Source organism: Flavitalea flava (assembly GCF_054461575.1).
The window spans coordinates 57,672-114,110 of the sequence record NZ_JBTLQH010000024.1 but is presented as its reverse complement, the minus strand read 5'-3'; the positions used below and the strand labels follow the sequence as shown (position 1 = coordinate 114,110).

The following is a 56,439-nucleotide window of genomic DNA, read 5'->3' as shown; positions in this document are numbered from 1 at the left end:
TAGCCATAGCAGCTTCCCTGACATTCGGATCTACCCCGTTAATACCGGTATAGGTATTGCGGATAATCGGAAGCAGGGCATATAAAAATAGGGCGGCAATAGCGGGTATCGGCCCGATCCCCAAAAGGGGGATCATAAATCCCAGGAGAGCTATGCTGGGAATGGTTTGCAGAATGCCTGCCACTCCAAGGACAAATCCCGCGGCTTTTTTTCGCCGGGTAATATAGATACCAAGCGGCAGGCCGATAAGCACGGCAATTATTAATGAAATAAATGTCAATCCCAGGTGTTCAAGCGTTTGCTGCAGCAATTTACCGGACTGCTGTTGTATGAATGACCAAAGGCCTTGTGATTGCTCCATCAGTACGTTCCTTTCTTGACATGAAAAAATGCATCCAGCAGGGACTTTTGATCCGTTTGTTTGAACTGGCCTGTTCTTCGGTCCCCGATACGGATGCAATTATCGTTACTTCCATTGCTCCCTTGATTTTTTCGTTGATGATTGTCTTTCGATACGGACAAAAATTCCAGAACCTTCCAAAGGTTATCTTCTGTTGAAAATAACATGGGCTGGCCGGTGCTAATCTTTTCCTCACTTGTGTCCAAACCCGGATCGCTGCCGTCCAAACCCGGATCGCTGCCGTCCCAACCCGGATCCCTTCCGTCCGAACCCGGAATATCTGAAATATCGACCAGGTAAGGCCAGAGCAGTTCCAGCGAAACGACTTTCATTTCCAGGAGTAAACGCTGATCATCAAAAAATTCCTTTACATAGTTAGTTGCCGGCTCAAATAATAACTGATGCGGTTTGCCATCCTGTACTATTTTCCCTTTATCCAGCAGACAAATCCGGTCGCCTAATTCAAAGGCCTCCTGTACGTCATGGGTAACGAGAATGATGGTCTTATTCTTCAATTCATCCAGTTCCCTGAAATCCTTTTTTACGCTGGTTCGGGTAATAGGATCGAGTGCCCCAAAAGGTTCGTCCATCAGCAGGATAGGAGGATTGGCAGCCAACGCCCTGGCCAGGCCCACTCTTTGCTGCTGACCGCCGCTTAATTCATGCGGGTAACTGGACAAATATTGGGCTGGGGGAAGGTGAAGTTTTTCCATCAGGTCGATGGTGCGTGCATGGATTTTCTTTTTATCCCAGTTCAACAATCCGGGAACCATTCCGATATTTTCCGATACCGTATAATGAGGAAACAAACCGGTGTTTTGCAAGACATAACCAATGCCCTTCCGTAGGGTGGCGGGAGTCTGTTCATCGATCCTTTTTCCTGCTATCCGGATCTCGCCCTGCGTAGGTTCAATAAGCCGGTTGATCATTTTGAGCAGGGTTGTTTTACCGCAACCACTTTTTCCCAGAAATACCGTATTCTCCCCTTCTTTAACAGAAAAGGAAACATCATCCACAGCCTTAAATCCGATAAATGTTTTGGTTATATTTTTTACTTCGATCATCTTTTCGATCATCTGTTTTACTTCATTCCCCTAATTTTACTTCTCTTTATCCATAGCCAGGAACAGGTTATTCAGCGACTCTGCAAAGGTAGGATGTGCAAAGACAGCATCCCTGATCCTATCGTAGGTAATATCACCCATGATCGCCATTTGCAATACGCTCATTAATTCCCCTCCTTCCGGAGCCAGAATAGAGGCGCCCAGTATTTTTTTGGTATCGGCATCCACAATCGCTTTTAACAATCCGCGCGTCTCATTTGTTTCGATTCCCCTGGCTACATGACTGACAGGCAATCTGGCCACCTTTATTCGTAAACCTTTTTCCAGGGCCTCCTTCTCCGACAATCCGATTCTTCCCAATTCCGGATCGGTGAACATACAATAAACCGATATCCTGTTTGTTATACTTTCCTCCCCCTTTTCAAGGAGATTCCTGGCTACGATCAGGTGGTCATTATAGGAAACATGTGTAAATGCCGGTCCCCCTTTTACATCACCGAGGGCATAAATCCCCGCTACATTGGTTTCCAGTTTATCATTGACCTTTATAAAACCATGGGAGTCCAGCTCAATACCAGCTGCACCCGGATTCAGGGCTGCCGTATCGGGTATTCTTCCCGTTGCTACCAGGACATGGGATCCGCTAATAAATCCGTTTTCATGACCTACCGGTCCTGTCGTAATATCCAGGACAATATTGTCGGAATTATCATTTTCAACGTTACCATTATCGCGATTATTGGAAATTCCGGCAACCCTGGTATTCACCAAAATAGTAACCCCTTCTTCTTCGAGTATTTTTTTTATTTCACCGGCAATATCATCATCTTCTTTTGCCAGAAATTTTTCTCCTCTCTCAATGATCGTTACTTCACTTCCCAGTCTTCTGAATAACTGGCCAAATTCCAGGGCAATGTAACTACCGCCCATAATAATGAGATGGGCAGGTATTATTGAAAGGTCCATGATGGACGAGGAAGTAAGATAATTGATTTTACTGAGACCTGGAACAGGGGGCAGGAAAGGTTTTAACCCGGTATTGATGAATATCTTATCTGCCTTCAATGTATCCCGGGACCCATCCTCCCTGGTAAGGGTGACTTCCTTTGGCCCTGAAAAAACGGCATTTCCAAACAACAGTTCAAGATTGGGGGTCTGTAACAATCCCCTGGTACCGCTTTCCCGAAAAGATACAACGACCTCTTCCTTTCTTCGCCGGATCTCCTCCATGTTAATGGAATATCCATTCGTATGAATGCCGAAGTCTTTACTTCTTTTTAAAAGGTGGGCAATACGGCCGGAAGTGATCATCGTCTTGGAAGGAGTGCAGCCTACATTTATACAGGTTCCGCCCACCCATTTTTTTTCGATAAGGGCGCATTTCCAGCCTGCTGCGGCCAGTTTTTTAGCGAGCGGATTCCCTGCCTGACCGGAACCGATAATGATCGCATCGTATTTTATCATAGGAAGCGTATTTTTAGTGAGATGAACCTGGAATATTGCAATTCCTGTACCACTGCCCTATAAAAATACGGATATGTAATGGGCTTATCTAACTGCTGCGAGGAGCGCCGCAGATTTCGGTTTTGGGATATGCTTTTTCTTTCTTTTCCCCCACCAGACCAAAAAGCCGGTTAGCGGCAGGCTGGCACAGATCAGGCTAATGATAAAAGCCAGTATTTTTCCGGTCAGGCCGCCGATGGCGCCCACATGAATATCATAATTCATTTCAATCAGGCGTTCGCCCCGGTTCTTTTCGGAATTATTTCTCCGGTGCAATAGCTTGCCTGAATATTGATCGAATTGAAGCAGATCTGAACCATAATAGACTTGTTTCCCTTTGTAACCAAAAGCATAGATCGTTCCTTCTTTTCCGGAAGCAGGGGATAAACCGATCCGTTCCGAACCGGGTAGTTGGACAAAAGCTTCTTTAAATGCGATATCGAATGGATTGAAACCTATCGTCTTTACAGAATCTGCTGCCGGCGGTACAGATTTTACAACGATCTGCACAGGAGGAGAGGTCGTTCCGGATGCTGCAGCATATACCAGGGATTGGAACCATCCAAAGGCAAAGACCATTCCTGTCAGGGAAATTATTAAGGCTGGCAGCAGACTGTAAAACCCCGGTACATTATGCATATCATAATTTACCCGTTTGAAACTGGCCTTCCAATTAATCTTAAAACTTCTGTCTTTAAAGGCTTTTGTCCATTTTTTTGGCCACCATAATACCAGCCCGGTGATCAGGAGCAGGACAAAGGTCAGCGTACTCCAACCAACGATGGGCTGGCCATACGGGGTGTTCAGCAAAAGGCTCCAGTGAATATATTTTACGATCGAAAAAAAATCATATTTATAATCCCGTATCCCTGTCACCTCACCCGTATAGGGATTAACAAGTACAGACCGGAAATACTCCATGGCACCAAAATAGGTAAGGGCCGTATCATTGTTTTTATAGGCCATAAATTCCCAGGCCCGGTCAGGCTGCCGGTAGGCCGTGATCCCTTCGATGGGTTGAGCAGCTCCCAGGGCTTCCTGAGCAGTCTTTTGAAGTCGACTTAGCGGAAGTGTTGCAGTCAGCACAGGTTTTACGAAATAGATATCCTTATAAACAAATTCCGTTATATCCTTTTGAAATACAAAAAGGCATCCGGTAATGCTCACGATCAGCACGACCAGCCCGGAAGCGAGTCCAAGCCAGAGATGGATCTGACCGATCCAGTATTTAAGCGTTTTTCTTTTCGTCTTCATGCTAAGGGCTGCAAATTTGGCCGAATTTCCCCGGAACATGTGTAGAAATCGGGAAAATCTGTTTACGAAAACAGGAAAGAAGACCGAAAAAGACATTTCTATTTTCTTATTCATGCCCCAAGCAGGTTGATACATTACAATTCCTATTTTATTCTAATAAGTTTTCTACCCAAAAAATTGAGACACCAGGTAGTTAAATTTTGAAAATGTTGTCTAAATAGGTAACTTTGTATGGAGAATATTATAAGGCAGATTATCGCGTATAAAAGGTACTTTCTTCAGTTTTATGAAGATCAACCTCTTACTGTACAGGAAAAAATAGAATGGGTTTTGAATTTGATCCGCGTAATGCAACAAGTTCCTGAAAAGTATTTTAAAATACAATTTATGAGCAAAAGTAAATCAGTAGAAGTAAACAAAAACATTACCACATTCGACCAAATATTGGATAAAAAATATGGAAAACCTGGAGGAAGGAAAAGGGAAATCTGGGAGCAAAACTTCGAAACATTCCGGCTTGGCGTGATGTTGGAAGAAGCCAGGAAAAAGCTCAATATGACACAGGAAGAGTTAGCAGAAAAATGCGGTACAAATAAGGCCTATATTTCAAGGATTGAGAACAATGCTTCGGATATACGCCTATCGACCCTAATGAAAATAATTCAACAAGGCTTAGGCGGACATCTGAAATTAACCTTGGAATTTTAACTGCATAGCAATGACCTTCGAACAATTCAAATCAACCTTAACATCCAATACACCTCCACCCGGCATTACCGGTTGCCTGGCAGCATTATGGTATGATGGAAAAAATGATTGGGAACAGGCGCACAACATTGCACAGGATATCGGAACCAGGGATGGTTCATGGATCCATGCCTATCTGCATCGTAAGGAAGGTGATAATGGAAATGCCAGGTATTGGTATTCCCGCGCTGGTCGTATCATGCCGGCCCATTCCCTGGAAAATGAATGGGAAGGGATCGTTACCGAATTGCTGCAACAAGGCACTGATCCGAATAGAAACCAATAGAAGGCTCTGTTTGTCAATTTTCTAAAAACCAAAACCTACCTGCAATCCCCCCGTCCGGTGAAACACGCTGGTCTTGAATTCCGCAGTGCTGCTCGTTTGAAAATATTCGAGATATAGTCTTTTAAACACCAAAACAAGCCCGAACTTATGCTGGATGACCAACCGGTTGATATCACCGGATGCAACGGTGTAAGGGCTTGAACGATTGAACCAACCGCCTTGCAGCGTAGCATCATAACCAACCAGGTTTACCAGCGGCTGATCATAAACAAACCATTGCCATTTACCAGTCAGCCTTCCTGAATTTCTGAACGGAGAATTATAATTGCCTGCCATTAAGGTAACCCCTGTGGTAAGTTTGGAACTAAGCGTCCCAAGCCTGATACTGCCATACGTCGCAAGGGAAATATGATCCGGACAGGATAAAATTTCCTTTTCATAATTCAACTGGTAATTTAAAACCAGGTCATTGCGGATCTGGTTGTGCCAGCCCAATGGTAGCGTATAATTGATCCAGTGATGAATACCTTTTTGCATGCCTTCCCCACCGGCTGCCGGTCCGATCAGGCCGGTACTGAGCAATACACTTATTCTTTCATGACGGAAGGTATTCGTAGCCGTTAAAAAGGTTTTCAGGAATAACAAACCCGCATAGGGTCGATCACCGTATTGGATTTCAGGTCTGTCAATATAGTTCGGAGTGTATCCGTCGTCTTCCAAAGCCAATCCATACTTAATAGCACTGTTCCGGGGATGCCATAATAATTTTGATAAAAAGAAGTTTTTCAAAGCCGGGTTGACAGATTCGATATAAATTCCTTGCGTATAATCCCGATCCGTGCCTGAAAAAAAATCATTCTCGTAAAATATCCTGAAATAATGGTCGCTGTTGATATTGCGGAAAGAAACCGTATTATCGATGGCTTGTGTCGATACAAGGATGGGAATAAGAAATAAAAAGAGGACAATATAAAACCGGAAAAAGGATACCATGCTGCATCATATACGATCGGCTGATCGTAATAGATTCAAATGCCTATTTACTGATGCCTATTTACTGATAAACCTGTTCAACTGAAGAACCTGATCCGGATCAGGGCAATTTTCCAACCATTGCCGGCTTTCGGAGAAACGGCAAACGCCGGGATAATCTCCCTTCCATCCCTGCATATCGATAATCAATTGAAAATGAAGATGGGGGGGCCAGTTGCCGTTCTCGAAACGCATGCCAAACTCTCCGATTACTTCGCCATTTTGTATTCGTTTGCCTTCCTGTAAATTTTTCAAGGAATTCAGGCTCAGGTGTCCGTAGAGGGAATGGAAAGTAATGCCCTCTAAATTATGCGTCAATATCAGTGTAGCACCATAATCGCTGTCCTTATTGTTAAAAGCAAAACTATGCACGATCCCGGTCAGCGGTGCCATTACCTTCGTTCCGGCCGTTCCCCAGATGTCGATTCCCAGATGCAGACGGCGGGGTTCTGCCGGTGTGCTATCAAAATGTTTGCTGCGGGCATAAAGGGTACGGTGTTCATTATAACCACCAATCCCATACCGGCAATGTTTTTCCCGGAGCATAGTATTAATATAGCTCGCAAAACTTTCTGTATCGGCAATCTGTTCCTGGCTCAGCTCCTTATTTTGGTCCGTAAAATCAAAGGGATATAATTTATCTTCCGATGGATCAAATGGAACCACGGGATGAATATCGTCCCGATGCTGCTTCAGCAATGTTGTTAAAGATGAATTATCCATAAACACTTGTTTTACTTCAAAATCTCTTCTATGGCCCTGTCCAGTTGAGGATCTCTTCCGTTGATCTTATCTTCAAAGGTATTGATCACTTTAATATCCGGTGTTACCCCATTGATTTCCAGGTCCTTTCCATCCAGTGTATAACATCCCCAGGAAGGGATACGCACAAAAGAACCGTCTACCAAAGGCTGTCCACTGGTAAAGATGATCCAGTGATACGTTTCGTTGCCGACGATCTTGCCCAGTTTCAGTGCCTTAAATCCTGCAGCGGTCATTTCGGCATCGCTTAACGATTGTTCATTGGTCAGCAAAACGATCGGTTTGTCCGCCGGAGCAAAATTACTTTGCGTTGTCAATTGCCCTCCCCTGTATTTCCACTGCAGGTAAGAACGCTGAGCAAGGAAACGTAACACTTCATCATGTACATTTCCGCCTGTATTATACCGGAGATCAAGGATCAGGCCATCTTTCCCGTTTAATTCCCGGGTCATATCGATTTTGAACTTTTCCAACTCCTCGGTCCCCATATTTCTCATACAGGAATAGGCGATCCGGCCTTTCCCTTTTTCCGTTACCCTCCGGCGGTTGTTGTCGATCCATTCCTCGTACAGATTCCCAGTCAGGCTTGCCTGAGGGTGAATTTTTACTTCGAACGATTTTCCATTCCTGGAAAAGCTTAGTTTCAATTCTTTGGCAAGAGAAGGTTTTGTAAAGTAGACATTCCGGTCCGTAGCGGCATCGACCCTTACCCCATCTATACTTACCAGTTCATCGCCAGGCAATATGTCGATCTCTTTTTTATCAGCGGACGAACGGTTGATCACCCGTTTCACGATATAGGGGTCCTGGTTCCCGAAAAGAATACCTGTTTCCATAGTATGGGCCGAATAAGGCACATTCTCATCGTCACCCGATGTATAAAAACCCTGATGGGAAGAATTCAGTTCTCCCAGCATATCGTTCAACAACACCCGCAGATCGGAGCGGTTATTCAGATAAGGTAAAAAACTACTGTAATGGTCCCTGGTGGTTTTCCAATTCACTCCGTGGAATTTTTCATCATAATAGTTTTCTTCCAGCCGGGCCCAAGCCTCAAAAAACAGCTGACTGAACTCTTCGGACAAATTCCTCCGGAAAGTATAACTAAGGGCAATGGGTTCCAGTTTACCCGGTTCCAGGGTTAACTTAAAGATGTTCCCATTGAGGAGAACAAAATTTTTGTCTCCGTTCCCCGCCATGTTAAGGTTATTCGTTCCATCCCCACCGATGATCTTTTCCGTTTTGTTTGGCTCAAAGGGTTCGATCACCGTCTTCCATAATGCGACCTTTCCCTGCTCGTGGTCGCTGGTATACAGAACGGTTGTTTTGTTATCTTTTTGCAGCACCTCCTGCAGGAATTGAGATCCGAAGGAAGGGCTGATCTGTTCGATCCGTTCCATGATCCCTTCAGCATTGATCGTAATAGGGGTATTTTTGATCACGGCAGTCTTGGAAGCAGAATCCTTTTTTATAAGCCGGGAGTCTTTTTTGCCGGTATCTGCCTCTTTTTTCTCCGTTTGGAATAAGGCTGCAAATTTGTCCATCCGAAATGGTTCATCGAATTTTTCCAGGGGAATGCGATAGACCCTGGCATCCTGCAAACCAAACGGATAACCAGGCTTGAGACGGGACGAAGTAAAATAGATATACTTTCCGTCACCGCTCCAGATTGGATTGGTTTCAGTTACGGCCGTATTGGTCAGATTGATCGTTTTACCCGTGCGCAGTTCATGTACAAAAATATCCTGCTCGAAATTGCGGAATGCGGTAAAACAAATGTATTCCTCATTGGGGGAAAAACCGGGATTGGAATCCGCGAAAGCCCATATCTCATCTTTCACCAGGGTTTTACTATCAAAGGATTTCAGATCCATTAGCCGCACCTCGTCCCGGCCACTCAGGTATACAGCCTTTGTTTTTGATTTATTAAATGCTATAGCCCGGTTGCTGCGCTGATCATGGGTCCGTTCCTTTAACGGTGAGCTGCCGTCCGCCGCAATCGTATACCAGTTGAGATAGCCTCCGGAGGTCTGGTTAAAAAGAAGAGTTTTATTATCGGCCATCCATTTCACTTCCGACACCCGTTCTGCCGAGCCTTTTTCGATCTGCTGTATGAATTTCCCTTCCGGATCGCTGACAAACAATTCGCCCCTGGAAACAAAAGCCAGTTTTTTCCCATCCGGTGAAATATCCAGGTTGGTGATCGTTCCCTTGACATCAAAATCCTTTTCTTTCGGTAAGGTGTAATTCCGGGTGATGGTTATATCGAGTTTGTCCGTTTTTCCGGACTGAACATCGTAGAGGTACAATTGATATTCCTTTTCGAAGATGACCTTGTCGCCCTTTGCATCCACAACAGCATTTTTGATAGAGGAGGGGAATGTGGTAAGCGCCGTCTTTTTGCCGTTTTTAAAGGTATACAGATTATACTCTCCATTTCCTTCATCGGAAATAAAATAGATATTCCCATTCCGGTCCAGGGTAGCGCCAAAATCTTTGCCTATATAATCCGTGTAACGTTTGTACTGTTTGGATTTTGGATTGTAAGATTGAATATCCGGATTAAACGGCCCTTTATAATGTTTGCGCTGGACCTGGTTGCTGCTCTCCCAGGTATCATTAAAGAATATCTCTCCCGTACTTGGATGTTCGAACAGATTGTGATCGTATTGAAAAAAATAATCGCCGAATACCCTTTCCGGAGTTCCACCGGCCAGGGGAACCTTGAATCCGGATTGCTGGCCCATCCGGCCTGACGAAAAATAAATAGTTTTGGAATCCCAGCTCCAGGAACTTACTTCATCGCCGGCGCTGTGAAAGGTGAGTTGCCGGATCTCTCCTCCCTCTACCGGCATTACATAAACATCCGCATTACCGGATTGCCTTCCCGTGAAAGCGATCCATTTTCCATCGGGAGAAAAACGGGCATTGTTCTCGTAGCCCGGCATGGCTGTGAGACGAACCGCCTGCCCTCCTTTGGTATCCGTTTTCCAAAGATCCCCTTCAAAACTAAATACGACGATTTGCCCGTCCGGGCTCAGACAGGGATTGGATAAAAAATAGGCGCCCTGATTCTGGGCATTCAGCAAAAAAGGAAAGGATACCATTATCAGGGCGACAAAGACGCATTTCATGCATGGATGGTTTAAATAACTATGTTAATCATTTTGTTCTTTACATAGATCACTTTCTTTGGCTGTTTTCCATCCAGCCATTTTTTTACTCCTTCATCGCCAAGGACCATTTCTTCCACCTGTTGCTGCGTGGCATCGAGTGCTATATTCATTTCAGCCCTGGTCTTTCCATTGATCGCGATGGGATAATTTTTGGAAGATTCGATCAGGTATTTTTGTTCCACTTTTGGATAGACAGCATCGAGAATGGTTCCTCCATTTCCAAGAAGTTGCCATAATTCTTCGGCAATATGCGGGCCGTAGGGAGTCAGAATAATCAATAATTTCTCCAGCACTTCCTTTTTATGGCATTTGGCATCATGGAGATCGTTGACCCCGATCATCAGTGCGCTGACTGCCGTATTGAAGGAAAAACGTTCGGTATCCTCCTCTACCTTTTTTATGGTTTTGTAGATGATCTTTAATTCTGCGTCGGTAGCCTTTTCCGTATTCCAGATCTTGCCTTTCATCTCGTCATAAAATAGACGCCAAAGCTTGCGCAGGAAACGGTGAACACCCTCGATACCTTTGGTGTCCCAGGGTTTGCTTTGTTCCACAGGACCGAGGAACATTTCATACATGCGGAAAGTATCGGCTCCGTATTTATTCACCAGGACATCTGGATTGACGGTGTTGTAAAGCCTTTTACTCATTTTCTCCACTTCAACTCCGCAGAAATATTTACCCTCTTCCAGGATAAATTCGGCGTTGGCATATTCCGACCGCCATTTTTTAAAGGCTTCGGTATCCAGTTCCACTCCATCGACGATATTGACATCGACATGGATGGTGGAGACAGTGATCGTATTTATTTCGATATCGTTATTACCATGAATATTCCTAACGGCCAGGCTAACCAACTCATGAAACTCAGGAGTGCCTTCCAGTGCACGGATTCCCAGGGAAATAAAGACAGGTGTCTGTTTGGATAACTGTTCTATATTATGGCTGCCCTTCAATTCAAGCCGGTATACAAACCTGCTGCTGCCCTGGATCATACCCTGGTTGACCAATTTCTTATACGGTTCGTCATAACCGATATGTCCCAGGTCATAAAGTGCCTTGGTCCACATGCGGCTATACAACAAGTGACCGACGGCATGTTCGGTGCCACCGATATAGAGGTCTACCTGACCCCAATAATCCGAAGCCTGACGACTGCAAAATTCCTGTTCATTGTGTGGATCCATATAACGCAGGAAATACCAGCTGCTACCAGCGTAACCCGGCATGGTATTGGTCTCGAAATGCTGGCCTACCCAATCGGCTAGGTTGGCCAGGGGTCCTTCCCCGTCCGGTCCGGGACCATACGAATCGACTTTTGGCAATTCCAGCGGCAATTCATTTTCCGGTAAGGGATAGGCAATTCCAGGACTTCGTCGTAGCTGCGCTCCTCCTCGTTCGTAGACTTCGCCGGGCTCGTCTATCCATTTGATCGGAAAGGGTTCCCCCCAGTAACGCTGTCGGCTGAAGGCCGCATCCCGCATCCGGTAATTGACCTTGCGGGTACCGATGCCTTTTTCTTCCAGCTTATTGATCACGATTACGATGGCGTCTTTCATGACAATGCCATCCAGGAAATCACTGTTAACCAATTTTGCCTCTTTGGTAGAATTGGCTTCCAATCCGTTAAAGTAGTCGCCGATGATATTGGTGATGGGTATGCCGAAATACTGTGCGAATTTAAAATCCCGGTCATCACCACAGGGAACGGCCATAATGGCTCCGGTTCCGTAGCCTGCCAGGACATATTCTGAAGTCCAGATGGGAATATGCAGCCCGTTAAAAGGATTGATGGCATAGGCTCCCGTAAAACAGCCGGTGATCTTTTTTTCGGCCATACGTTCCCTTTCGCTGCGGCTTTTTACATAAGCGATATATTCTTCGATGGCCGGACGCTGCTCCGGCGAAACGATCTTTTCGATCAATTCATGTTCAGGAGAAACCACCATGAAATCGACCCCAAAGATGGTGTCCGGGCGGGTGGTATAGACACGAAGGGTTTTTCCCCCTGTTGCCTTATCCGAACCGCCGACCTGTCCGGATCCGGTCTTGTCTCCGTCAAATATGGCAAAATCGACTTCCGCGCCAAAACTCTTGCCGATCCAGTTGGATTGCATTTCTTTCATAGCATCGCTGAAATCGACCCTCTCCAGGCCTTCCAGCAAACGATCTGCGTAATCGGTGATCCGGAGATACCATTGCCGCAACTTTTTCTTCACGACAGGATACCCGCCTCTTTCGCTCACCCCGTTCACTACTTCATCATTGGCCAGAACGGTACCAAGGGCTTCACACCAGTTCACTTCTCCATTACCGCAATAGGCCAGACGGTAATTCATCAATATGTCTTCCCGGCGGCGTTCGTCAGCATTTTTCCACTCTTCAGCCGAAAAACGGATAGACGAATCACCCGGGCAAGGATGACCGCTATTTCCCCCGGCCTCAAAGAGGCTAACTAAATCTGCCAGGGGCACTGCTTTATTTTGTTTCCGGTCGTACCAACTGTTGAATAATTGCAGAAAGATCCATTGGGTCCATTTATAGTATCCTGGTTCACTGGTCTTCACCTGGCGGTCCCAGTCGAAACAAAACCCGATATTATCCAGTTGTTTGCGGAAATTGTCGATATTCGATTCCGTCGAGACTGCCGGATGAATACCGTGATCGATGGCATATTGCTCCGCCGGAAGACCAAATGCGTCATATCCCATGGGATGCAGGACATTAAACCCTTTTATCCTTTTATAACGGGCAAAGATATCGCTGGCGATATAACCCAGGGGATGCCCTACGTGAAGCCCCGCCCCGCTGGGATAAGGGAACATGTCCAATACATAACATTTAGGCCGGGTATTATCATTACTTACGGCATAACGTTTATCTTTTCTCCATTGTTCCTGCCATTTTTGCTCAATATTGCTGAAATTGTATTCCATGGTGTTGTATGCCGTTATTATGCCCGGTTTCCAGTTCGAACTGGTGTGAAAAGTTTAAAAAAAGTTAAAAGGTATCCCCCCTTCGAAATAATGCAGCCATTGGTTCGTTTAAGGGATGACAAAAGTAAGAAAAAGGGATGGTAACCAGGCCTCAAAAAGAGGCCGAAGATGCCTGTAAACCCTTATTTTTGTTGTTTACAAAAAAATTATTATATAATGGCGCAATTTGGAAAAGGATATGCCAAACGCTCGACTCCCTCCTATTTTATGGCCATCGTTGGGGTATCGGTAGTGTTATTTCTCCTGGGTCTGTTGGGCTGGATCGTAATCAATGCCAATAAACTGGGCCAGAGCTTTAAGGAGAATATCGAGGTTCAGGTCTATGTCCGGGAAAATGTTTCCGCCAAGGATAGCGCCCTGTTGGTAGAATATATTGCCGCGCAGCCCTATACCCGTTCCTATCGTTACCTGACCAAGGAACTGGCCAGACAGCGCTTTAATTCCGATGGGAATAAGGACTGGGGATCGGTCCTGGATAAGAATCCTCTGCCCGCGAGTGTTGATTTTAACATAAAAAGCGAATATGCCAATACGGACTCCCTTGCCAGGATAAAGGCAGACCTGGTTCAGAATATTGCCGTCAGCGAAGTGCAGTATAACCAGGCGCTGGTATCCAATCTGAGCAATATTATCCGGAAAATCAGCCTGATCCTGCTGGGAGTGGCCATTGTCATATCGATCCTGGTCATCATCCTGATCGATAATACCATAAGGCTGGCCATGTTCAGCAACCGTTTCCTGATCAAGACGATGCAAATGGTAGGCGCCACCCGTTGGTTTATTGCCAAACCCATGGATGTCCGGGCCCTGGTCAATGGCGCCGTTAGCGGCATAATAGCCGTTGGGGGCATTATTACCGTCATTTTCGTAAGCGAAAGATGGCTCCCTGAGATAAAGGCCCTGAGGGATTATACCCTCCTTTCCTCCATGTTTATCGTCATTGTGTTGCTTGGGATCGGGATCTCCTTTATCAGCACTCACCGGAGTGTGATCAAATACCTGAAAATGAAGCTGGATGACTTGTACTAATGCTTTCGCGCCTCTAATTTGTCTAATTCCCTGATTGGCGTATATTGCAGACCCAATAATTAATCTTTTCATGGCAACGACTAAAAAAGTTATCCCTGCTACGGCCCGGCAAAATGCACCTTTATTTGGCAAGGAGAACTACCGCTGGATGCTGATCGGCATAATCGTCATGGCATTAGGCCTGTTCTTAATGGCCGGTGGCAAAAGTAAGGATCCCAATGTTTTCGATCCCAAGGAGGTTTATAGCTTTACCCGGGTGACCATTGCCCCTATTTTGATCCTGGCGGGTTTGGCCCTGGAGATCTTTGCTATCTTCCGCAAGGATAAGAGTCTCGAGGCAGGTAAAAAAGTGGATTAGGGGAGGTTTAGTATTCCGGATCTCCTGAACTGGAGCGTGGTCTCCGTTGAGCATGTCATCATTCTTAACCCCATATTTTACATGACTACTATCCAGGCTATCATCCTCGCCATCGTGGAAGGATTAACCGAGTTCCTGCCTATTTCTTCCACCGCTCACATGAAATTCACGAACCCGATCATTGGAGTGGCATCCACCCCATTTTCAGATATGTTCGAGATCGTTATTCAACTGGCAGCCATTTTAGCCGTAGTAGTCGTTTACTACAAAAAATTCTTCGATTTTTCCCGGATCAATTTTTATATCAAGCTGGTGATTGCCGTTATCCCGGCCATTGTCTTCGGGTTCCTGTTGAAAAAACATATCGATAATGCCCTTAGCAATTTATATTTCATCGCCTTTGTGATGATCGGGGGCGGTATTCTCTTTCTGTTCGTGGACCGTTTCTTCAAATATCCGAATATCGACGATGAGCGGCTGGTAACCAACAAGATTGCCTTCCGCATCGGTTGTTTCCAGGTCTTATCCATCCTTTTACCCGGTCTGAGCCGCAGTGCCGCCACCATTATCGGGGGGATGTCCCAGTCCTTGAGCCGCAAGGCCGCAGCCGAATTTTCTTTTTTTCTGGCGGTCCCTACCATGTTCGCCGCTTCGGTAAAAAGTTTCTGGGATGTTCATAAGACTCACCCTGAAGCGCTTTCCGGGAGTAATTATTCCTTATTGGCCATCAGCAGTATTATCGCCTTTTTAGTGGCCATTCTCGCTATCCGCAGCTTTATCGGCTTCCTTAAAAAATACGGTTTCAAAGTCTGGGGTTATTACAGGATCGTAATAGGCGTGGTCATGCTCGTCTTATTATGGAGGGGTATCGTATAATGATGGCGGCCGCAAAAACGGTTACAGCCCCTAAAAGGGTGATCAACGGCTGGGCCATGTACGATTGGGCGAATTCCGTTTATAACCTCGTTATAACTACCACTTTTTTTCCCATTTATTTTACCGCCGTCACCAAACGGCATTTTGGAAGTGAGAACATCCCTTTCCTCGGTCGAACCTTTGTAAACTCTTCTTTATATAGTTATGCATTGGCCGCCGCCTTTTTGGTGATCGCCATATTATATCCCGTTCTCGCCTCTATTGCCGATACCAGGGGCAATAAGAAGAACTTCATGCGCTTCTTTTGTTATATGGGTGCGGGAGGATGCAGTCTGTTATTCTTTTTCGATGGATCCAATTTGTTGCTGGGCATTCTATGTTTTATGCTGGCCTCGATGGGTTATGTGGGAAGCCTTGTTTTCTATAATGCCTATCTGCCAGAGATAGCCGCACCGGAAGACCAGGACCGTGTCAGCGCCAAGGGTTTTGCTTATGGATATGTCGGCAGTGTTTTATTGCAGATCATCGGCTTTGTATTGGTGTTGACTATGACCAATGATCCTAACCTGCTTGCTCCGCGCCTCACTTTCTTACTGACAGGGCTCTGGTGGATCGGTTTTGCCCAGATCAGCTTTCATGTATTGCCGAAAGTGAACCGGAACAATCTGAAAAAAGTAAATGTATTCAAGGATGGATTTGCCGAAATAAAAAAAGTGTATGGCCAGGTCAAAAGGATGGCTGTCTTAAAACGTTTCCTACGGGGTTTCTTTTTTTACAGTATGGGTGTGCAGACCGTCATGATGGTCGCCACCTTATTCGGGAGTAAATTACTGGGCCTCGATGATACCAAACTGATCGTAACCGTAGTCATCATTCAACTGGTCGCTATTGCCGGAGCCATGATCATGAGTAAACTATCCGCCCGTTATGGCAACATCCGCGTACTGATGGGTGTCGTTGTTTTCTGGATCTTTATCTGTGTGGCTGCTTATATGACCGCCGGGTTGGCTGCGCCGCTGAAGTCCTTTCATGAAAAGATCGAGGCATTGAAACATGATAAGGCGGTATTGATGGAGAAGAAGACTAGAGTTCATGCGGAAACAAACTGGGAAGCGGAAGAAGGAAAGATCGATGCAGAACTTTCCCGCTGGACGATGGAGCTTGGCCCGCATCAACAACCTATCGAATATTCGTTTTATGGATTGGCCATAGCAGTAGGGCTAGTCATGGGCGGAATTCAGTCCCTGAGCCGTTCAACTTATTCCAAGTTAATGCCGGAAACAAAGGATACGACTTCTTTTTTCAGTTATTATGATCTGACCGAAAAGATCGCCATTGTGATCGGCATGTTTAGCTTTGGTTTTATCGAGGAACTTACAGGAAGTATGAAGAATTCCGTGCTCTTTCTGATCCTGTTCTTTGCGCTGGGGCTGGTCTGGCTTTATTCTGCATTGGCAAAACAAAAACAGTTGGGGACTGTTTAGGAATTAGGTCATTCCGATCTTTCGTTATCCTCAAACCAATACAACTAATAATCCATGCAGTTATATTCGATCAATACCGGAAATTTCAAGTTGGATGGAGGCGCCATGTTTGGAGTCGTGCCCAAATCGATCTGGAATAAGTTGCAGCCAGCTGATTCGAATAATTTATGTTCCTGGGCTATGCGATGTCTGTTGATCGAAGATGGCGGACGTCTGATACTGATAGACAATGGGATCGGAGACAAACAGGATGCGAAATTCTTCAGCCACTATTACCTTCATGGTGATGATTCCCTGGACAAGTCCCTTGCCTTGAATGGTTTTCACCGGGATGACATAACGGATGTATTCCTCACTCATCTGCATTTCGATCATTGTGGAGGCAGCATCCGTCGGGAAGGAGATAAGTTAGTTCCCGCTTTTAAGAATGCAATTTATTGGAGTAATGAACGGCATTGGAAATGGGCGACCGAACCTAATGAGCGGGAAAAGGCTTCATTTTTGAAGGATAACATTTTGCCGATACAAGCCAGCGGGCAATTGCGGTTTATCGATACAGGTGATGGGCAACCCGGTCTTCCAGATTCCTCTGCCTTAATCCCTTCGGGCATAATTCCCCAGTTTTCCATTCGTCTGGCTAATGGCCATACCGATGCCATGATGCTTCCCCAGATCGAATTTAAAGGCAAGACCATTGTTTTCATGGCTGATCTTTTGCCTTCCCTTGCGCATATTCCCTTGCCTTATGTGATGGCTTATGATATGTTTCCGCTAACGACTTTGCAGGAGAAGAAGGCTTTTCTGTCGGAGGCTGCTGTGCGTGATTATGTTCTGTTCTTTGAGCATGACCCCGTGAATGAATGTTGCATGGTGCAGATGACGGAGAAGGGGGTGAAGAGCGGGGAGGTATTTAGGCTGGAGGAGGTGTGATAACGTCCAACTCTACCAGGTTTTGGAGGTTAGACTATCTATTTCATCAAAATGTTTACCCCTTGTTATAAGGGTAAGATTATGTTGAATGGCAACTGCCGCTATCCATACGTCATTAGTTGGAATAGGCTTCCCCTTTTTGTACAATAGTGTTTATCGTTTCACAGGTTTCTTCAATTGCAGCTCTCATTTCCTTAGCTTCCTTTTTAGATAAGATTCCCACAAAATCGTAAATACTTGGCCGCTTTTCTTCAGCCACTCCTTTTTTCTTAGATTTTTTTAACACCGTTTCTAACTCAACTAGAGTGGCTTCATTTGTTACTTTCAGCATTTCTTCTATGAGATGTATTCTCCTCGATTCAGTATACATATTCCTCTTTTTTTATACTTGTCAAGTATACTTCTAAAAATATCCACATCCAAATGGATCGCATTTTTGCTACTAGGGGCCAAATTTTCAGTGCTTTAATTTTATTAAAATTTATTGCTTTTATTGGTGCGTGATATTTTCAATTAAGCAGCAGTCAACACTTTATGCCATTTACTGGTTTGCTGAATAAAGCTGTAACCATTCGAAAGTACGCTTTCATATTTCTATATAAACAGCAAGCTATAACTCTGCGGGAAGGTATCTCACAACTAGGCAAAAAGATCGGACCTATCGTAGAAACGCCGTTGACAAGAGTGCAATATTCTCATTTAGAGCAAATATCCTCAACACCTTTGCCAACAGGACGCCTCCAACAAGGCTATTTTTCATCACTATAATTCCTTAAGTTAGATTATTTAGCTCAAATAATGGATCTCATCCAAGATTTAGCGCACTAGAAGAATTATCATTAAGCACATTACTCTTTCTAATTATTAATACTTTTCAAGGAGCTGAATAAGAGGGAAATATTTCACCTGATTTGAAAAATCCAAAGGGCTCCTGCCAGCTAAGTTCTTATGATTTTTATCTGCACCATTTTCAAGAAACAGTTTAACCAATGGCAATCTTTTTTCCATTCCTTTTACATTAAAGACAGCTGTCCATAAAGGATGATTTCCATAATTATCAGAGATATCCAATCGTCCCCCGCCAGTTAAAATATAATTGCTTATTTCTAAACAATTATATACTCCGGAATAATGTAATGCAGTGGCACCCGAACCTTTATCTTGTAAATTTAAATTAATTCCCCGATTTATTAGGAGAGCCGCTGCTTCAATTGAATTTAATAAAGTAGTTGAATGAAGAGCCCCACGCCCATATTCAATTTGATTAATATCTTCTCCAATTTCCAAAAGTTTCAATATTCCTTCAACATTATTTTTCTCTGCATAATCAACTATCGTTTCATTTTTCATACCTAATTAGCCTAAGGCTGTTGTTGAGTTTGAGTTTGTGTGTTTGCTTGTACCTTCTCCTCATATTTATGTGACATATTAGAGGCGTTCTATTATGAGGCACAATACAGGAATGATTCCTAGCTGCCCTTGTGGCATAATAGTTCAAACCGGAAGATCTTCCATCCTGTCAGCTTAGTATCGATATCGGTTCCGAAAATGCCAGCCCGGCAAAAGATCTGATCGATTGTACTTCTTCTCTCCGGCATTTGATCGCCCAACGCGATTGTCGAATTTTCTACTTCCATGCTCGAGGCCGCCACTAAACAACTCAACTATCACCTCTCTTATCTAGTTCATTCCTGACCATGCGGCACTGACCGCTTACTTTTAGCAAGCCTTTCACGATTACAATAACAGACCCCATAACATTTTGAACAACCTCATGCCTGCTGAGGTTCTCCAGGGAATAGCTTTTAATCCCGATGGCGCTCTACAGCAAATTGCCAAGACCAAATCGGTCGGATTAGCTGAAAATAAGAAAACTAAATCCTCCTATGTTAGTTTTTGAGTAGAAAACCAATGCAAAAAAGATTTCGATCAAGCCTCAGTTATATAAAAAAAGTTCCTTCTTTTGCACTTACTACATTTCGCCATTGTTGCCTCTGCAATAAAAATAAATTTCTCAATAGGCATTTACGCCGTACTCCCGGCAAAATCACTAACATGAAGCTTCCGAATATCGGGACGCTTCATGGGAAGTAGGTCGCAGATATTGCACTGGATAACTTTTATTCAGATAAAGCTAACCACTTTGACAGGCACCGGTAAAAAATTTCGGGGCCGACTTTCATATGGCTCCGCAACAATTTAATTGATTGCCTTTATTTTACTAGTTATTCATATATACTTGCTGTAATCATAATTCTTGCAAACAAACTCCATGATGGCGTAAAATCAATTTTATTGATTGACTTATCAGTGGAACTATGTATAAACCGTTCCATAGCTTCTAGGCATCTTCCCAACTCAGGATTTTCCCAATCTGCGTCTACATATCAACGAGACTACTCAAAGGATAACGCAGATTTTTGTAATTGATCATATCGACTTTCACGCTTCCTACACTAATTGGGCTCTCCACACGCAGGGCGATATGATTGGGATCATCGCTTACCCAGACGGTCATTTTTTCGCCACCCTCGAATATGGTGCCTTTGACAAGAAGGGGCTTGAATTTGATACAACGGAACTTAGCGTATTTTGTACGTATTGTTTCTTTACCCAGGTATCGGATATATAAATGATAGACCTGTCTGTCCAGGAACATATCGAAGGGGATCTTATCGCCGGTCTTCAGATGGTTAAAGTCGATATTACGGGCATAAAAGACGGCGCTTACCACGTCCTGGATGCATGGGGGCACTTTATAGACGCCTTCGGTAGTTACAGCTGTTCCTGCATTCTTAATAAAAGAGACATTCTCATAGGTCGTATACCCGCCTTCGTACACATTACGGACGAATTTGTAGGGCTGTAAGGTGCCCGTATCTATATATGATTCATATTTATCCCTTACTTTATAGAACTTGTCATAAAAGCTATAGGTCTTTCCTTCCCCAATCACATGATATACATCTTTTCCATTCAGCCTTTCGAGCGTATTGGAAAATGTAGCCTCTCCGGCGCCGACAAATACATTGGCCAGCGTATAGAATACTTTATAAGTAAGTATCTCTCCGGCCTGGAAAGCAGTATTTCGGATTCCGCAAAATTCATCGCCCGCCTTTAAGGGGAAAGACAATGCTGTAAGCAGTAGGATACAAATTGCTATAAAGGCTTTCATCCGCAAATTTTTATTTTTTTACTGGTCTGTTGGTTATTTCCTCTTCTTTATTTCTGAATATTTTAATACTTAAAATTAACAAACTTCCTGCCAGGGCCGGTATGATTAAATTGATAAGCCATATGCCAAAAGAAGCAGCAAAAATACCCATTGTATTGGTACTGAATATTTCCAGCACCTGAATACTTGCCTCCCACCTCACGCCCAGCTCCGCCAGAAAAGTAAAGGTAGGGACTACGGCCATTATTAAGAACAACAGACTTACCCCTCCCCAAACCTGACCGGTGCTCAGGATCACTCCGAAAACCGGAAAAATCAGTCCATATTGCAGCATAAAAACCAGATACCTGCCAAAAGATAAGCACAAAATCTTCCCTAAAAGCCGCCTGTCAAAATTTTCCAATACCTTAATATAGGCCAGGTATTTCCCCAACACGGGGATTTTCCTCAATATCCCCAGCAACCACGAGAAGCGGAAATAAATAAATGTTAAACTTAATATTGCCAGGATATCTACTCCCAGCAGAACTTTCAACCAGAATTCAAAATGAGTGGCGAAAGAGGAAGGCTGTTGATGGAAAACGGATAAAAAATATAAAATGCCCGTCAATCCTGCTATCAGGGTGATCAGCAACTGGGACATACTACAAATGATCGTGAGGGAAATGGATGCAACCCGTTTGCCCTCTTCCACATAAAGAACACGGCCCAAATATTCTCCAACGCGGTTGGGGGTAAAAGAAGCCAGGGTAGTTCCGGTGAGGATGGCCTTGAATGCTTTTCCATAGGGAATCCCACCCACCGGCCGGAGCGCCAGTTGCCATTTCCGGGCTTCGATGCCCCAATTGAGCGGCATAAGCGCCAGTACCAGCCATAGTTTCCATTGGCGTTCTCCGGTTACCGCCCGGACAACCTTTGTCAATGATCCCCGCCAGTTGGGTTGATGGAGCAGTTGCCGGTAAATTAACCAGGAAAGAAGCAGGAATACCAGTGGCCCCAGGACGTAAGCCAGGAACCGGGGTTTGTAATTACCAATTATTTTGATGTTTTTATTCAATCGCAGATGCTGACAATCAGGTTCAAAAATAGTCGTCCGCCTGTCCTGGACCGATTACGGAGCGGACAAAAAGGAATACGCAATAAAACGATCATGGTGCGCCAGGGAGACAGGGATATTTTCTTCCTCTATTCCACCTTTTAATACAATGGGGTGACCCTGGGTGCTTTTCCCTATGGAAAAAAGGGCCGGTTCATCCGGGAAAATGGAATGTAACCTATGAAGGACAAAGTCCCTGGCAGCCTTTGATTGATGCTCATAACCAGAATCGTCAATCAATTGAATGCCCCATTCCATATTTTCAAAATTTTCATCATCACATACGACTGTAGCGATCACATCTGCATAAACTTTTGACCTGAAAAAAAACAGTCCGGATCCGGAGAGCACCCTACCAGTGTAAAACCAGTCTTCCGCGCCTTTATAGTGGCTCTCCCATCGGGTACCTGGGAACGCTGCCGCTGTAGACCCTCCTGTATCAATTTGCTGAATGACGATCTTTGTGGGAGAAAATACAGACGCGGGGTCCGTTCTTTTCAGGTATTTAAATACCGACTCCTTAACGGACCATAATAACCACACATAATTTATAAAGGACATTCCTGCCAGTTCCAGATGGGGATAAAGCGCCGATTCCGAACCGGCAAGGATTTTCGAATAGAACCTGGGTTGGAGGGTACGTTGACTATTGATTGTTTTTAGTGCTACGATGTCATTACCTGTGCTTTTGGGTCGATCGATATTAACTTCGTGCATCATATCCTTTAATTATGAAGAGTTCCCTTTATTTTGGGAGCGTCATCTTTTCCACGATTACATCAATGCAGTTCTTTACATTGAACATTTTTTCCGATGAATCCATATCAATTTCTATATTATATTTCGATTCTGCATCAATGATAATGTCTACCAGGTTTGCGGAATTGATCTTCAAATCTTTTATCAGGTCGGTTTGTTCATTGATTCCAGCCAATATTTCTTTATTTTCTGTATAGGGCGCCAACACCTTTTTCAGCTCATCTAAAATTTCTCGTCTATCCATTTTTAATTATATTTTGAAAATATTAAACAGGTATTAACGTCTCCAAACCCAAAATTAGCTTTAGCAACGGTATTTATTTCTTTTTCAACCAGGCTCACCGGAAGTTTTTCTGTGCCTATTATTTTTAGAATTTCGGGACTGGGGTCCTCCAAATTGATATTCGGATGTACAAACTGATGAACGATCTGCAATACGGCCGCAACGGACTCAATGGATCCTGCGGCGCTCAGGCAATGCCCGATCATCGATTTTAATGAATTGATCATGGGAAAATCATCCCCTTTTCTATCAAGGGCCACACACCAATTTTGGATTTCCAGCAGATCGGCGGCCGTAGCGGTCAGGTGCCCGCATATCAGATCTACGGATCGGGGATCAACCCCTGAATTGGCTAATGCCCCGGAGATGCATTTGATTATTCCGCCTGAACCGGGCGCCGTCATGGTACCCCCAAAACGTTGTCCTCCTGAATTGGTGGCTCCTCCTACTATTTCCGCATAGATAGTAGCATTGCGCTCCAGTGCAAAGTCCAGGTCCTCCAGAACGAGGGCTCCTGCGCCTGAACCAGGGACAAAACCACAGGCGGAAGCACTCATTGGCCGGGAAGCCTGCTCCGGTAGGTGGTTGAATTTCCTTGCTAAAATCCGCATGGAATCAAATGTACCAAAAATGTAGGAATCCACATGTTCCGTGCTGCCGACCAGCATACGCTTTGCCAGACCGTGTTTGATGTACTCATACCCCATTAAGATTGCCTGTGTTCCGGTAGCGCAGGCGGCGGAATTCGTAATAATGCGGCCGCCAAGCCCCAATCTCCCTGAAATATAAGCGGTTACACCGCTGTTCATAATCTGTTCCACAACCCTTGAACCCAGCTTTTTGGATTCTTTGGCATCTACCCGGTTAATGACCGTTTTGACCACTCCCGTATCCCCTACGCTGCTGCCGAAAACGCATCCGGTTTCCCAACGGGGCTGATCGCTGTCAGGACTGTTCCCTGCGTCGGTCCAGGCATCCAGCGCAGCTTTTACTCCATAGGCTATATTAATGGCCTTTAACCCATTATAGGTAACTTCGGAAACATAATTTCTAATTTGCTCCCATTCAAACTGGGGCAGACCTGCAACCTGGCAATTATAATTGAGTTCCTCGTATTCCGGCATAAACCGTACTCCTGAAATACCGTTCCGGATAGAATCCAAAAAATCCGGAACGCCCACGCCGTTGGGAGAAACAACACCTAAACCGGTAATGACGACACGATGATCCATGCGACTCTATTTATATAGCAATTAGTTCAGAATCGTTTAATAAAACCGGAAAACAGCCCTTTTGCGATCAATTCCTCCGCAGGATTCCGCATTTCCACCTGGCATTTCAGCTTGCCGAAACGAAAATATTGTTTCCTGGACATTACGGTGACTTTTTCGCCCGGTAATACCATTTTGAAAAAGGAAACATCCGTGGACGTAAGCAAAGGATACAAAATCCCTCCCGGGTTAACCTTAAATTCTCCCGGCTCCTCAGCAACAAGATAGATACCTAATACAACCAGGCCGATCTGCGCCATTATTTCGGTAATAATGACACCGGGCGTAACAGGATTTCCCACAAAATGATCTTCATAATAAAATGCATCCTTTTTCAACGTATAATCTCCTGTTACTCCATCCTTATCAAGAAAGGAAATGTTGTCCACAAAAAGAAAAGAGGATTTATACGGTAACTGTTTTATTAATTCGTTATACATGTACTATATGTTATAGACAATGTTCACCGCCGTCAACATGAATTACGGAGCCATTTATCCAGGATGCCTCATCCGTGCACAACAAATAAATGACATTGGCGACATCTTCCGGCCTGGTCATTCTGCCCAAAGGGCTTCTTGTCTTGGAAAGTTCTATGAGCTTTTGGCTGGCAGGTATCTTTCTTAAGGACGGCGTCTCGGTGATTCCAGCCTGTATCAGGTTTGTTTTTAATCCAAATTTGCCCAGTTCGACAGCCATATAGGTAGTCAGGCTTTCCAGGGAAGCCTTGGCAATGGCAACGGCAGCATAACCGTCCCAATATTTATGCGCTCCTTCGCTGGTGAGTCCTATTATTCTTCCATCCGGGTGGAAAAGCTCTTCTTTTAAAAGCGATCTTGCCCAATCCAGCAGACTGGTGGACATGGCATATGAAGTAAGCTGGATATCTTCAATCGAAAGGGTTTCATTCGTAAACGGGGCCGCGGTCTGCGGGAGACCGGCCAGGTCGGAAGAATCGTTATCCTTCGCCTTTAGCAGTGGTTTTACATTTCCCCTGGCTATCGAGTGTAACAATAACCGGACGCAATGCTTTTTACCTGAGGCAGCGGCAAATTGCTCAATAAACGAGTTCCTGGCTGTCTCGTCCAATGCATTTACATTAAACGGCAGGATCCTGATGGAGGAATCCCGGGCGATCTCTGAAAATTTTTCTTTAAGCAATCTTTCCGAAGCGGCTGTTTCACGATAAAGGACGGCTATGTTCATGCCATGAGTGGACAATTTTTTGATTGCCGCCAACCCAAAGCCGCTTGAGCCTCCTAAAATAATGGCCCACCTGTCAGAAAATTGGTTGTTTGTTTTATTCACCTAACCTTTTATTAATCAGCCTTTTATTAATCAACTTCTACATCCGGTTTTTCAGCCTTCCATTTTGAAGGAAACTTACAAAATTAGGTGAAAGTAAACTACGAACCACTTAATTTTGGGCCGCCGACAGGCCAATAAGGGAAAAGCAGGTAGGGACGGTCTTATTTTAGTACTTTTAGCAATGACCATATGACGTTAAGCATAATTTTTGCCCTTTTTTCCCTGTTTTCCGGAATAAAGGGAGAAGCTCGGGAAATACACCAGGATTTTGACAGAACAGCCTTTTATGCGGCCATGGCGTCCGGAGAGGTGGCTACTATTAATGGTGAGCTGGCTAAAGTTGCCAAGGCTACCGTTCCAGAAAAAGAGGCCTATGAAGGGGCTCTGCAGATGAAAAAGGCAGGTTTGGTGAGTAAACCGGCAGATAAATTAAAATTCTTTAGATCAGGTCGTATAAAACTGGAGTCTTCCCTTGTAAAAGACAGTACAAATGGGGAGTATCATTTTCTTCGCCTTACCATTCAGGAACATGCTCCTAAGATAGTCAAATATGCTTCCGATCTGGAAAAAGATTGTCAGTCCATTCAACATACCTTTAAAAATTTATCGCCAGTGGTTCAGCAAGCCATTATGGATTATAGTAAACATTCTAAACTATTGCGCCCGGAAGATTTCAAATTGTAAAGCGGTATGACCAAAAAAGTATTAGCTATCTATTATTCGCAGTCGGGTCAATTGGAAGAGATCATCGGTTCTTTTACCGCGCCACTTGCCGTACCGGGAGTTTCCGTGGAAAAAGTGAGGATCCGTCCAGTCCTGGATTATGCCTTTCCCTGGACCGGCGAACGTTTTTACAGCGTAATGCCCGACTGTGTATTGGGGGTATCAACGGCGCTGGCTCCTTTTACCCTCCGGGAAACTGCTTACGATCTGATCATTTTGGGCTACCAGGCCTGGTTTTTGCATCCCAGTATTCCCTGTAATTCTTTATTGGAGCATCCGGATTTCCAGAGTGTATTAAAAAACACGCCGGTGATAACGATTACGGGAGCCAGGAATATGTGGCTCAACGCGTTTGAACAGGTAAAAAGGTCGCTTATCGATAAAGGAGCGCACCTGGTGGGCAATATTGCCCTGGTAGACAAACATCCCAATATTGTTAGCTTTATTACGATTTTTCATTGGCTATTGAAGGGCAAAAAGGACCGGTATCTTACTATTTTCCCTACTCCCGGCGTAGCGGACCCGGACATTGTCCATGCGAAAGTATTCGGATCGGTCGTATTGTCCCATCTGAACAGAAATGATTGGGAAGGAATGCAGGAAGAATTGGTCCGGCAAAAAGCGGTAGAATTAAAATATCCATTATTATTGCTGGAAACCAAAGCGGTACCTACCTATACCGTATGGGCTAATTTTATCATGAAAAGAAAAAAGAGGACCGCCTGGCTGGCCGTATTCAAATATTATCTTTTAGTGGCTCTTTTTTTAGGGGCACCTGTACTGCTGATCGTCGATGCCCTCTTTATTAAACCTTTTTCCTCCGGTCGTATAAAAAAGATGAAACAATATTATTTAGCATTGAATTAATTACAACAGGTATGTCCCCTAGGCAAGTGTATATAACAAAAACATCGATTTTTCTTCCCAATGAACCGGTCTCTAATGACGATATGGAATCCTATCTGGGTCTTATCAACGATAAACCATCTAAATCCAGGAAAATAGTATTACGGAATAATGGAATAAAAACCCGGTATTATGCGCTGACCAAAGAGGGAAAAGCGACCCATACCAATGCGCAGATGACCGCGCTCGCAGTAAGGGCCTTATTCCCTGGCGATCCCGAGCAACTAAAAAGCATTGAACTGCTTTCCTGCGGGACCTCTTCACCCGATCAACTATTGCCCTCACACGGGTCAATGACGCATGGCTGGTTACCGGAAACAAATGCCATCGAAGTGGTGTCGCCTTCCGGCGTATGCTGTGCGGGCATGCATGCGTTGAAATACGCTTATATGGCCGTCAAATCGGAAGAGGTCAGTCTTGCTGTCGCCACGGGATCGGAACGGTTTTCCGGTCTGCTGGTTTCTAATGTTTTTGAAGAAGAGGCCCAAAAATTAATAGAACTGCAAAAAAATCCGTTTATAGGATTTGAAAAGGAATTCCTCCGATGGATGTTGTCCGACGGGGCTGCCGCTTTTTTGATGGCCGATAAGCCCAATGAGAACGGGATCAGTCTTCGTGTCGATTGGATCGAAGGAGTCTCCTATGCCAACGAAATGGAGACCTGCATGTATATGGGCGGTGAAAAATTGCCTGATGGCACCTTAAAAGGTTTTATGGATTTCACGCCGGAAGAAATTGTCAGCCAGTCCATATTCAGCATCAAACAGGATATAAAATTATTAAGTGATAATATAGTCCCGCTGGGTGGAAAAAGAATAAAAGAGATCTTCGAAAGAAGGGGATTGGAGGCCGAAGAAGTTGATTATTTTTTACCGCATATATCCAGCGATTATTTCAAAAGTAAAATTTTTGATATAATGGAGCAATACGGTAAGGGCATCCCCTATGAAAAATGGTTCCTGAACTTAAGCAGCATGGGAAATGTGGGAGCCTGTTCCGCTTACCTGATGATCCATGAATTGTTTCATAGCGGGAAACTAAAAAAAGGAGAGAAGATCCTGTTACTTATTCCGGAGAGCGGCCGGTTCTCCTATATGTACGCCATGCTGACGGTCTGTTGATCGGGCTGACGGCTTGTTGACAGGATCCTTAGCGGCATTTTAAACGTTCAGGCCATTTTAAAAGACAACCTATTTTCCAATGAAAAAGGAAGACGTTCCGCAGGATTTGAGTTCACTTGGCAAAATAACCAAAGAAGTTTGTTATGCCACAGACCCCTCGGGCAACTATGTGAAGGAACTCAGCCAGGGTTGGGATATCAAGATCAAGGCCCTCGATGTAGCCTGGGAAGATATTAAGGAGCGGGTTGCCCTGGCCAGGGAAAAAGTGCTCCATAACCAGGCGAGTCCCATCCTGTTCTTTATGGAACGGGGGCTTATGGATATTGGAATCGTATCGGCATATACCGGTTTTTGGAAATGGCAAATAAAAAGGCATCTGAAACCGGATGTCTTTAAAAAATTATCGGGAAAAAAATTGCAACGATACGCGGAACTTTTTAATGTGAATCTGGAAGACCTTACAAGCATGAATGTACATGAAGATTGATTTTAAACATATCCAGTCGGCGCATTGTGAAACGGGGGTCACCAGCAATCTGCTGCGGCATATTGGCATAGACAGGCTGACTGAACCTATGGCCTTCGGCATTGGGGCAGGTTTGTTCTTTGCCTATATTCCCCTTCTTAAAATAAATAACGGACCGGCCATTGCTTTCCGTACGCTTCCCGGGCACATATTTAAAAGAACCTGCCAATCTTTAGGCGTTCCGGTCGTCCAAAAGAAATTCAGCGGAAAGGAACAGGCCGAACTTTTTTTAAATGATTGCCTGGAAAAAGGTCAACCCGTCGGTTGCCAGGTGGGCGTTTATTATCTTTCCTATTTTCCAAAAGAATACCGTTTCCATTTTAATGCCCATAATTTAATTGTCTACGGTAAAGAACAGGATCATTATTTGATCAGCGACCCGATTATGGAAAACCCTACCACCCTGACCAGTTATGAACTGGCCCGTGTCCGTTTTGCCAAGGGGGCTTTGGCACCAAGGGGGCAGCTCTATTATCCCAAAGAAGGAACGCTTATATCGGATGACCGGATAAAAAAAGCGATAAAAAGCGGCATTAACAGAAACGTACGCAACATGCTTCATATCCCGGGAAATATCGCCGGGGTAAAAGGAATAAAATACACCGGGAAAAAAATAAAAAAATGGCGGGATAAGTTGGGTCTGCAGAAGGCCGGTCTATACCTGGCGCAATTGGTGCGTATGCAGGAGGAAATAGGAACGGGTGGTGGGGGTTTCCGTTATATTTATGGCGCCTTTTTACAAGAGGCCCATGCCTGGCACCCCAATGATCAGTTATTGGAGATTTCCGGTCTCTTTACCCGGTCGGGGGATGCCTGGCGGACTGCAGCCGTTCAGGCCGCGGGCATCTATAAAGGCAGGATTGGCAGCCAGGAAGACTTTAATCTGATGGGCGATTACCTGATAGAAATATCGGAATTGGAAAGGCAGGCCTTCGGGGCATTGGCCAAAATCAAATGGAATTCATGAGCCCCTTAGCTGTCGACATAGAAGACCTTGGGTTTGGTTACCCGGGGCAGACCCGTCTTTTACTCTCGCATCTCGATCTGAAAATAGCGGCCGGCGAAAGATTTGGCCTGTTCGGTCCGAATGGAGCTGGCAAAACCACCCTGATGAATCTAATGACCGGTTTGCTCCCCTATCGGGAAGGAAGTATACGGATCCTGGGCAAAGAAATAAACAAACAAAATAAGGCGGTAAATAAATCTTTCGGATTTATTCCCCAGGACTTTTCCTTTTATGAGGAACTCAGCCCCGTGGAAAATCTTGAATTCTTTGGCGCCTGGTCCGGGCTGGACCGGAAGACCGTACGAAAAAGGACCACGGAACTACTGGAAATCCTGGGTTTAACCGATGTCCGTGACAAGCCTGTGCAACAATTTTCCGGGGGTATGAAACGGAGACTAAATCTGGCGATAGGAGTCATACACGAGCCTCCGGTCTTATTCCTGGATGAGCCTACCGTAGGGGTGGACGTACAGACCGGTTATGCCATTATCAACTACCTTAAGGAGCTGAATAAAGGAGGCACTACCCTTATCTATACTTCCCATCAATTAAGCGAGGCGGAAGGCCTTTGTGAAAGGATTGCGTTGATTAACGAAGGAAAGATCATCGCGCATGACGAGCTCCGTAAACTATTGTCGGAACACCGGCAGGATGGACTGGAAGGCTTGTTCCTGGATCTGACGGGAAAAGATTACCGGAACTATGTGTAGCCAATAAATTGCAGCAATAAAGCAGCAATAAATATATAGTAGCAAAACGATCGATGTACAAACTTTGGGCCACCATAAAAAAAGATGTTCGTATCCTTACCCGCGATAAGGTCGGAATTGCGCTTATGTTTGGCATGCCGGTAGTTTTGGTGCTGGTTATTACCACTATCCAGAACGGTACCTTCGAATTAGTAAATAAAAACAAGACGCCCCTTTTGATAAGTAACCGGGATACCGGGCGGATTAGTGCGGAGTTTATTCAGTCCATAGAAAAAATAGGCATGTTCAGATTGTTGCCCGTTACCCATGATCAAAGCGCTCCCCATGATCAAAGCGAAAAAAACATCCTGGATCGCATGCATGCGAAGGACGCGCTGCTGGCCATTGTTATCCCGCCGGATTTTTCATCGAAAATTACGGCCAGGTCGAAAAGAGTGGCAGGCAAGGCCCTGAATACATTTGGCTTGCAGGGTGATACCCTTATCGGTCCCCCGGCAGGGGAGGATCCCGTCACCTTATATTATAATCCCATTTTCCAGGAATCGTTCCGGCGTTCCGTTCAAGGGGCTTTGCATAGTGCCTTACAATTGGTGGAAAGCAGGCAAACTTTAAAAACGCTTTATTTCGCCATCAATGAAAAACAACTGCCTGATTCCCTGGAAAATGAACTCCTGAACAACCAGCTGGCCATTACCGAGATCCCTGTTTCCATAGACGGCAGCAGGAGGGTTCCCAATGCGTCGCAGCATAATGTACCGGCCTGGACTATTTTCGCCATGTTCTTTATCGTATTATCTCTGAGCGGGAGTATTGTCCGGGAGAAATTGAATGGGAGTTTTATCCGGCTAAAAACCCTGCCTACCAATTATCTCCTGGTACTTTTGTCCAAACAAATCACTTACCTGGGTGTCACAATGATCCAGGCAGCCGTCATTTTTGCCATAGGCGTTTGGTTATTCCCCTATATGGGGTTACCGGCCCTGGACCTACCCTCGGATATTTCCGGGCTATTGGTGGTTTCCCTGCTTTGCGGATGGTGTGCGGTAAGCTACGCCATCTGCATCGGTGTTTTTGCACGAACACAGGAGCAGGCCAATGGCTTCGGGGCGATCTCCATTGTCATCCTGGCTGCGATCGGAGGCCTGATGGTGCCAAGTTTCGCCATGCCGGATTCATTCAGGACCATCCTGAAACTATCCCCCTTGCATTGGTGTCTGGAAGCGTATTATGGGCTGTTCCTGGAGGGAGGAAAACTAAAAGATATTTTACCGAATATTATACCTTTGTTTGTTATTGCTGTTTTGATACAGCTTATAACGATTTTGGGTCTCAAAAGAAAAAGACTGATCTGAATTATACTAATACAATGGAAACAGCACAATTAAAACAACAACTAAAGCGGCAAATTATAGAGTTCCTTAATTTGACTTCTATAACGCCGGAAGAAATAAGGGACGATCAACCTTTGTTTGGTGAAGGAGAAGGCCTGGGATTGGATTCTATTGATTCCCTTGAGCTCATTGTACTACTCAACAGGGAATTCGGGATCGTTATCCGGGATCCCAAAGAAGGCCGGAAAGTATTGGTCGATATCAATACTATGGTTGAGTATATTGAGAAACACAGAACAAAGTAATCTTTTTCATTGAGCAAGGTTTTCATAACAGGCATGGGAATGATCAGCGCTATAGGGAATTCCGTGGCTGAAAACCGTAATGCGCTTTTACAGGGTGAATGTGGTATTAAAAAAATATCGAATCTCCCATCCAGGTATGCCGGCCAATTACCCTTTGGAGAAATCCTCCTCAGCACGGACACACTACGGGAAATACTAAATGCAGATGACGCAGGACTCACACGGACCACTTTACTGGCCCTGTATGCGGTAAAAGAAGCCATCGCGGATTCCAGGCTGACCCCAACACAGATAAGCTCATTCGACACGGCCCTGGTAGGAGCAACCACCGTAGGAGGGATGTGTTTAATGGATGAATTTTACAAAGATGTCAACCGACGATCTGATGGTTCCGTATTTCTTTCCTCCTATGACGGGGCATCCATCAGCCAGTATTTGCAAACCTGTTATAACCTGAAAGGGATCGTGAATACTATCAATACCGCCTGTTCCTCTTCCGCTAATGCTATTATGTATGGGGCCAGACTCATTAAGAACGGGCTGGCCAGAAGGGCCATCGTCGGCGGTGTAGACAGTCTGTCGAAATATACCGTCAATGGATTTAATTCGCTGCGTATTCTCTCTCCTGAGATCTGCACTCCTTTTGACGAGAACCGGCAAGGCCTGAACCTGGGGGAAGGTGCAGCCTACCTGATCCTGGAAAAAGAAGAGGATATTGCCGGCAAAAAAGTTTATGCGACACTAACGGGTTATGGCAATTCAAATGATGCTTTTCATGCCTCTTCCCTCTCCGAAGAGGGGGATGGCCCTTACCTGGCGATGAAAGGCGCCCTGGTTTCGGCCGGACTAAACCCTGACGAAATTGATTTTATCAACGCCCATGGTACCGGTACGGAAAACAATGATGCCGTGGAAAGCAGGGCCATACTTCGTTTGTTTGGCACAGCTCCCGCTTTTGCCTCCACGAAATCCAATACCGGTCATACCTTAGGCGCTTCCGGGGCCATCGAAGCGACGTACAGCATATTAAACATTATCCACCAGGAAATATATGCCGGTCTTCATTTTTCAAGACCCATCTCCGGGACGGGTTTGCAGCCTGTTACCAACTATAAAAAATCAGACGTAGACCATGTCATGTCCAATTCCTTTGGATTTGGCGGCAATTGTACATCGCTGATCTTTTCCAAAGCCTGATCCTTATGTTTTATATCCACCATACCGCCTGCATCTCCCCGCAACAAAGTTTCCCCCCTGGGAAAACCGACCTGGGTCAGGTAGATGAATCCCTGGAAAATAAGCTGATTGCCCGGGAGCCTTCCTATGAGGGCCTGTCGAAAAATGCGGCGCGGAGAATGTCCAAATCTGTCAGAATGGGCGTGGGAACGGCCCTGGCCTTACTAAGCGACCCGCTGGATGATTTACGGAATAACTCGCTGAAGGACTTTCTGAACGGCATCATTATCGGAACCGCCCATACCGGAATGGAGGAGAGCATTCAATTCATGAAACAAATTATGGAACATGAGGAGGAGATGCTCACTCCAGGGGCATTTGTACAAAGCACCCCGAATACCCTTGGTTCCCAGATCAGCTTCCTCACCCGGAACAAGGGATACAATATTACGCATGTCCATAGCGGTCTTGCTTTTGAAAACGCCTTGATCGATGCAGCCATGTTGCTGAAAGAGAACCCATCAGACACCTATCTCCTGGGAGCAGCGGACGAGATAGGCGTTTACAACTATAATATTGATTATTTAGACGGCTGGTATAAAAAAGAACCCCTTTCCAATAAACGTTTGTATGAAGGGGATTCTCCCGGCAGCCTCGCGGGAGAAGGCGCTGCAATGTTTCTCATCAATAACAAAAAAGAAAATGCACTGGCGAAAGTTCAGGCGCTTTCCATCTTTCATGGTGAAGAACCGGCTAACGTTACCAGCCAGCTAAAGTCCTTTTTGGATCGTCAGCTGCAACAACTGCCTCCGGGGGAAAAGATTGACCTCTTGCTGACCGGGGAAAACGGAGATAACCGGCTATTGGACTTTTTTTCATCCTGCGAAGCTATCCTTGATAAAGACGTGACCATAGCCCGTTTTAAACATATGAGCGGAGAATATCCCACTGCGACGGCCTTCGCGCTCTGGCTTGCCTGCTCTCTGCCCGGGGGTCAGCCCCTTCCCCCGCACATGATAAAAAAGCCGGGCGCAAAAGCCTGCAATCCTTTTAAAAATGTGCTTATTTATAATAAGCACAGGGGCAACCAACATAGTTTTATGCTGGTGGAGAAGGTCGGGAAACTTGAAATCGCCCGCTGAATTTAAAGCATATCGAATCCCTGATCAGCAGGTTGGCAGATACCCCCAACAGGCCTTCCTCTTTCACAAGAAGGGTTAACCGCATCTCTCCTACCCGGTTTTCGTTAGGATCTATTGGTACCATAAATTTAAGCTGTTCGGCCAGGGTGAGGTTCCATTCTTTTCCTGTCAGGGTCTCTGTTATTTCTTTCACCATCTGCAACAGGCAGGCACCAGGTACGACTGGCCGGCCGGGAAAATGCCCATCAAATACCTTATGACGGGGGTTAAACTCCAGCTTTACGTTGAATGAATTATTCACCGTTCCGGGGGAACCCGGTTCCCCACGCACACTGATAATGGTAAAAAAATCATTCAGCAGCATTACTTTTCTATTATTATGGTAAAGGCCTTTTTGGAGGAGGTGGCGGTATGCCTTTGGGATGTGGAGGAGGTGGCGGGATATGAGGTTTGCGGACTTTTGGAAAATGGACCTTTTTGATCTTGATCTTTGGATGTCGGGGAGGAGGTCCGGGATGTCTCAAACCTCCCGGTGGCGGAGGTGGTGGCTTGGGTAATGACTGCCCGCTGACAAAAAACCCGGTAGCCAAAAGGCAAATAACCAGTAATAAAGTACGATGTTTCATGGCGTTTGTAATTTATGGTTTAACGGCCGACAGGTAAACCAGGGAGTGGTGGATACTAAGATAATGATTGTAAATGAGTATTCTTCTGATTGTTACAGGGTACCCGGCGGCCTGAGCCGGCCGGAGGTCCTTTATATTCTCCCTTCCGACCGTAGGGGGCACCATACCCGTTTTGATAATATTCGCCCCCAGCCATAGGGCAAAAGAGAGGGAGGTGGGATATTCCCCGCACAGGTGTTTATAAGGGACCAACCGGCAATGGTTAAAAACGGTTGACTCCAGTTCGTTATAAATAGCGTCGCCGGTAAGATCGCCATTTCTGCCAATTATTACCAGATCGATATCGGATAAAACGATCTGTTGCGCTTGCAGGAAAGAGGCAATACGATCCTCTATCGTCTTGGAATCTTTTGGCTTATAAAAAGTAGTGATGGCATCCAACTGCGCGTAATTATTTTTGGAAGCCCGGCTCGTCAATAAAAAAAAGGCCGCCCCTTCCCCCGCGATCGTTCCTTTTGAAAGAGAGGCAAACAGATCGAGATTGGAAACGGGTAAGCGTTTATACTGCCCCAAACGTGTTAGAAGAGTATGACTGATATCCGTGATCTCATCCACGCTGCCTGCCAATACATGGGAGGCTTCCTCCTCCTGTAATAACATCCGGGCATCCAGCAAGGCGCTTTCAAAGGAGAAACCCCGGTGAACAAAAGTATTGTTGTAGCAATGGCATTGTAGCAGCAGGGCGATCTGGCCCCCTACCGTATTATGGGTCGATTGGATAAAGGCGGTTGGTGGAAGCATTTCCTCTTCCTGCTCAATCAGCTTCGTTAAAAACAAGCCTGTATCCATCAGGCAGCCATAAGCGGTTCCGGTGACGATGGCATCAGGGCTTTTTATACCTGCATCCTGCAAACAAGCCGAAGCGGCAGCCACGCCCATCCGGATAATGCGGCTCATCCTTCGTATCGATTTTGTATCGATGAGGGTGGAATAATCAGGTTCGATACAGGACAAACGATTGCCGGTATACTCCACCGGTTCGGTCAGAAAAGGGGGTGGACCGAATGTTTGTTGTGGTGATATCGCTGCTATTGCCTGAATATAAATAGTCATCTTAACATGTTGAAAAGATCAGGGAAGAACAATTTCCACCGAACCCAAACGAATTGGACAGCACATGACCGATCCGTTCATTTTTAAAAAAGTTTGTTTCCGGGGCGAAGGGCAAGCCGGTCATCTGCGTTTGGAACCGGAGGTTGGGATAAATAAGGCCTTGTCTGACGGACAAGGCGGACAATACCGCTTCAATTCCTCCGCTTGCCCCCAACGTGTGACCAGTAAAGGATTTGGTGGAACTCATCCGGGGGTAGGTCGGCTCAAATAATCTTTTAATTGCGGTCCCTTCGGCCAAATCATTATTCTGCGTGCCTGTGCCATGCAGGTTGATATAATTAATATCGGATGGCTGCAGTCCGCTGCGTTCCAATGCGCCTATCATGGCGAGATAAGATCCTGTGCCATCCGGAGAAGAGGCGGTCTGATGATAGGCATCGTTGGCATTGCAATAACCACTGAGCCGGCAATATAATTCCGTTGCCATAGAGGCCGCTACTCTTTCGGAAACAAGAACGATATATCCCGCGCCTTCGCCCAGGTTCAACCCATTTCTATTTTCATCGAAGGGTTTGCAAGGTTCCTGATCCAGGATCATCAGCGTATTAAAACCATTCAGCGTAAATTTTGTCAACGCGTCGGCTCCACCTGTCACGGCCACATCAAGCAATCCTTGCCTGATCATCCGCGCTCCAAAAAAGATGGCATTCGCCGAAGAAGAACAGGCCGTACTGATGGTAGTGATATAATCGGTTATGTCCAGTTGATCGGCCACCCATTCGGTAACACTGCCGCATTCATGAAGAAGGACATCCCTCAATTTTCCTTTGCGGGGGTAGGTAAGAAAGGAGGCAAAGAATTTTTCTGTTTTATCCATTCCGCCCACGGTATTCGCAGAAATGAAGCCCGTGCGTAAAGAAGACCTGTTTTTAAGGCCCGCATCATCCAGGGCAGCTTTGGCAGCTACTTTACTTAACAAAGCAGTACGGCTTACCGGGGAGGCAGTTCCCGCCGGGCCGTAAGAAACTCCCGCTAACAAAGCCAGTTCCTCATTACTTAACTTTACTTCGGCTACAGGGATCTTTTGGCGGTGCGCGGTTTCCAGGTAAGTAATATCGCCCATCCCGGCTTGTTTGTGCTCCAAGGCGGAAAGACATTCGGCAACATCGTTACCGATCGCAGAAATGATTCCCACGCCAGCTACAAAAACACCCGGGTTGTTTTTTTTATCCATTTTTCACCTTGTTTTCTCCGTGTTTATCCTTGTCATCTACCTTGTTTCTTATCTTGTTTTCTTCGTGTTTTCTCCGTGTTTTCTCCGTGAAATAAACGGCGTATTTGTTCTTCCGTAAAATCGAGTTGTCCGGCAGTCAAAAGATCGTCTTCCCCTTCCTTTTTCTTTTCCACGAGGAACAAAGCGGCTTTGTATTCCTCCCCCAGCAGATCGACCCATCCGAAAATACAGGCTTGCAAAAGTTCATCGTCCATCAGGTTATTTACATACTCCTGCATAAAACCGGCGTCAAAATGGTCCGATATAAAAAAAGCATGTTCTCCTTTAAACTTATTCCGGATACAGATCTCGCCGATCATGATATTGGGCAGGGTATACACGAATAGGGAAGGGCTGGAAATATCCTTTACGGTGTCAAAATATTTAATATCCGTATCCAGGCTTGCATGGGCATTGGATAAAACCAGGCCGATTCCTTCCGCCCGGTAATTCCCGGGGTTAAACCCCTCTTTCAATAATATTTCTGTCGTGAGCCATCCCAGTTTACTCAAATTATCCATTTTATAGAATCGGGGATAATTCAGATCGAAAAACAGATATAAGGAAAGCAGGAAGCCGTTCAGACCCGGTTGAACCGGTTGACCTGATTGACTTGGCTGACCTGACTCATGCAGGTCCTTGCGGGTAAATACGGTCTCCCCGTTTTTGATAACCATGGCGTCTCCGATTATGCAACTGGCGGTGATACAATTCATAATTTACGCTTTACTCAGCACTAAGGCTGCATTACATCCGCCAAAACCGGAAGCTGTCTTCAAACAATTATTAAAAGCACCGGACAACAGCCCGGTACAAATATTCAACGGTTCTGTCAGACCGGGATATTCAAACCCCAGGGTAGGCAATACCAGTCCTTCTTTTAAGGATTGCAGGGAAACAATGGTCTCGATCAGACCGGCTGCACCCAATGTATGACCGTAATAACCTTTCAAACTATTAACGGGCACAGATTGCAGGTTAGCCAGGGTAATGGCCTTCGCTTCCATTTCGTCGTTATAGACCGTAGCTGTGCCATGCGCCGAAATAAAATCAATATCGGCCGCTGAAAGGCCCGAGTCCTTTATCGTTTTTGTTATGGCGTAGCCAAGTTCCTCTCCCGTGCGGGAGGGCGCCGAAAGATGATTGGCATCATTGCTGATCGCCCCTCCTGAAATCTTTATTCCTCCTGTACCTCCTGCATATTGCTTTTGAGAAGAAAGAATGACCGTGGCAGCCCCTTCCCCCAAATTTATCCCATCCCGGTCCTTGTCAAAAGGTTTACAATGTCCCGGGCTGATGGCCTGAAAGGATTGAAAACCGGACAAAACGAATTTTGAGATGACATCGGCCCCGGCGACCACCGCTTGACCATACCGGCCGGATCGTATCAATCGCATGCCCGTTAAAATGGCCATTATTCCCGATATACAGGCATTGGAAATAACGACCGGAGGGTTGACGAACCCAAAATAAGCAGCCACTAACCTGGCGGAAGTTGTCATGGAAATCCGATCCGATAATTCGTGTGTATTCGTCCGGGCCTCTCCCGTTGGAGTTTCCAGCAGGCTTATGTTTCCTTTGGTGGAAGAAAGGATAAGAATTGTTTTTTCGCTCCGGGTATCGATCCCGCCATCTTGTAAAGCATCGCTGATGGAAGCAATTAGCAGTTGCTCGAACCTGGTATAGGAGCCCGGAGCGCCAAAGTTATTTCCAGGCAGATTTTTTCCAGACAGATTTTTTCCAGACAGGATCATTCCAGATCTATTCTTTTCGAAAAGGTTTCTCTCAAACAGGCTTTTCTCAAACAAGGAAGCATAAAATGGCTCTGCAGACATCGTTGGTTCCTCCTGTCTTTTAACACCGGAAATGCCTTTTTTAAGCTGCAGAAAATTATCGGCAGTAGTGACTCCCAACGGAGAAACAATATTATCGGAAACAATAAAAATGGCTGACATAAATTTTCAAATAAAAATCTTCATTTCACATTGGGCCAATATTACTCCATTGCACCATACTTTGCCCGAAATGACCGTAGCGTTAAATATTTGCTCTTCTATCCGGATCTCCGTGATCAACTCATCGTTAATTTTTGGCAATCCGGAAATCTGCAGGTTCTTAACGGCGCCAATATATCCCACCTGAACCGGTTTGTTTTCTATTCTGGAAATGGAGCCTGCCCCGGCGGCGGCAGTCTGGGCCATATTTTCCATTAAACCCGGCTCACGAAACAAACCATCTTCCACAAAAATATTCTCCTCCGGTACCCGAAAAGCGGTCCTGGCCATTTTCCCGTCGGAGTAAAGCAATTGATCGATCATGACAAAGGGCGGTCTTTGCGGAATAAGGGACAACATAGTTTCTTCAGGATGCATAACCGGGCAATTTTGGTAATACAATCAGGAATACCGTCAAAAATACCATCAGGAATATAATCCACCGTTAATGGATAGGACCTCCGCCGTTATATAAGCCGCTTCCCCGGAGGCCAGGAAGCCCACTGCGTACGCCACTTCCTCAGGTGATCCGAATCGCCTGACCGGGATCGCCCTTACCATTTCCTTTTCATCCAATCCTTCCGTCATATCCGTTTTAATTAAACCCGGAGCCACGGCGTTTACCGTGATTCCCTGCCTGCCTACTTCCTGAGCAAGCGCTTTGGTGGCGCCGATCACGCCCGCTTTGGCTGCCGAATAATTGGTTTGACCAGGAAGACCTTTCTGTCCTGATAAGGAAACAATATTGATTATTCTTCCATATCTTTTTAACAACATTCCATTTAAGACCAGCCGGGTGACAAAGAAAAAACTATCCAAATTATTTTTTATAACCCTCTCCCATTGTTCATCCTTCATAAAGAACATCAGGGAGTCGTCCTTTATGCCGGCGTTGTTTACCAGTACTTCAATATATTTTTCTCTTTGGGTCTCTATCCAGTTTCCAAGGACCTTCTGCACTTCTTCCTTATTTGATACATCGAACGGTATTAATTCGCCATCTCCTCCGTTATCCTTTATTTGTGAAAGCGTTATTCCGGCTTCTTCGGTATTGGTTTTATAATTGACCAGGACATAATAACCCATCCGGGCCATTTTAATACAGATGGCCCTGCCTATTCCTCTTGATCCACCAGTAACTAATGCACATTTCATGAAAAGTGGCTTAAGATATTCTATTGTTGTTTTTCCCCTGTCTTTACTAATTAAGAAAACACGAGTTCCTTGCACAAAATAGCCGGATCTGTTCCTTCCAAAAAGTTTTTGATTCTTTCCAGGTCCTTATATTTAGGCGAATCCTCAATAAATTTTGGAAATAGTTTTCTTGCACTCTTATATAGAGAACGGGTATGGGGCGCCAGCCTCACCACACAATCCAAATAATCGATCGCCTGCAAAAGGGTCATCAACTGAATGCCCAGTACCTCAAAAGAGCTGTCAATTACTCTTTTCGCCATCAATGCCGCATTACAACCCATACTTACAATGTCCTGGTTATCGTTGTTATTGGGAATGCTGTGGACATACATGGGAAAGGACAGGGTCTGGTTCTCCGCAACAGTAGAAGTAGCGGTGAATTGCATACCCTGCATGCCGAAATTCAATCCCAATACGCCGAGATTGACGAAAGGCGGAAATTTCTGGTTCAGCTTATCATTTAAAAGATAATTCAACTGTCTTTCCGAAAGCATGGACAATTTGGTGATGGCGATCTTCAGTTTATCCATTTCCAGGGAAATATAATCTCCATGAAAATTCCCGCCATGAAAGATATTCTGATTGACGTGGTCAATCACGGGGTTATCGTTCACTGAATTCAATTCATCCACCACTATTTTTTCCGTCTGGCAAAGGGTATCATAGATGGGGCCCAGGACCTGCGTAATACATCGCAACGAATAATATTCCTGCACTTTATCTTCATAGACCTCCTGTTCAAGACTTCCCGGATGATATAAATGTTCGGTCCTTTTGCGGATCATTTTGCTATCCTGCAGGACCGCACGCAGCATGGCGGCAATTCTGTTCTGTCCTTTATGGTGTTTTACAATATTTAATTCGAAGGAATAATGGTCATCGAATGCCTCGACCACTTCATTGGTCAATGCGGACAGGAAAACGGACCATCCCAATATTTTTTTAGCCTGTAAAATATTCACCAGACCGATACCCGTCATCGCCGAAGTGCCATTCAAAATAGCCAGACCCTCCCGGATATGAATAGAAAGAGGCTTTATACTGAACCGGTCGAATATGGATTTGGTGGCATGTACCTCACCTTCAAAGAGCACTTCCCCTTCACCGATCAATGTCAGCCCGAGATGGGCCAATTGTATCAGGTCTCCGCTGGCGCCCACCCCTCCATGTTCGTAAATACAGGGATTGATATTTTTATTGATCAGTTCCCGGAGTAATTCGACCACTTCGGTATGCACTCCGGAATATCCCAGCATCAAACTGTTCAGACGGGCGATCATGACCGCTTTCACTAAATGAGCAGGTAAAAGTTGCCCGCTTCCGGAACTATGACTCCGGATAAGATTATACTGAAGCTGTAAAAGATCTTCCTCCTTTACCCTGTACTGGGCCATAGGTCCGAATCCGGTGTTTATTCCGTAAATCAATTTGTCAGCCGAAAAATGTTGCAGAAAACGAAAATTAACGGCAATATTCTCTAAAGCAGACTCCTCTAAAACAACTGCCTTTTTCTTATAAAGAATGTCCGAAAACTCTTCCAAAGAAAGAATATTTTGTCCAACAGTCACCATGTTCCCGTTTGTTTTAAACTTATAAAATATTAATAATCAATTGAATAAACGATTTTAAGCCAGGGAGGTCGGGACAGAGCCCTAAAACCAGTCCTTTGGACGCCAATTTTCAAAGTTATGCCATTTATGAGTTGCCGGATTTTAGTTTTTTCACCTTCGCCTGTCAATAAATCTGACGGGCTTCCTGCTTGATTCAGGAAAATGCATTTTTTGTATTTCTTCAGCGGAAACGTAGGTAATATGGGGACTTACCCGCAACCGGGCCTGCAAATAAGCTCTGATCCGGTGATCGCTGGCCTCGTTACGCGTGGCCGGAAGCAGGTAGAGCCGCACTTCATCCAAGCCGATTTCATTGGAATAAACCTCCACCACGCTATCCGTGATCTCCTCCATTTCATTCAACAGATCGAAGAGGGCGGGAGGATAAAGGGTAGTCCCTTTAAATTTGATCATTTGTTTTTTTCGGCCTATTACGGGAGACAGGCGTAAACTCGTCCGGCCGCAAACACAGGGTTCATCAAAATACTGGCAGATATCCCCGGTCTTATAGCGGAGAAGCGGCATGCCTTCCACTCCTAATGTGGTAATCGTAACTTCACCGGATGTATGGGGCCCTACGGGGCGATTGTTCTCATCCAGCAATTCCACGATGAGTAATTCGGGCTGAAGGTGCCCTCCGCAACCCGTACTGCATTCTGTAAATGCCGTTTGCATTTCAGTGGAAGCGTAGGTGGAAAAGAGCTGGATATCCCAGCTTTCTTTAATTTTTTTACCCAGTATATTTAACGAAAAATCGGTGTTGCGTATATTCTCCCCGATGCAAATGGCTTTCTTAACAGAAGAATGATTAAGATCGATCCCGGCCTCTTTGGCAAATTGAATTAACTTAAGGATAAAAGAAGGAACGGCTACGATAGCCGTTGGCTTAAGCCTCCGGATCGTTTCCCATTGAAGCGAAGGGACGCCTGGCCCCAGCCGGATGATACCTGCTCCCAGTTTACGGAGGCCCGAATAGTAGGCTATACCGGCCATAAATTGCCTGTCAAGCGTTAGCATCAACTGGTAAACATCCTCTGCGGATCCATCAGCGCATACAAAAGAAGAATATTCATTATAGGCTAAACGATTCAGATCATTTTCGGTTAGCGCGATGGTGACCGGGCTGCCTAATGTTCCGGAAGTGGAAGCATATTCAATGATCTTATCGCGGGGCACACATAAAAAATCCTCATTGCGCCGCTGCAGGTCTTCCTTGTCGGTGACAGGAAGCAAGGAAAGATCCCTGATGGTTTTGATGGTCGTTATATCTATCCTGTTTTTTGAAAATAGTTCCCGGTAAAAAGGAGAATTTCCATCAAGGTAGGCGCACAATTCCTGCAGTTTTTGTTCCTGCATGCTCTTTAATCTATCGGCCGGTTGAAAGGCAGCTTCTGAAAAACTCATGATACTTTTTCTATAATTACTACTGCGGATGCTATTGTCTTAATGTGCGACAAAGAAACGGATATTTTGATGACTCCCCAGGAAACCATGGTGTTTTTTGTGGCACCCAGCAAAGCCAGTTCCGGTTTCCCGGCAGTATCATTTATTATTTCCACTTCATTAAAGGCGGTCCCTTCTGACCATCCCTTTCCAATGGCTTTAAAAAAAGCTTCTTTGGCGGCAAAACGGGCGGCATAATGTTCAAACTTATTCGTTTTTGCTTCGCAATACGCAATTTCATTTTTTGAGAAAACAAGTTCCCGGAAGCCGGCCTCCTTGGCGAGTCCGGCAGCTACCCGTTCGACTTCTATTACATCAATTCCCAGTCCTGCAATCATAGAGCATACTTAATAAATTACCGGGATAAACCCCTGCTAAACCTCGAATACCAGATATCGCCCAAAAGATAAGAACAAAATCTTCGGCAGAAGCCCTCCGGTCGAAATTTTCTACAACATTTATTAAGGTGGGAATTGCCTATTATTTTGATATTTTTGTCCAATCGCAGATTCTGACAATCTGATTCAAAAACAGATTCTGACAACCCGATTCAAAAAAAGTCTTCCTCTTGCAAAAACAATCTAAAATTATTCTAGGCATCGATCCGGGTACGGTGATAATGGGATATGGTCTGGTATTATGCTCCGGAAGTCAGATCACCCTGATCGCGATGGGTGTATTAAAACTTTCGGCAAAAAAAGACGCCTATGAACGATTGAGGCTGATCCATAAAAAAGTGAAGGAGCTCATCACAGAATACCAACCCCATGAATTCGCCGTTGAAGCCCCCTTCTTCGGAAAGAACGTTCAGAGTATGCTCAAACTGGGACGGGCACAAGGGGTCGCTATCGCCACTGCTATGAATGCCGGGCTTCCCGTCACCGAGTATTCCCCGAAAAAAGTCAAACAATCCGTCACCGGAAACGGAAATTCCGGGAAAGAACAGGTCTGGAAAATGCTGCAGCATATCCTGAAACTGGAGGAACATATCAAAGAATATGATGCTTCCGATGCGTTGGCGGTTGCGGTTTGTCACCATTTTCAGCAGCCCTCACCTGAAAGGTCAATCCCTTCGGGCAAAACGCAGCTGAAGGGAGGTCCCGGAAAAAAACTGGGCGGCTGGGGTGATTTTATCAAACAAAATCCCGGAAAGATCCGTACACGATAGGAGCAATCAGTTATGATCAAGTTCGCGGAGGATCTTTTCCTGAGCGGACTTTAATTGTTCCGGGCTTAATTTAAGCTTACCCCGGGTAAAGTTCAGGTCATCGGCATCATCCAAAGGGACCAGGTGCAGATGGGCATGCGGTACTTCCAATCCCACTACCGCCAGGCCGCAACGATTGCAGGCAAAAGCTTTTTCGATGGCCCGGGCGATAGGTTTGGCAAACAGAAGCAGGTTACCCAGATAATCATCGGGCACATCAAAAAATTTGTCGATTTCTATTTTCGGCACGATCAGCGTATGCCCTTCGCGCAGCGGAAATATATCGAGAAAAGCAAAGAACTGATCGTTCTCCGCGATCTTATACGCCGGAATTTGTCCGGCTATGATCTTTGAGAAAATCGTCATAAAAAAATTTGCCGGAAGATACGACAACAGACTTTACACGGTTATATTTTCTACTTTGAATTGCAGGGTGCCGGCCGGCACCTTTACTTCGGCCACGTCACCTACCAGTTTGCCCAGTAGCCCCTTTCCGATAGGGGATGTAACGGATATTTTTCCCAGCTTCAGATCCGCTTCTTTTTCGGATACTAATTGATAGGTAAGCAGTTTTTTATTGGTCAGATTGGTAACCGTAACTTTTGTAAGGATAGATACCTTACTGGTATCGATGGTTCCTTCGTCCAGGACACGGGCATTCGAAAGGTCACTGTCCAGTTTCTGGATTTTGGCTTCCAGGAGGCCCTGGGCATCTTTGGCAGCATCGTATTCGGCATTCTCCCGGAGATCTCCCTTTTCCCGGGCTTCTGCAATGGCCCTGGAGGCTGCGGGTCTTTCAATTGCCTTCAATCTCTGCAGTTCTTCTTTCAACTGGTCAAGCGCATCTTTGGTGAAATAGGTAAAACTCATATTTCCCTCCTTTCGGTTTATAGTAAAGAAAAAAATACAACGCCTCAGAAGATTTCCAAAGCGTTGCACTATTTAAGTAAAGATAAATGAAATTACACAATCCAAAAAATTACAGAATCTGCCCGGAATACTTCGGCATTACCACCGGCCATAAGCAGGGAATGGGTCCGCCCCCCCTACAATCCCAATTTTTTTAACACTACCTCAGACATTTTCAGGAAGGCCTCATGGCTGTAGCCGGCAATATGCGGGGTAATCAGCACGTCCGGTCTGTCCAGAAGCTGTTCCAACTGCTGTTTTTGAGCTGCGGTATAGGTATCCAGCTTTTCGTTCTCCAGTACATCCAGGGCGGCCCCGGCGATCTTTCCCTTTTCCAGGGCCCGGATCAGGGCGGCCGTATCGTGGACTTTCCCCCTGGAAGCATTGATAAACCAGGGTTTTTGTTCCAAAGAATCAAAAAAGGCATCTCCGGCCATATGCAAGGTCTCTTCTGTGAGCGGCACATGAAAACTGACCACATCGGCATACCGGGCGACCTGCTCCAGGGAGGCTTCCCGCACATTCCCTTTGGCAAAACCGTACTGGTATTTATCATATGCCAGGATGGTCACATCAAAAGAAGACAAAAGTTTGGCGAAAGCTCCACCGGCATTACCAAAACCTATGATTCCCACCGTTTTGCCGGTAAGCTCCGTTCCCCGGTTGGCATCCCGGATCCATTTACCTTCTTTTACCTCCCGGGTGCTGACGCTGATCTTATTCATCAGATTCAACAACATACCCAGAACATGCTCTCCCACAGCATTACGATTGCCCTCCGGGCTGCTCACACAAAGGATCCCCTTCGATTCTGCGTATTCTGTATCGATCAGCTCCATTCCACTGCCAAGCCGACCTATCCATTTGAGACCCGGCGCCCGGTCCAGGATATTCCTGTCGATCTTCAGCCTCGTCGTTACGATAAGGCCCTCCATATCTGTAATGGCCGTTTGCAGTTCCTCATAACTGATCTGAGGGGAATAGACCACCGAATATCCTTTTTGGGTCAATCTTTCTGCCATGAATTCATGGACTTTGGCCGTAATAATGACTTTTCTCATCGGGGTTGTTTATCGGTTTGCGGCCTTATTCAGGCACTAATTCCGCGCGCAAATCTAAGGCTGTTCAACGCATCTTCCAGGTCAAAGCTGCAAAATCATCCACAGATAATTGTTCTGCCCTTAATTGGAAAAGGGGATCCTGGAGAACCGTGTCCTCAAAAAGAGGTTTAACGGCATTGCGAAGAGTCTTTCTACGTTGATTAAAGGCCGTCTTTACCAGCAGAAAAAACTTTTTTTCATCGCGCATCTTGGGGATATCCGTTCGGGGAACCAATTGAATCACCGCGCTTTTCACTTTTGGAGGAGGGTTAAAACACTGCTCGCTTACCTCGAACAGGTATTCCACTTTGAAAAAGGCCTGAATCAGGACGCTGATCACGCCATAAACTTTGTTGCCTTTTGGCGCGGCCACCCTTTGAGCCACCTCTTTCTGGAACATGCCGGTGACCGTTTCCAGCAAATCTTTCCATTCCAGCATTTTGAAAAGGATCTGGGAGGAGATATTATAGGGGAAGTTTCCGACCACCGTAAATTTATCATCGAACGGCCTTGCCATATCCAGGATACTTTCGTGGAGAATCCTCCCCTGGAGCGAAGGCCAGGTCTTTTCTAAATACCGTATTTTTTCTTCGTCCAGTTCCACCGCCTTGAAATCGATTCCTTCGGACTCCAGAAAATACTTGGTAAGTGCGCCTGCACCAGGACCTACTTCCAGCAAACGCCCTTTTATGAAATCTGCTTTTACAGTATCCGGAAAGGAAACGGATATATCGTCTGTTTTCAGACCAGGCCCAGGCTCCATTGCCTTAAAGGAGGGGGTATCCAGTACAGTTGCCACGATTTTGCGGGAAATATTCTCATCCCGTAAAAAATGCTGACCAAGGGATTTTTTGAGGGTATACATCGGTGGAGCAAATGTACCCATAAAAACACTACCTTCATACCCGAAAAATAAGCGCATGAGCCTACCACAACAAAGACCTGTTATAGGAATTTCCGTCGGTGACCTGAATGGGATCGGAGCTGAATTGATCATCAAAACCTTTTCGGACCAACGGATACTGGAATTATGTACGCCGGTGATCTTTGCGTCTAACAAAGTGATCAATTTTTACCGCAAATCCGTTCCTGAGATCAATTTCGTCTATCAGACCACCAAGGAAATTTCCCGGATCGCCCATAAACAGGTCAATGTTTTTAACTGCTGGGAGGAAGAAATCGCCATCGTTCCCGGTCAATTGACCGATATCGGAGGTAATTATGCCGTTAAATCCCTGGTAATGGCCGTTGAGGCCTTAAGAGATAAAAAGATCCAGGGGCTCGTAACTGCCCCCATCCATAAAAAAAATACACAATCTCCTTCTTTTAATTTCACGGGACATACCCCTTACCTGAAACATGCCTTCAATGCCAATGATGTGCTGATGCTGATGGTATCGGAAAATTTCAGGGTGGGTCTGGTAACCGAACATGTCCCGGTACGTGAAATCGCTCAGCATATTACCCGGGAAGCCATACTTTCCAAACTCAATATCCTGAAGGATAGCCTGATCAGGGATTTTGGTATCGACAAACCCAAAATTGCCGTCCTGGGTCTGAACCCGCATGCCGGCGACGAAGGCTTGATCGGAAAAGAAGACGAGGAGATCATCAAACCTGCGATTAAGGATGCCAAACACAACATGCTTGTTTATGGCCCTTTTAGCGCAGATGCCTTTTTTGCCCGTAACCAGCAATCGAAATTCGATGCAGTCCTGGCCATGTATCATGACCAGGGGCTGATACCCTTCAAATCCCTCGCTATTGGGGAAGGCGTGAACTACACAGCCGGTCTTCCCATGGTAAGAACCTCACCCGATCACGGAACGGCCTTCGACATTGCAGGAAAGAACAAAGCTGATAGCGCCTCTTTCCTCGCCGCTATCTACACCTGTCTGGATATCATCAGCAGCCGCCAGGAATATGAGGACAACCGGAAGAATCCCCTTAGAAAACTGGGCTCGGTTGTAATCGGGAATGCAGAAGACGAGAAGATCGAAGGGAACCGGGGTTAAATTAACAGCTCAAATAGGTTTGGTTTTTACTGACGGAACAAAGCATCCATGGTTATTTCATTTTGTACCAACCGGATCTTATGCTCGTTTGCCTTTACCCCGAAAGTGGTGACCATTGTTAAAAACAAGGTTTTTTTTGTTTTAGTATTCTCTCTGAATATTTTTATTTTATTTTCCAATTCCCCTGCATATTGTTTATCTATTACGAATTCTGTAATGGAAAATTTCATTTCACAAATATTGATACAGAAGTCCTGACGGTCTATTAGCAGATCGACCTGTGCCCCCCTTTCATCTTTTTTTGGCGTGTAGCGCCACGCCGATTCTTCCGAATAAACACCTCCAATATTTAAAGCATTCTTCAATTGCTGAGCGTGCTTAAGACAAGTTCTCTCGAAAGCGAAACCACTCCAGCTCTTCCAGGATGAGCCCTTAGAGAATTTAATCCAGGTTCCCGCTCCTTTAGCGTGGCTTCCTTCGATAAATTTTATATAAAAATGGGAGTATTCGTCTGTCAATTTGTATATACTTTCCCTTACATTTTTATCAAAGGTTGGATAGGTAGCAATGAAGCCCGATTCCAATAATTCTTCCAACAATTGCGTCGTACCGCCGCCTGAAGTAAGTTTGCAGATCTCAATTATTTCACCCCTTGTCAGTCCTGCCCCATTGTGAGCCAGCGCCCGGATCACTGCAATATGATTGGTCGCGTTATCGAACAGAGAAGGGTAGAGATCCTTAAATTCATCGTGCAGTAACCCGGAATTCGTAAAACAAAGGCTATCTATACTTTGTGCAGCGCTTTGGCCAGCCTGTATCTCTTTTAAATAATGCGGGATGCCCCCCATAACCATATATAACTGTAACAATTGATATCGATCCAGGTTTACCCTTCGCGTTTTTAAATAGGATTCGGTTTCCTGTAGCGTAAAAGGTAAAAGCCTCATTTTTCTGGTTAATCGGTTATGCAGGCCCCCTCTGTTATGAACCACTCTTTGTATCATCCATGCAGCTGCAGAGCCACAAATTACTACTATTATATTCTTTTGTCTGGTGGCCCAGGCATTCCAAAAATTTTCGAATGCCGGGAGAAAGCCGGATTTATGAGTATTTATCCATGGAAATTCGTCAAAAAATATAACGGCTTTTTTCCTTTTAATAAGAGGGGTGACATAGTCTGTCAACATTTTAAAGGCCTGAAGCCAATTTCCGGGAATAGCGTATGGAACAGTACTTCCTGAAGCTGAAGTCAATGCGAGACTGAAGCTTTCTAATTGCTGCTCATTTGGTGCATGATGAATTCCCGAGAACTCAAATAACAGTTGCTTTTGAAACGCATTACGGATAAGATAGGTTTTGCCAACCCTTCTTCTTCCGTAAACAGCTATCAATTCCGGCTCTTCAGAACTCAAGGCATCCATAAATATGGCCTTTTCTTCTTCTCTCCCTATTATATTGTTCATAATGGTCGATTATTGCTCGCCAAAACTACAAAATAAAATGAGATATGGCGGCCAATAAGAGCTTATCTGCCGCCATATCTATCAAAAAAAATAAGTTATGGCGAGAAATAATAAATTATTCGTCGCCAAAACTACAAAATAAAATGAGTTATGGCGATCAATAATAATGATATATATTTGATAATCAAATGGATATCATTTTTGAAACACCGTATCCGGAACCCCTTTATTGATAATATAAGAAGTATAGACGATCTCTACTTTTCCTTTCCCGCCGGTAGATGCGGTTTGTTTTTTGGCTGAGCCATCGTCATAATCGAAAGTGATTCCTTTGGGAAGTTTATAATCCTTTATATTGAACGTAAAGACCACCTTATCCGGCAGGGCATAGGCCGAATATTTCCCATAATTCATTTCCACTTCATAAGTACCATTCTCCCGGGTGGTGGTACGGGCTTTCAGGATCAGCAGACGTGCCTCGTCGATATAAAGAGTGGACAGGACCAGGTCTGCATTCTCGTCCTGCGGTAATAACTTAATCACTTTCACGGTATGACCACCTACCGTATCGGACCCTGATTCCAGGGCAGTATAACCTCCTTTCAACAGGTTATTGAGACTGATGGTCACAGCACCTTTCGGTATTAATGAAATTCCTTTATCATTTTTGATCTTTAGTTTGTCGGGTCTTTTGAAATAGATCGTTACCTGCGCTTCGGGGACCTTCAGGAAACTTACGTTCGTCTTCATAATTCCGGATGCCTGGTAGTCGTTTACCTGGTCGAGCCGGGCTCTGACCTTTTGCAGCAAGGCTGTTGCGTTCTGTGCATGGAGGCCAGGCAACAGGAAAAGGATCCCAGCCAGGAGGAGGACAGAGGAGCGGAAAAGGATTTTATTCATATGTTGATCGGCTTATTCATTTTTGGAATGCTAATTTAAATTCCGGTATACCTGTAAATTCCGGTATACCTGTCCTGAAATTCGTTTTGCCCATGCCATTCTCATGCAATTACCTGGCATTCCGATTCTTAACTCAGAATATCCTTCTTCTTAAATACCCATATTGCCGAGGTTACGAAAATGGCGATATAAGCCAGTAAAACACCAAGGCTTCGCAGGATGGCAGGCAGGTTTTCCAGGGAACCAGGAATCGCGGCGCCCTCCCCATTCGACCGCGAATAAAAAAATCCCTTCCAGGCCAACATATGCGAAGTGAACAGCCAGGGTTTGACAGTATTATCATACAAGGGTATGCGCATTTCGGATAAAATGGTCAGTACGATAACGATGCTGATCGTGGAGACGATCGGACCGATGGAATTTTCGGCGAATACGGATAAAAGAAAAGCCAGGGCGGCCACGGTACTGAGCGCCACCGTCGCATAGCCAAAGGCAGCAATGTAGCGCCAAAGGACATCCGACCGCTGTATCTGTTCCATGACGGAATTTCGGGCGATCAGCATATCGTTGGTACCGAAAAGCCACATGCTGAGGAACAAAGCCAACAGAGCCATCCAAACCAATAAAAGCACCGTATAGATCACGGAGGCTCCGAATTTTACCAGCATAAGCTGCGTCCTGCTTACCGGACGGGAAACCAGCAAACGGAGCGTACCCATATTGGCTTCGCCGGCAATGGTATCCCCGGCTACCAGCGCAACCAGCAAAGGGACCTGGATCAGGAGCGTATTGAGAATAACAAAGGCTACGAGGTACCCGTTCATCACCATGGAATAGGGGATATAGAATGAATCCGAGAGACTGCTCATCATCAGTTCGAGATAAGACTTCCCATCGAATTTCAGACCTAACTGGATGATCAGGATCATCGCCGCGATGGCAGCAAAAGGGATATAGGTTCTCGGGCGTCTGAATATTTTGAACAATTCAATTTGTAAAAGCTTCCACATGCTGATTGGCAGTTGTCAGTGATAAAAAATAATCTTCCAGGGAATGCCGGGGACGGATAGCCAGAACCTGCACCCCGAGGTTCACCAGCTCCTGCGTGAAAACAGGGATCTGTGCTTTATCTAATTTGAAGATGAACTTCCCGTTCTGCCGGTCCCGCAAATAAGCCTTCCATTTTGACCCCAGGATCCGGTCATGGGTAAAGACTGGATCTGCGGTATCCAGTTCCACGATGGTCTGCGCCGGGTCGAACAATTCGCTGGACCGGCCCTCTACGATCTTTTTCCCTTTGTCGATGATCAGCATCCGGTTAGCGATCACCTCCATTTCGCTGAGCAAATGAGAGGAGACAAATACAGTTTTCTTTTCATGACTGCTAAGATGCAGGATCAGGTTCCGGATATCCGCAATACCCTGGGGATCAAGGCCATTGGTCGGCTCATCCAATATGACCAGATCCGGATTATGAATTAACGCTACTCCGATACCCAACCGCTGTTTCATACCCTGGGAAAAGGTCTTTACTTTACTATGGGCCCTTTCCGCCAGCCCAACCTGCTCCAGTTGTGCCATCAATAGCTGACGGGTGGGTTTGATCCCGCTCATCCGGGCAAAAAGGGCGATATTCTCATAGGCGGTCATGAACTTATACAGATCAGGTCTTTCTACAACAGCCCCAACCCGGCGAAGAATTTCGTTTCGATGCGTCCGGAGATTCATTCCGAATATCTCAATTTCTCCTGCCGTTGGGCTGACCAGGGTCAGCAACATCCGGATCGTCGTCGATTTACCGGCGCCATTCTGCCCCAGAAAACCATAAATATCCGCCTGTTCGACAGTAAAAGACAGTGAATCGACCGCTTTGAGATCCCTGAACTGCTTGGTAAGATTCGTAACCTGGATGATTGAAGGCATATTATTGAATATCAATATAATAACAGGACGGAGCCCGGTTCCGGAACTCAGCATTCCATTTACAAAGCAGTAAAGGAATGGTTGGCAAAATAAGCCTTAAATAAATAGATTTTTAGGACAGCACTTGCAAAAACAAAATATCTTATCTACTTTTGGTTCATCATCCTTTGACAATCCTTAATACTAAGGAAATTTCTTCCTTACGACCAATTCCCCCGAAGACCCCTGTCAACCCACTATTCCTTGTAGGCCTTTATTTACAACCGTAATTATTTTGTTATTCGTATAGATTTGCTATTCGTATAGATCGTTATAGTTCCTTCCTCTGAATGACCCTGGGCTTTACTCATTAATTATTTGAACTTCTGAAAACTACAAAGATGAAAAGGAACTTATTTTCGGGTCTTTCCAAGGATTTAAGCAAGATTTTACTCACCTCCACCCTGGCTTTCGGTATGCAATCCCTGATGGCCGGCACTTCTGACAATTTTAATTCCCGCAACGGGGTCCGGCTTACCGAGATCAAAGGATTTCTGCAAGGCAATTGCTGGTTCTTTTCGGATTTCGATGTCAACCGCAACGGTTGGGCACCCAATATGGAAGGAGATGGTGCGATGGTTTCAGGAACCGGGTCCAGTCCAACAGAAATGACCGGTATCTATACTCCCCTGCTGGATATTAAGGACGGAAGCAGCATTTCCTTCAAATATAAATTCAATCTGCCGGTAAATGACCGGAGATGGCTCAAGATCTATGCCACCGACGGATCCAACAAAACCCAGTTTTTACTGGACAGTCTGGAACTGACCGGTTCCAATGCTACTACCGTATACAACTATCAGCATTCCTTAACCGGGCAAGCCGCCGGGCAGTATAAATTGTATATCAATTACCAGGGGATCGGGGGGGAAGAACGGATTGCGATCGACCAGTTGACGATCGATGCTTCTGCTCATTATCAATCAACCTGTAATACGGCTCCCATAGCCCTTCGCGATAAATTTACCGGTTCAGCCTCCCATACGGCCAGTGGAAATGTATTGAACAATGATTATGATCCTAATCACGAGACACTGACTGCTTACCTGCTGACCGAATCTCCCGATGGAAAGGTAGAGTTACAGAAAGACGGCTCTTTTATTTTCACGCCCAAAGATGGTTTTACGGGTAATTCCACCCATTTTTCTTACAAGGTCTGTGATAATGGTTTCCCGGCCCTTTGTTCCATAACGACCACGGCCAACATCCGTTTTCCTGCACGTGCCAGCCTGGCCAGCTTCCAGGCCATGTACAGAAAAAAAGCTGTGGATATCAACTGGAATACGGCATCCGGCAATCACAGCTCTCTTTTTGAGATCGAACGCAGCCTGGATGGAAATAATTTTGAAAAGGTAGGCGAGGTAAAAGCGGAGAATGCCAATTCTGAAAACGGTTATTCTTTTACCGATAACGTAAAAGAAGGAATGGTCCGCAGGAACGACCTGTTCTACCGGCTCCGCCAGCTCGATGCAGCAAAAAGGATCACTTATTCGAAAGTATTGATCGTCCGGACCTATGAGACAAAAAGTGTGACAGCGGTAAGTGTAACACCCGATCCGGGCGTAAATGATATCCAGGTCAATGTGCAGTTGAAAGAAAGATCGTTTGTAGTGATGAAGGTAACGGACAACAATGGCAGCGAAATCATCAAACAGACAGCATTCGGCGTAAATGGCGCCAACACCTATAATATTACCGGCAGCGATCAACTTCAACCTGGCATGTACCAGCTGGAAGTCATCATCAACAGCAATGAAAGGCTTACCATGAAACTGGCCAAAAGCTGATCGAACCGGCAAAAAAACATAATTACTATTCAGGTAAATATTCATTAAAAACAGAAGCCTTTACGGGCTTCTATTTTTTTATATCCAGGTAAGATTGAAGATCTTTTACATATTCTTCGAAGGCTTTGAGCCCGAGGGGAGTGATCTTACAGATGGTTTGGGGGTAGTTGTCCTTGAATTGTTTGGCGACGTCGATATAGCCTGCTTCTTTCAGTTTATTGATCTGGACGCTGAGATTACCGGCCGTTGCATTGGTCTTTTCCCGTAGATAGGTGAACTCCGCTTCGCTGACGCTGATCAGGATGGAAACGACCGCCAGCCTTAATTGAGAATGTAATATCGGGTTCAGGTCTTTAAACATGCTGCTGTTTTGCTTTCAAATAGCGTCTTCTCAGGATAAGTCCGGGAATAAACCAGGCCAGTTGCGCCGAAGCCACGATTAATAACATGTCATATGGCCATTGGATGTACATCCCAAGAATGGCGAATACCCAACAGGCAATTGCGCCATAGATCATGGGTTTGAAACTCCGGGCAAAACCGTTGGCAAAAGTAGGGATGCCATACAGGATCATGTAAATGGAAGGTTGATGAGGGAATTCAGCCAGGCCGGTGATATAGGACAGTACGAATATGGCGATCGCATAACTTATCCAGATACCATTCATCAGGTCCTCCATGTAAGATTTATGTTTCCTGTTTTTCTGTTCTTTCACCGTTATCATAATTTGAGGGATCACGGCAAAAAAAGTAAGCACCCATATAAATTGAAGGCCCTTCCAGTGGAGGTAATAATTAAAAAAGGTCACCAGGCCACAAAAACTGATAATAACTCCCCAGAAAAGGGCGCTGACCCCCGTATCCTGGTAATCGCCTTTGGCCTTGTTGATCATGCTGGTGATCAGCTCCAGGCTTTCATGACCCGAAAATTCATTTTCCTTTGGCATCGTTTAGGTTATTATGAAAATATTTATTTCCCCGGACAGTATATCTTGCAATATACACCGTCCAGGGAAATACGCTAATGATTAATGTTACCAGTGATTACTGGCATTGTACCAGCATATCTTCAACCTGTTTTTGCCCCCAGGTGGGCGCCAAAGGC

At 45.3% G+C, this 56,439-nt stretch carries 60 protein-coding genes and 1 pseudogene (2 of these 61 running past the window's edge); 20 read left to right on the top strand and 41 right to left on the bottom strand.

Annotation, left to right across the window (positions count from 1 at the left end; genetic code table 11):
* The 4 genes from ACX0G9_RS19965 to ACX0G9_RS19950 form a co-directional block, all read right to left on the bottom strand.
* Positions 1-361 carry the start of an ABC transporter permease/substrate-binding protein gene (locus ACX0G9_RS19965; RefSeq protein ID WP_459066721.1) on the bottom strand. It extends 1,214 nt beyond the left edge of the window, so the window shows 361 of its 1,575 coding nt (coding positions 1-361); its start codon is at positions 359-361; the stop codon falls past the left edge of the window.
* Entirely contained in the window at positions 361-1,464 is a 1,104-nt protein-coding gene (locus ACX0G9_RS19960; RefSeq protein WP_459066720.1) for an ABC transporter ATP-binding protein, read from the bottom strand. Before ACX0G9_RS19960 ends, ACX0G9_RS19965 begins: the two co-directional genes overlap by 1 nt.
* A gap of 36 nt (positions 1,465-1,500) precedes the next feature.
* Positions 1,501-2,928 carry a mercuric reductase gene (locus tag ACX0G9_RS19955; RefSeq protein WP_459066719.1) on the bottom strand — a complete coding sequence of 476 codons (1,428 nt, stop codon included), beginning with the start codon at positions 2,926-2,928 and terminating at the stop codon, positions 1,501-1,503.
* Positions 2,929-3,012: 84 nt separating this feature from the next.
* Positions 3,013-4,221: a PepSY-associated TM helix domain-containing protein gene (locus ACX0G9_RS19950; protein WP_459066718.1), complete on the bottom strand. Its 1,209-nt coding sequence runs from the start codon at positions 4,219-4,221 to the stop codon at positions 3,013-3,015.
* A gap of 231 nt (positions 4,222-4,452) precedes the next feature.
* Between ACX0G9_RS19950 and ACX0G9_RS19945 the strand changes: the two genes are divergently transcribed.
* Both ACX0G9_RS19945 and ACX0G9_RS19940 read left to right on the top strand, forming a co-directional pair.
* On the top strand, positions 4,453-4,929 hold the full coding sequence (locus ACX0G9_RS19945; RefSeq protein WP_459066717.1) for a helix-turn-helix domain-containing protein: 477 nt from the start codon (positions 4,453-4,455) through the stop codon (positions 4,927-4,929).
* Between the two features lie 10 nt (positions 4,930-4,939).
* Positions 4,940-5,254 (top strand): hypothetical protein, encoded by a 315-nt coding sequence (locus ACX0G9_RS19940; protein WP_459066716.1) that lies wholly within the window; start codon positions 4,940-4,942, stop codon positions 5,252-5,254.
* Between the two features lie 21 nt (positions 5,255-5,275).
* Here ACX0G9_RS19940 and ACX0G9_RS19935 read toward each other — a convergent pair whose 3' ends face one another.
* The 4 genes from ACX0G9_RS19935 to ACX0G9_RS19920 are packed head-to-tail and all read right to left on the bottom strand — an operon-like array spanning position 5,276 to position 13,160.
* Positions 5,276-6,247, bottom strand: a complete 972-nt coding sequence (locus tag ACX0G9_RS19935) for a lipid A deacylase LpxR family protein (protein ID WP_459066715.1) — start codon at positions 6,245-6,247, stop codon at positions 5,276-5,278.
* Between the two features lie 57 nt (positions 6,248-6,304).
* Positions 6,305-7,009: a peptidoglycan DD-metalloendopeptidase family protein gene (locus ACX0G9_RS19930; protein WP_459066714.1), complete on the bottom strand. Its 705-nt coding sequence runs from the start codon at positions 7,007-7,009 to the stop codon at positions 6,305-6,307.
* Between the two features lie 11 nt (positions 7,010-7,020).
* Complete coding sequence (locus tag ACX0G9_RS19925) at positions 7,021-10,182, bottom strand: S41 family peptidase (protein WP_459066713.1); 3,162 nt, start codon at positions 10,180-10,182, stop codon at positions 7,021-7,023.
* 11 nt (positions 10,183-10,193) lie between these two features.
* Entirely contained in the window at positions 10,194-13,160 is a 2,967-nt protein-coding gene (locus ACX0G9_RS19920) for a leucine--tRNA ligase (RefSeq protein WP_459066712.1), read from the bottom strand.
* A gap of 216 nt (positions 13,161-13,376) precedes the next feature.
* On the opposite strand from ACX0G9_RS19920, the gene ACX0G9_RS19915 reads away from it, so the two are divergent.
* The 5 genes from ACX0G9_RS19915 (at position 13,377) to ACX0G9_RS19895 (ending at position 17,897) form a co-directional block, all read left to right on the top strand.
* Positions 13,377-14,249: a cell division protein FtsX gene (locus tag ACX0G9_RS19915; RefSeq protein ID WP_459066711.1), complete on the top strand. Its 873-nt coding sequence runs from the start codon at positions 13,377-13,379 to the stop codon at positions 14,247-14,249.
* Positions 14,250-14,319: 70 nt separating this feature from the next.
* Positions 14,320-14,607, top strand: coding sequence for a DUF3098 domain-containing protein (locus tag ACX0G9_RS19910; RefSeq protein WP_459066710.1), 288 nt, complete (start codon positions 14,320-14,322; stop codon positions 14,605-14,607).
* A gap of 81 nt (positions 14,608-14,688) precedes the next feature.
* Positions 14,689-15,483: an undecaprenyl-diphosphate phosphatase gene (locus ACX0G9_RS19905; RefSeq protein WP_459066709.1), complete on the top strand. Its 795-nt coding sequence runs from the start codon at positions 14,689-14,691 to the stop codon at positions 15,481-15,483.
* On the top strand, positions 15,465-16,967 hold the full coding sequence (locus ACX0G9_RS19900) for an MFS transporter (protein WP_459066708.1): 1,503 nt from the start codon (positions 15,465-15,467) through the stop codon (positions 16,965-16,967). The genes ACX0G9_RS19905 and ACX0G9_RS19900 overlap by 19 nt, the downstream gene beginning before the upstream one ends.
* 54 nt (positions 16,968-17,021) lie before the next feature.
* Complete coding sequence (locus ACX0G9_RS19895) at positions 17,022-17,897, top strand: MBL fold metallo-hydrolase (protein WP_459066707.1); 876 nt, start codon at positions 17,022-17,024, stop codon at positions 17,895-17,897.
* A 12-nt stretch (positions 17,898-17,909) separates the two neighbouring features.
* Here the strand turns inward: ACX0G9_RS19895 and ACX0G9_RS19890 are convergent, their stop codons facing one another.
* From ACX0G9_RS19890 to ACX0G9_RS19835, 12 genes and pseudogenes are all read right to left on the bottom strand, one after another.
* A complete protein-coding gene (locus tag ACX0G9_RS19890; RefSeq protein ID WP_459066706.1) occupies positions 17,910-18,044 on the bottom strand; it encodes a PIN domain-containing protein in 135 nt (44 codons plus the stop codon).
* Complete coding sequence (locus ACX0G9_RS19885; RefSeq protein WP_459066705.1) at positions 18,013-18,267, bottom strand: hypothetical protein; 255 nt, start codon at positions 18,265-18,267, stop codon at positions 18,013-18,015. The genes ACX0G9_RS19890 and ACX0G9_RS19885 overlap by 32 nt, the downstream gene beginning before the upstream one ends.
* Positions 18,268-18,761: 494 nt before the next feature.
* Positions 18,762-19,247 carry an ankyrin repeat domain-containing protein gene (locus ACX0G9_RS19880; protein WP_459066704.1) on the bottom strand — a complete coding sequence of 162 codons (486 nt, stop codon included), beginning with the start codon at positions 19,245-19,247 and terminating at the stop codon, positions 18,762-18,764.
* 119 nt (positions 19,248-19,366) lie between these two features.
* Positions 19,367-19,534 (bottom strand): hypothetical protein, encoded by a 168-nt coding sequence (locus ACX0G9_RS19875; protein WP_459066703.1) that lies wholly within the window; start codon positions 19,532-19,534, stop codon positions 19,367-19,369.
* A gap of 588 nt (positions 19,535-20,122) precedes the next feature.
* A pseudogene (locus ACX0G9_RS19870) lies at positions 20,123-20,263 on the bottom strand (DUF7660 family protein); the annotation flags it as partial.
* A 14-nt stretch (positions 20,264-20,277) separates the two neighbouring features.
* Positions 20,278-21,072 (bottom strand): DUF3108 domain-containing protein, encoded by a 795-nt coding sequence (locus ACX0G9_RS19865; protein ID WP_459066702.1) that lies wholly within the window; start codon positions 21,070-21,072, stop codon positions 20,278-20,280.
* A gap of 10 nt (positions 21,073-21,082) precedes the next feature.
* Complete coding sequence (locus tag ACX0G9_RS19860) at positions 21,083-22,129, bottom strand: hypothetical protein (RefSeq protein ID WP_459066701.1); 1,047 nt, start codon at positions 22,127-22,129, stop codon at positions 21,083-21,085.
* Between the two features lie 54 nt (positions 22,130-22,183).
* Positions 22,184-22,888 carry a 4'-phosphopantetheinyl transferase family protein gene (locus tag ACX0G9_RS19855; protein WP_459066700.1) on the bottom strand — a complete coding sequence of 235 codons (705 nt, stop codon included), beginning with the start codon at positions 22,886-22,888 and terminating at the stop codon, positions 22,184-22,186.
* A 25-nt stretch (positions 22,889-22,913) separates the two neighbouring features.
* Complete coding sequence (locus ACX0G9_RS19850) at positions 22,914-23,171, bottom strand: acyl carrier protein (protein WP_459066699.1); 258 nt, start codon at positions 23,169-23,171, stop codon at positions 22,914-22,916.
* A 2-nt stretch (positions 23,172-23,173) separates the two neighbouring features.
* Complete coding sequence (locus tag ACX0G9_RS19845; protein WP_459066698.1) at positions 23,174-24,442, bottom strand: beta-ketoacyl-[acyl-carrier-protein] synthase family protein; 1,269 nt, start codon at positions 24,440-24,442, stop codon at positions 23,174-23,176.
* Positions 24,443-24,468: 26 nt separating this feature from the next.
* Complete coding sequence (locus tag ACX0G9_RS19840; RefSeq protein ID WP_459066697.1) at positions 24,469-24,921, bottom strand: 3-hydroxyacyl-ACP dehydratase FabZ family protein; 453 nt, start codon at positions 24,919-24,921, stop codon at positions 24,469-24,471.
* Between the two features lie 10 nt (positions 24,922-24,931).
* Positions 24,932-25,789, bottom strand: coding sequence for an SDR family oxidoreductase (locus tag ACX0G9_RS19835; RefSeq protein ID WP_459066696.1), 858 nt, complete (start codon positions 25,787-25,789; stop codon positions 24,932-24,934).
* A gap of 189 nt (positions 25,790-25,978) precedes the next feature.
* Here ACX0G9_RS19835 and ACX0G9_RS19830 point away from each other — a divergent pair, with 189 nt between their 5' ends.
* The 10 genes from ACX0G9_RS19830 to ACX0G9_RS19785 all read left to right on the top strand — a co-directional run bounded on the left by ACX0G9_RS19830 (position 25,979) and on the right by ACX0G9_RS19785 (position 34,735).
* Entirely contained in the window at positions 25,979-26,473 is a 495-nt protein-coding gene (locus ACX0G9_RS19830) for a hypothetical protein (protein ID WP_459066695.1), read from the top strand.
* A 6-nt stretch (positions 26,474-26,479) separates the two neighbouring features.
* On the top strand, positions 26,480-27,379 hold the full coding sequence (locus ACX0G9_RS19825) for a hypothetical protein (RefSeq protein ID WP_459066694.1): 900 nt from the start codon (positions 26,480-26,482) through the stop codon (positions 27,377-27,379).
* A gap of 11 nt (positions 27,380-27,390) precedes the next feature.
* On the top strand, positions 27,391-28,539 hold the full coding sequence (locus ACX0G9_RS19820) for a beta-ketoacyl-ACP synthase III (RefSeq protein WP_459066693.1): 1,149 nt from the start codon (positions 27,391-27,393) through the stop codon (positions 28,537-28,539).
* A 79-nt stretch (positions 28,540-28,618) separates the two neighbouring features.
* Positions 28,619-29,026 (top strand): hypothetical protein, encoded by a 408-nt coding sequence (locus ACX0G9_RS19815; protein ID WP_459066692.1) that lies wholly within the window; start codon positions 28,619-28,621, stop codon positions 29,024-29,026.
* On the top strand, positions 29,016-30,032 hold the full coding sequence (locus ACX0G9_RS19810; protein ID WP_459066691.1) for a BtrH N-terminal domain-containing protein: 1,017 nt from the start codon (positions 29,016-29,018) through the stop codon (positions 30,030-30,032). The genes ACX0G9_RS19815 and ACX0G9_RS19810 overlap by 11 nt, the downstream gene beginning before the upstream one ends.
* Positions 30,029-30,781, top strand: coding sequence for an ABC transporter ATP-binding protein (locus ACX0G9_RS19805; RefSeq protein WP_459066690.1), 753 nt, complete (start codon positions 30,029-30,031; stop codon positions 30,779-30,781). The genes ACX0G9_RS19810 and ACX0G9_RS19805 overlap by 4 nt, the downstream gene beginning before the upstream one ends.
* Positions 30,782-30,834: 53 nt before the next feature.
* Positions 30,835-32,133, top strand: coding sequence for an ABC transporter permease (locus ACX0G9_RS19800; RefSeq protein WP_459066689.1), 1,299 nt, complete (start codon positions 30,835-30,837; stop codon positions 32,131-32,133).
* A gap of 14 nt (positions 32,134-32,147) precedes the next feature.
* The gene (locus ACX0G9_RS19795) at positions 32,148-32,417 is read left to right on the top strand and encodes a phosphopantetheine-binding protein (RefSeq protein WP_459066688.1); all 270 of its coding nucleotides are present in this window, start codon (positions 32,148-32,150) and stop codon (positions 32,415-32,417) included.
* A gap of 9 nt (positions 32,418-32,426) precedes the next feature.
* Positions 32,427-33,614 (top strand): beta-ketoacyl-[acyl-carrier-protein] synthase family protein, encoded by a 1,188-nt coding sequence (locus ACX0G9_RS19790; RefSeq protein WP_459066687.1) that lies wholly within the window; start codon positions 32,427-32,429, stop codon positions 33,612-33,614.
* Between the two features lie 5 nt (positions 33,615-33,619).
* Positions 33,620-34,735: a beta-ketoacyl synthase chain length factor gene (locus ACX0G9_RS19785; protein WP_459066686.1), complete on the top strand. Its 1,116-nt coding sequence runs from the start codon at positions 33,620-33,622 to the stop codon at positions 34,733-34,735.
* On the opposite strand, the gene ACX0G9_RS19780 is transcribed toward ACX0G9_RS19785, so the two are convergent.
* The 10 genes from ACX0G9_RS19780 to acpS all read right to left on the bottom strand — a co-directional run bounded on the left by ACX0G9_RS19780 (position 34,692) and on the right by acpS (position 44,329).
* Entirely contained in the window at positions 34,692-35,099 is a 408-nt protein-coding gene (locus tag ACX0G9_RS19780) for an ApeI family dehydratase (RefSeq protein ID WP_459066685.1), read from the bottom strand. The two genes, ACX0G9_RS19785 and ACX0G9_RS19780, sit on opposite strands and share 44 nt — an antisense overlap.
* Positions 35,100-35,373: 274 nt before the next feature.
* Positions 35,374-36,474 carry a beta-ketoacyl synthase chain length factor gene (locus ACX0G9_RS19775; RefSeq protein WP_459066684.1) on the bottom strand — a complete coding sequence of 367 codons (1,101 nt, stop codon included), beginning with the start codon at positions 36,472-36,474 and terminating at the stop codon, positions 35,374-35,376.
* Position 36,475: 1 nt separating this feature from the next.
* Complete coding sequence (locus ACX0G9_RS19770) at positions 36,476-37,708, bottom strand: beta-ketoacyl-[acyl-carrier-protein] synthase family protein (protein ID WP_459066683.1); 1,233 nt, start codon at positions 37,706-37,708, stop codon at positions 36,476-36,478.
* 32 nt (positions 37,709-37,740) lie between these two features.
* A complete protein-coding gene (locus ACX0G9_RS19765; RefSeq protein WP_459066682.1) occupies positions 37,741-38,463 on the bottom strand; it encodes a hypothetical protein in 723 nt (240 codons plus the stop codon).
* Positions 38,464-38,466: 3 nt separating this feature from the next.
* On the bottom strand, positions 38,467-39,702 hold the full coding sequence (locus ACX0G9_RS19760; protein WP_459066681.1) for a beta-ketoacyl-[acyl-carrier-protein] synthase family protein: 1,236 nt from the start codon (positions 39,700-39,702) through the stop codon (positions 38,467-38,469).
* A gap of 6 nt (positions 39,703-39,708) precedes the next feature.
* Positions 39,709-40,119 carry a 3-hydroxyacyl-ACP dehydratase gene (locus ACX0G9_RS19755; RefSeq protein WP_459066680.1) on the bottom strand — a complete coding sequence of 137 codons (411 nt, stop codon included), beginning with the start codon at positions 40,117-40,119 and terminating at the stop codon, positions 39,709-39,711.
* A gap of 48 nt (positions 40,120-40,167) precedes the next feature.
* Complete coding sequence (gene fabG, locus ACX0G9_RS19750; RefSeq protein ID WP_459066679.1) at positions 40,168-40,896, bottom strand: 3-oxoacyl-ACP reductase FabG; 729 nt, start codon at positions 40,894-40,896, stop codon at positions 40,168-40,170.
* 50 nt (positions 40,897-40,946) lie between these two features.
* Positions 40,947-42,509, bottom strand: coding sequence for an HAL/PAL/TAL family ammonia-lyase (locus tag ACX0G9_RS19745; RefSeq protein ID WP_459066678.1), 1,563 nt, complete (start codon positions 42,507-42,509; stop codon positions 40,947-40,949).
* Between the two features lie 150 nt (positions 42,510-42,659).
* Complete coding sequence (locus ACX0G9_RS19740) at positions 42,660-43,952, bottom strand: phenylacetate--CoA ligase family protein (RefSeq protein ID WP_459066677.1); 1,293 nt, start codon at positions 43,950-43,952, stop codon at positions 42,660-42,662.
* A complete protein-coding gene (gene acpS / locus ACX0G9_RS19735) occupies positions 43,949-44,329 on the bottom strand; it encodes a holo-ACP synthase (RefSeq protein ID WP_459066676.1) in 381 nt (126 codons plus the stop codon). The genes ACX0G9_RS19740 and acpS overlap by 4 nt, the downstream gene beginning before the upstream one ends.
* A gap of 230 nt (positions 44,330-44,559) precedes the next feature.
* On the opposite strand from acpS, the gene ruvC reads away from it, so the two are divergent.
* On the top strand, positions 44,560-45,159 hold the full coding sequence (gene ruvC, locus ACX0G9_RS19730) for a crossover junction endodeoxyribonuclease RuvC (RefSeq protein ID WP_459066675.1): 600 nt from the start codon (positions 44,560-44,562) through the stop codon (positions 45,157-45,159).
* Between the two features lie 6 nt (positions 45,160-45,165).
* Here the strand turns inward: ruvC and ACX0G9_RS19725 are convergent, their stop codons facing one another.
* The 4 genes from ACX0G9_RS19725 to rsmA form a co-directional block, all read right to left on the bottom strand.
* A complete protein-coding gene (locus ACX0G9_RS19725) occupies positions 45,166-45,564 on the bottom strand; it encodes an HIT family protein (protein ID WP_459066674.1) in 399 nt (132 codons plus the stop codon).
* A gap of 33 nt (positions 45,565-45,597) precedes the next feature.
* A complete protein-coding gene (greA, locus tag ACX0G9_RS19720) occupies positions 45,598-46,068 on the bottom strand; it encodes a transcription elongation factor GreA (protein WP_459066673.1) in 471 nt (156 codons plus the stop codon).
* A 176-nt stretch (positions 46,069-46,244) separates the two neighbouring features.
* A complete protein-coding gene (locus tag ACX0G9_RS19715) occupies positions 46,245-47,168 on the bottom strand; it encodes an NAD(P)-dependent oxidoreductase (RefSeq protein WP_459066672.1) in 924 nt (307 codons plus the stop codon).
* A 64-nt stretch (positions 47,169-47,232) separates the two neighbouring features.
* Positions 47,233-48,093, bottom strand: coding sequence for a 16S rRNA (adenine(1518)-N(6)/adenine(1519)-N(6))-dimethyltransferase RsmA (rsmA, locus tag ACX0G9_RS19710; RefSeq protein ID WP_459066671.1), 861 nt, complete (start codon positions 48,091-48,093; stop codon positions 47,233-47,235).
* 34 nt (positions 48,094-48,127) lie between these two features.
* Here rsmA and pdxA point away from each other — a divergent pair, with 34 nt between their 5' ends.
* Entirely contained in the window at positions 48,128-49,222 is a 1,095-nt protein-coding gene (gene pdxA / locus ACX0G9_RS19705) for a 4-hydroxythreonine-4-phosphate dehydrogenase PdxA (RefSeq protein WP_459066670.1), read from the top strand.
* Between the two features lie 26 nt (positions 49,223-49,248).
* Here pdxA and ACX0G9_RS19700 read toward each other — a convergent pair whose 3' ends face one another.
* The 4 genes from ACX0G9_RS19700 to ACX0G9_RS19685 all read right to left on the bottom strand — a co-directional run bounded on the left by ACX0G9_RS19700 (position 49,249) and on the right by ACX0G9_RS19685 (position 53,508).
* A complete protein-coding gene (locus ACX0G9_RS19700) occupies positions 49,249-50,685 on the bottom strand; it encodes an AAA family ATPase (RefSeq protein WP_459066669.1) in 1,437 nt (478 codons plus the stop codon).
* Between the two features lie 195 nt (positions 50,686-50,880).
* Positions 50,881-51,585 carry a LolA family protein gene (locus tag ACX0G9_RS19695; protein ID WP_459066668.1) on the bottom strand — a complete coding sequence of 235 codons (705 nt, stop codon included), beginning with the start codon at positions 51,583-51,585 and terminating at the stop codon, positions 50,881-50,883.
* Between the two features lie 128 nt (positions 51,586-51,713).
* Positions 51,714-52,595: an ABC transporter permease gene (locus tag ACX0G9_RS19690; RefSeq protein WP_459066667.1), complete on the bottom strand. Its 882-nt coding sequence runs from the start codon at positions 52,593-52,595 to the stop codon at positions 51,714-51,716.
* Positions 52,573-53,508, bottom strand: a complete 936-nt coding sequence (locus tag ACX0G9_RS19685) for an ABC transporter ATP-binding protein (protein ID WP_459066666.1) — start codon at positions 53,506-53,508, stop codon at positions 52,573-52,575. The genes ACX0G9_RS19690 and ACX0G9_RS19685 overlap by 23 nt, the downstream gene beginning before the upstream one ends.
* Before the next feature lie 380 nt (positions 53,509-53,888).
* Here ACX0G9_RS19685 and ACX0G9_RS19680 point away from each other — a divergent pair, with 380 nt between their 5' ends.
* Positions 53,889-55,334 (top strand): Ig-like domain-containing protein, encoded by a 1,446-nt coding sequence (locus tag ACX0G9_RS19680; RefSeq protein ID WP_459066665.1) that lies wholly within the window; start codon positions 53,889-53,891, stop codon positions 55,332-55,334.
* 70 nt (positions 55,335-55,404) lie between these two features.
* On the opposite strand, the gene ACX0G9_RS19675 is transcribed toward ACX0G9_RS19680, so the two are convergent.
* From ACX0G9_RS19675 to ACX0G9_RS19665, 3 genes are all read right to left on the bottom strand, one after another.
* Positions 55,405-55,695 carry a winged helix-turn-helix domain-containing protein gene (locus ACX0G9_RS19675; RefSeq protein ID WP_459066664.1) on the bottom strand — a complete coding sequence of 97 codons (291 nt, stop codon included), beginning with the start codon at positions 55,693-55,695 and terminating at the stop codon, positions 55,405-55,407.
* A complete protein-coding gene (locus ACX0G9_RS19670) occupies positions 55,688-56,281 on the bottom strand; it encodes a hypothetical protein (protein ID WP_459066663.1) in 594 nt (197 codons plus the stop codon). Before ACX0G9_RS19670 ends, ACX0G9_RS19675 begins: the two co-directional genes overlap by 8 nt.
* Before the next feature lie 97 nt (positions 56,282-56,378).
* Positions 56,379-56,439: the 3' end of a hypothetical protein gene (locus ACX0G9_RS19665; protein ID WP_459066662.1), read on the bottom strand. It continues 566 nt past the right edge of the window; the window shows 61 of its 627 coding nt (coding positions 567-627); its start codon lies beyond the right edge, outside the window; its stop codon occupies positions 56,379-56,381.

Bases quoted from the DNA above. Each gene is read 5' to 3' on its own strand.
- ACX0G9_RS19960 (WP_459066720.1), bottom strand. From the start codon at position 1,464: ATGATCGAAGTAAAAAATATAACCAAAACATTTATCGGATTTAAGGCT.
- ACX0G9_RS19955 (WP_459066719.1), bottom strand. From the start codon at position 2,928: ATGATAAAATACGATGCGATCATTATCGGTTCCGGTCAGGCAGGGAAT.
- ACX0G9_RS19950 (WP_459066718.1), bottom strand. From the start codon at position 4,221: ATGAAGACGAAAAGAAAAACGCTTAAATACTGGATCGGTCAGATCCAT.
- ACX0G9_RS19945 (WP_459066717.1), top strand. From the start codon at position 4,453: ATGGAGAATATTATAAGGCAGATTATCGCGTATAAAAGGTACTTTCTT.
- ACX0G9_RS19940 (WP_459066716.1), top strand. From the start codon at position 4,940: ATGACCTTCGAACAATTCAAATCAACCTTAACATCCAATACACCTCCA.
- ACX0G9_RS19935 (WP_459066715.1), bottom strand. From the start codon at position 6,247: ATGGTATCCTTTTTCCGGTTTTATATTGTCCTCTTTTTATTTCTTATT.
- ACX0G9_RS19930 (WP_459066714.1), bottom strand. From the start codon at position 7,009: ATGGATAATTCATCTTTAACAACATTGCTGAAGCAGCATCGGGACGAT.
- ACX0G9_RS19925 (WP_459066713.1), bottom strand. From the start codon at position 10,182: ATGAAATGCGTCTTTGTCGCCCTGATAATGGTATCCTTTCCTTTTTTG.
- ACX0G9_RS19920 (WP_459066712.1), bottom strand. From the start codon at position 13,160: ATGGAATACAATTTCAGCAATATTGAGCAAAAATGGCAGGAACAATGG.
- ACX0G9_RS19915 (WP_459066711.1), top strand. From the start codon at position 13,377: ATGGCGCAATTTGGAAAAGGATATGCCAAACGCTCGACTCCCTCCTAT.
- ACX0G9_RS19910 (WP_459066710.1), top strand. From the start codon at position 14,320: ATGGCAACGACTAAAAAAGTTATCCCTGCTACGGCCCGGCAAAATGCA.
- ACX0G9_RS19905 (WP_459066709.1), top strand. From the start codon at position 14,689: ATGACTACTATCCAGGCTATCATCCTCGCCATCGTGGAAGGATTAACC.
- ACX0G9_RS19900 (WP_459066708.1), top strand. From the start codon at position 15,465: ATGGAGGGGTATCGTATAATGATGGCGGCCGCAAAAACGGTTACAGCC.
- ACX0G9_RS19895 (WP_459066707.1), top strand. From the start codon at position 17,022: ATGCAGTTATATTCGATCAATACCGGAAATTTCAAGTTGGATGGAGGC.
- ACX0G9_RS19885 (WP_459066705.1), bottom strand. From the start codon at position 18,267: ATGTATACTGAATCGAGGAGAATACATCTCATAGAAGAAATGCTGAAA.
- ACX0G9_RS19880 (WP_459066704.1), bottom strand. From the start codon at position 19,247: ATGAAAAATGAAACGATAGTTGATTATGCAGAGAAAAATAATGTTGAA.
- ACX0G9_RS19875 (WP_459066703.1), bottom strand. From the start codon at position 19,534: ATGGAAGTAGAAAATTCGACAATCGCGTTGGGCGATCAAATGCCGGAG.
- ACX0G9_RS19865 (WP_459066702.1), bottom strand. From the start codon at position 21,072: ATGAAAGCCTTTATAGCAATTTGTATCCTACTGCTTACAGCATTGTCT.
- ACX0G9_RS19855 (WP_459066700.1), bottom strand. From the start codon at position 22,888: ATGATGCACGAAGTTAATATCGATCGACCCAAAAGCACAGGTAATGAC.
- ACX0G9_RS19850 (WP_459066699.1), bottom strand. From the start codon at position 23,171: ATGGATAGACGAGAAATTTTAGATGAGCTGAAAAAGGTGTTGGCGCCC.
- ACX0G9_RS19845 (WP_459066698.1), bottom strand. From the start codon at position 24,442: ATGGATCATCGTGTCGTCATTACCGGTTTAGGTGTTGTTTCTCCCAAC.
- ACX0G9_RS19840 (WP_459066697.1), bottom strand. From the start codon at position 24,921: ATGTATAACGAATTAATAAAACAGTTACCGTATAAATCCTCTTTTCTT.
- ACX0G9_RS19830 (WP_459066695.1), top strand. From the start codon at position 25,979: ATGACGTTAAGCATAATTTTTGCCCTTTTTTCCCTGTTTTCCGGAATA.
- ACX0G9_RS19825 (WP_459066694.1), top strand. From the start codon at position 26,480: ATGACCAAAAAAGTATTAGCTATCTATTATTCGCAGTCGGGTCAATTG.
- ACX0G9_RS19820 (WP_459066693.1), top strand. From the start codon at position 27,391: ATGTCCCCTAGGCAAGTGTATATAACAAAAACATCGATTTTTCTTCCC.
- ACX0G9_RS19815 (WP_459066692.1), top strand. From the start codon at position 28,619: ATGAAAAAGGAAGACGTTCCGCAGGATTTGAGTTCACTTGGCAAAATA.
- ACX0G9_RS19810 (WP_459066691.1), top strand. From the start codon at position 29,016: ATGAAGATTGATTTTAAACATATCCAGTCGGCGCATTGTGAAACGGGG.
- ACX0G9_RS19805 (WP_459066690.1), top strand. From the start codon at position 30,029: ATGAGCCCCTTAGCTGTCGACATAGAAGACCTTGGGTTTGGTTACCCG.
- ACX0G9_RS19800 (WP_459066689.1), top strand. From the start codon at position 30,835: ATGTACAAACTTTGGGCCACCATAAAAAAAGATGTTCGTATCCTTACC.
- ACX0G9_RS19795 (WP_459066688.1), top strand. From the start codon at position 32,148: ATGGAAACAGCACAATTAAAACAACAACTAAAGCGGCAAATTATAGAG.
- ACX0G9_RS19785 (WP_459066686.1), top strand. From the start codon at position 33,620: ATGTTTTATATCCACCATACCGCCTGCATCTCCCCGCAACAAAGTTTC.
- ACX0G9_RS19780 (WP_459066685.1), bottom strand. From the start codon at position 35,099: ATGCTGCTGAATGATTTTTTTACCATTATCAGTGTGCGTGGGGAACCG.
- ACX0G9_RS19775 (WP_459066684.1), bottom strand. From the start codon at position 36,474: ATGACTATTTATATTCAGGCAATAGCAGCGATATCACCACAACAAACA.
- ACX0G9_RS19770 (WP_459066683.1), bottom strand. From the start codon at position 37,708: ATGGATAAAAAAAACAACCCGGGTGTTTTTGTAGCTGGCGTGGGAATC.
- ACX0G9_RS19765 (WP_459066682.1), bottom strand. From the start codon at position 38,463: ATGAATTGTATCACCGCCAGTTGCATAATCGGAGACGCCATGGTTATC.
- ACX0G9_RS19760 (WP_459066681.1), bottom strand. From the start codon at position 39,702: ATGTCAGCCATTTTTATTGTTTCCGATAATATTGTTTCTCCGTTGGGA.
- ACX0G9_RS19755 (WP_459066680.1), bottom strand. From the start codon at position 40,119: ATGCATCCTGAAGAAACTATGTTGTCCCTTATTCCGCAAAGACCGCCC.
- fabG (WP_459066679.1), bottom strand. From the start codon at position 40,896: ATGAAATGTGCATTAGTTACTGGTGGATCAAGAGGAATAGGCAGGGCC.
- ACX0G9_RS19745 (WP_459066678.1), bottom strand. From the start codon at position 42,509: ATGGTGACTGTTGGACAAAATATTCTTTCTTTGGAAGAGTTTTCGGAC.
- ACX0G9_RS19740 (WP_459066677.1), bottom strand. From the start codon at position 43,952: ATGAGTTTTTCAGAAGCTGCCTTTCAACCGGCCGATAGATTAAAGAGC.
- acpS (WP_459066676.1), bottom strand. From the start codon at position 44,329: ATGATTGCAGGACTGGGAATTGATGTAATAGAAGTCGAACGGGTAGCT.
- ACX0G9_RS19725 (WP_459066674.1), bottom strand. From the start codon at position 45,564: ATGACGATTTTCTCAAAGATCATAGCCGGACAAATTCCGGCGTATAAG.
- greA (WP_459066673.1), bottom strand. From the start codon at position 46,068: ATGAGTTTTACCTATTTCACCAAAGATGCGCTTGACCAGTTGAAAGAA.
- ACX0G9_RS19715 (WP_459066672.1), bottom strand. From the start codon at position 47,168: ATGAGAAAAGTCATTATTACGGCCAAAGTCCATGAATTCATGGCAGAA.
- rsmA (WP_459066671.1), bottom strand. From the start codon at position 48,093: ATGGGTACATTTGCTCCACCGATGTATACCCTCAAAAAATCCCTTGGT.
- pdxA (WP_459066670.1), top strand. From the start codon at position 48,128: ATGAGCCTACCACAACAAAGACCTGTTATAGGAATTTCCGTCGGTGAC.
- ACX0G9_RS19700 (WP_459066669.1), bottom strand. From the start codon at position 50,685: ATGAACAATATAATAGGGAGAGAAGAAGAAAAGGCCATATTTATGGAT.
- ACX0G9_RS19695 (WP_459066668.1), bottom strand. From the start codon at position 51,585: ATGAATAAAATCCTTTTCCGCTCCTCTGTCCTCCTCCTGGCTGGGATC.
- ACX0G9_RS19690 (WP_459066667.1), bottom strand. From the start codon at position 52,595: ATGTGGAAGCTTTTACAAATTGAATTGTTCAAAATATTCAGACGCCCG.
- ACX0G9_RS19685 (WP_459066666.1), bottom strand. From the start codon at position 53,508: ATGCCTTCAATCATCCAGGTTACGAATCTTACCAAGCAGTTCAGGGAT.
- ACX0G9_RS19680 (WP_459066665.1), top strand. From the start codon at position 53,889: ATGAAAAGGAACTTATTTTCGGGTCTTTCCAAGGATTTAAGCAAGATT.
- ACX0G9_RS19675 (WP_459066664.1), bottom strand. From the start codon at position 55,695: ATGTTTAAAGACCTGAACCCGATATTACATTCTCAATTAAGGCTGGCG.
- ACX0G9_RS19670 (WP_459066663.1), bottom strand. From the start codon at position 56,281: ATGCCAAAGGAAAATGAATTTTCGGGTCATGAAAGCCTGGAGCTGATC.